Raw genomic sequence first — 57,671 nt, forward strand, 5'->3', positions numbered from 1 at the left:
CCTCGACAAAGGGATATACTCCGTCCGTATTTGCATTATTGCCGAAGTTATTGGAGCGAAGTGGAATGAGTAAAGATGGTTCCATAACAGCATTTTATACTGTCCTTGTAGAAGGAGATGATATGAATGATCCGATAGCAGACGCAGTTAGAGGAATATTAGATGGGCACATCATTTTATCAAGAGAAATTGCTGCAAAAAATCACTTTCCGTCTATAGACATACAAAATAGTATTAGTAGAGTCATGAAAGAAATAGTGGCAGAAAATCATTACTCTTTAGCTGGAGAACTTAAGGAAAATGTAGCAATTTATAAGGATTCAGAAGACTTGATTAACATCGGAGCATATGTCAAGGGAAGCAATTTAAAGATAGATAGGGCGGTTGCTTTAAATTCTAAGATAAACTCATTTTTAAAACAAAACATTACCGAAAGTTATACATTTGATGAAACGCTTGACTTGTTAGTAAATAGTTTAAATATAGATAATTAGAGGGGCTTACAATGGAAAATTATATCTTTTCAATGGAAAAAGTACTTGATTATAGAGAAGACATTGAAAAATTAAAAAGAGAAGAATTTGCAAAAATTAACTTAGAGATTTCACAGCTAGAAATAGAGATAGCTAAGATAAATATAGAATTAAAAGAGATAAATGAAAAAATATTTAAAATTCAAAATGCAAATGAATTATTCCAAATGCAATTGTATAGAGAAGCATTAGAAGAAAAATTGGAAATACAGAAATTACTCTTGAGCGAAAAAAGAAAGGCTTTAGAAGATAAAAGAGTAGAACTCACAAAAGCTCAAGCGGATAAAAAAATTATGGAAAAGCTCAAAGAAAAGGATTATTCCCAGTTTATGTACAAAAAGAATTTAAAAGAACAAAAAGAACTAGATGAATTTTCTGTCATGAAATTCAAACACGCTAAAAATTAATTTTTAGATAAATAAAAAAAGGGGAGGTGATAAAATGGAAATAAATAGGATTGATCTTAATACAAATAATAATAAAATAAGCAATGATGTTTTCGATACATCAGAAGAATTTAAATCAGTATTGAAAGATTTTGTTTTAAACAACAAAGATATAAAGAAGTCAGAGAAAGATAAAAATACGTTAGATGGAGATTTAGAAAATGAAGAAACTAAAGAAACTAAATCTGAGGTAATTGACTTAGATATAACTAGCATTTTAGCTCTATTTAATAACTTCAATTTAGCTAAAGCAAGTGATAGTTCATTAGATATAAATATATCTGATAAGCTAGATGAACTAATTTCGATTGAAGGTAACACAATTTTAAATATGTCAAAAGCAAATGATTTAGAAAATATTCCAATTGTGCTAAATGCTGACATAGGATTAGCGGAAAATTCTGATCAGAAAGAGGAAAAATTGATTTTTCTAGAAGATATCAACATAAAAAAAGACACTACAATTAAAGGACTACTCGGGGAATATGAAAAATTAAATATAAAAACCAATAAAGACCCTTCTGATGAGAAAATCACTGATAAAGTCAATAAGGAAAGTATTATTTTAAAGACTCAATTTTCAGAAGAAGAAAACAAAGGAACTATTGGATTTAGAGAAAAGGAAAGTTTAGATTTAAAAAATCTAGATAAACAATTCAATAAAGAATTAGATGTATCAAAGCATGAAATTGAAGGGGAATTAAAGCTAGATATTCAAGTGCAAAAGGGAACAGTCGATATTTCTAATACAAATCTGGGAATTAACAACGTAAAAAGTGCAACTATGGGATATAACAATTTAGAGTCGATAAAGCAAGCAATAATCGATATACAAAAACCAAAAACAGAAGGTGAGAGCACATTTATAAATATAAGGCTTAAACCAGATAGCTTAGGTCAACTTAATATCAACTTAAAAATAGAAAAAGGAGACCTAAAAGCTATCATGTTAGTGCAAAATGAGAGCACAAAATCTGCAATTCTTAATCAGATTGATGAACTCTCAAACAGCCTGTTAAAGCAAAATATCACGATTTCAAAATTTGAAGTAAAGGTTGTGAATGACAATTTAAATTTTGATTTTACTAAGAACCAATCAAACTTTAATTTTGATTCAAACAACAATTCTAACGACAGGCAAAATAAATATTATTGGAATAAAACAACAAGAGAGGAAATAGAAACAGTAAAGATTTTACAGTACAAAGATTACAATGAATCAGGTGTAAATATTCTCGCATAGGAGGTGGGAAAATGGAAATAATAGGAGTAAACAATATAACAAACACAAATGCTGTTAATAATAAATCTTTATCAATCGATGATTTCTTAAAAATCATGGCAGCAGAAATAAAAAATCAAAATGTATCAGGGGATGAAAGTGGGGGAGGCAGCAAAACAGATTATTTGACGCAAATGGCTCAATTTAGCATGCTTGAACAGCTAAATCAGATATATGAATCAATTAACCAAGTGAACATGTTAAATCAAGCAAGGCTAGTGGGAAAAGAAGTAAAAATTTATTCTGAAGAAGGAGACATCGTTGGAATTGTTGAGAAAGTTAAATTTGCTAACAACAATGTATACCTTCAAATAGATCAAAAAGACTACCCAATAGGTTTATTAGTAGAAGTATCAAATGAGGGATAAATATGGATATAAAAATTCAAAACAATTACCAAATAAAAAATGAAGTAAATAAAACAAAGCACTCTGATACTGAAAATCTAAATTTTAAAGAGATTCTCAATGAAACAATAAAAGCTAATAAAGAAGTCAATATATCTAATCATGCACTCCAGAGAATGAATGAAAGAGGAGTGAGATTAAATAGCAGGGATATTGAAAATTTAAATACAGCAATAAATAAGCTTGAAGAAAAAGGAGCAAAAGAAAGCTTGATTCTTTATAAAGATTTGGCTTTCATAGCAAGTATAACAAATAGGACAATTATAACTTCTATGAACAATTCTGAAGTTTCAATTGTGACAAATATTGATAGCACAATGATAGTTAAGTAATGGCTGGACCTTATGGGAGCCATAAATTCGCAGACTGACTGAAGCGAATTAATAAAAGGGGGATTACAAATGTTAAGGTCATTATATTCCGGTGTAAATGGAATGAAGGGATTTCAAACTAAGATGGACGTTTTAGCAAATAACATAGCAAATGTAAATACGACGGCATATAAATCCAGCAGGGTGAGATTTCAAGACATGCTAAGCCAAACTATGGCAAATGCACAAAGCCCTTCAACAAATGGGCTAGGTGGTATCAATGGAAAACAAGTTGGGTTAGGAGTTAAAGTAGGCGCAATAGACATGATGATGACAGATGGAGCACTGCAACCTACAAATAGAGGTTTGGACTTTGCAATTGAGGGCGAAGGATTTTTTGCAGTATCACCTGATAATAATGGTAACACTAAATATTACACAAGAGATGGAGCTTTCTTTACTGATTACGAAGGAAATCTTGTAAATTCTAATGGAGAAAGAGTTTTGGGATATATCGTAAATGGTATGACAAAGAATCCTACTACAAATGTTTATAGTTATACTACACCAGCAACATTGAATGCTCCGAATGGAATTAATGATTTAGATAAATTAAAACCATTGGTCATACCTGAAAAAATATTAGTTGGAGCAAGTACATTAGATTTAGAAAGTTATTCAATAGATGGATCTGGGCAAATAATTGGAGTATATAGTGATGGGAAATCATATCTACTTGGGCAGATAGGAGTAGTTGGGTTTAACAATCCTGAGGGTTTAGAAAAAATCGGCAATAACAACTATGTTGCCTCGAACAACTCTGGAATGCCTGAAGTGGGAATTGCTGGGCAAAAAGGCTTAGGAGTTATCAGACAAGGCTTTCTTGAAATGTCAAATGTAGATTTAGCCAATGAATTTACAGAAATGATAATTGCCAGTAGAGCTTACCAAGCAAATTCAAGAAGCATCACAACATCTGATGAAATGCTTCAAGAGTTAATCAATCTTAAGAGATAATAATTTAAAAAGCATCTTAGGCTTTTTGCCTAAGATGCGAATTGGAGGATAATATGATTAAACTAACTGCGATTAATGGAAGCCCGTATTATTTGAATTGTGATTTAATATATAAAATTGAAGCAGCTTCAGATACTATTGTTACGCTTGTTGATGGTAAGATATTAAGAGTGAATGAACCACCAGAGCAGATAGTTGAAGAAATTATAGAATACAAGCAAAAGATATTTTCAAAAATTCCGGAGGTTAGTTATGAAGAAGAATTTAGTACCAACAATGGGCTTAATAGCGGGGATGGCTCTGATAATATGGTCGATCTTACTGAGCGGGAACATAAATAATTTTGTTGACATTCCATCGGTTATCATAACAGTATTTGGATCTTTTAGTGCTCTTTTAATTAGTTTCCCATTTAAAACACTAAAAAACATTCCAAATGTTTTAAAAATGCTTCTAAGCTCGCCAGGGAATGAAAGAACAGAGCTTGTAAGTTTATTTGCTGAATTATCTAGGAAGGCAAGAAAAGACGGGTTATTAGCATTGGAAGATGAATTAGATAAAATCAACAATCCATTTTTAGTATCAGGGTTACAACTCGTCATCGATGGTGTAGAACCTGATAGCATAAGAGACATATTGGAGTTAAAAGCAGAAACAATAGAAAGAAGACATTCAACAGGGCAAGCTGTATTTTTAAAGTGGAGTGAATTAGCGCCTGCATTTGGAATGCTCGGCACTTTAATTGGACTTATAATAATGCTTGCTCAGCTAGATGATCCAAGCACAATTGGAATTGGTATGGCTACAGCACTCGTAACAACTTTTTATGGCTCTTTAATGGCAAATTTAGTATTCATACCCATAGCATCAAATTTAAAAGTTCAGACAGATGAAGAACTTTTTACTGCACAGATGATCATAGAAGGAGTTTTGGAAATACAAGCAGGAACTAATCCGAGATTACTTGAAGAAAAACTATTACTATATTTAAATCCTAAAGACAGAAATAATTCTAAAAAGACCAATAAAGGGACTGAAAATGAAAAGTCGAACGAGGCGATAAACAATGGCTAGAAAGAAATTGGGGAAAAAAGATGAAGCGGGTGGATCACCATCATGGCTAACTACTTATTCAGATCTTATGTCATTGCTTTTAACTTTTTTTATACTACTTTATTCAATGTCAAATATTGATGCTCAAAAATTTAAAAATATTGCTTATTCATTACAAGCTGCACTTTCTGGGAGAGGAAGTGATTATATATTCGATGAAGACGGTTCAAATGACAATTCATTACCTCCAATATCCGAAGAAGATAAAGAGGGAGAAGACATAATAGAAGATGAATCTATTTTGAATGAACCCATTTCACCAAATATAGTGGAGATGTACAATAAGGTATCAGAATACCTAGATGAAAATAATTTGGGGGCTGATGTTTCTGTAAAGATGCAATCGGAAGGAGTATTTGTTGAAATAAAAGACGCAATATTATTTGAACCGGGGAGTGCAGAACTGAAAGACTCAGGAATCGAGTTGTTAGACAAATTAGAAGGCTTATTAAGCGATTTTGATAATAAAATAGTAGTGGAGGGGCATACTGACAATGTTCCATCAAGAACATATCTATATCCCACTAATTGGGAGCTATCTACAGCAAGAGCAGTTTCAGTCTTGAGGTATCTAACAGAACAAAAGGGGATAGATCCAAAAAGACTTTCAGCAAGAGGATATGGCGAATATTCACCAATAGCGCCAAATGACACACCTGAAAACAGAACTAAAAATAGAAGAGTAAATTTATTAATAGTATTTGAGGAGAATGTAGAATGACAGAGCCTACGAAAAATGCTAAGAAGAAAAGACCTAAATTGAAAATTTTAATTATAATTATTTTACTCATAGTAATATTACTTCTAGGAGGATTTATTTATCTTCAAGTAACTGACACTACAATAGCTGATATTATGGAATCATTTAACAAAGAAGAACAATTAACTATGAGTCTTGACGAATTTCTTGTAAATTTGAAATCACCTGCAAATATGAGAAATTACTTAAAAGTTAAGATTAGTCTTATGTATACGGATAGTTCTAAGACAGAAATGCTCACAGCAAATACTAGTAAAATTAGAGACATCATTTTAGACAATTTAAGAGGGCGAGGATATGAAGATGTCACTACAAATGAAGGCATAGATACATTGAAGAAGGATATTATTGAGGATTTAAATAATTCTTTTGAAGAACCAATAATAAAAGAAGTATATATCACCGACATTATTGTTCAGTAGAAAAGAGGAAAATCATGGATATACAAATGTTACTTTCATTTTTTAAAATGATCTTTGCATTGATATTAGTAATTCTGATTGCAAACGTCACTTTAAAATTTTTGAATTCAAAAATCAATTCAAAGGGAAGAATGATAAAAATAATTGAGAAAATAAGTGTAGATGCACATTCTTCAATTGGAATTGTTCAAATAATGGGTGATTATTACTTAATGAGCTTTACAGAGAAGGAGAATTTAATATTAAAAGATCTCTCAAAAGAAGATGTAGATAAATATCTATTGGATAAAACAATTAATGAGGACTTTCATAATAACAGAATAGACATCAGTAAATTTATTAAGAGGTATAAAAGTGAATAAACATTTTAAATATATATTCTTAAGCTTAATTTTAATAATTGCACTTCCAAGCTTTACATATGCAACTGGATTAGAGAATATTGTAATAGGCAATGATGCTAATGCAACTGTTGATTCTGTACAATTATTGATATTTATGACTGTTTTAACATTAATTCCTTCAATACTTATTATGACAACAGCTTTTACCAGAATTATAGTTACATTATCATTTTTACGAAGTGGGCTTGGATCTCAACAGACACCTCCAAATCAAGTGCTTATTGGCTTAGCGCTATTTCTTACTTTTTTTATAATGCAGCCAACAATTCAGACTATAAAGGCAGAAAGCTATGACCCGTTTATAAATGATGAGATAACCCAAGAAGAAGCCTTAGAGAGAGCTGAAATTCCAATCAAAGAGTTCATGCTCAAACAGACCAGAGAAAAAGACTTGGCGCTTTTTTTAAGAGCATCAGACAGCGACAATGTAAGTGAACCTATGGATTTACCAATAAGTGTTGTCATTCCTGCATTTGCGATAAGCGAATTAAGGACAGCCTTTAGTATTGGGTTTATAATATATATACCATTTTTAGTAATTGATATGGTAGTTGCAAGTATTCTTATGTCAATGGGAATGTTTATGCTACCACCTGTACTTATATCTTTACCATTTAAATTGTTGTTATTTGTTTTGGTAGATGGATGGTATTTAGTAGTGGAATCTTTAATAGAAAGTTTTATTTAATGGAGGATTTAAATGACACAAGCTTTAGTATTAGATGTTCTTAAAAATGCTTTTTTAACTATAATAGTTGTTTCATTGCCTGTACTATTAACTTCAATGGTTGTTGGATTAGTCATCAGTATTTTACAAGCCACAACGCAAATACAAGAGCAAACTCTAAGCTTTGTACCGAAACTCATTGCAGTTATGTTAGCAATTGTACTATTTGGCAACTTCATGCTAAATAGAGTTATAGAATTGACAAGTAGTCTCTATTCTCTAATTCAAAATATAATTTAAGGATAAAGATATGAATATAGAATTGCAGAAAGCAATTTTAATACTAATAAGAATAACCTCCTTTATAGTTATAAGCCCTGCATTTTCACTTAGAGGACTCCCAAATACTATGAAAGTAGGATTATCAGCTGCATTAACTGTATTTGCATATTCATCTGTAGTTGAATTTATACCAGTAGCAAATATGTTTTTATTTTTCATTTATGCAATAAAAGAAACACTCATTGGACTTGCAATGGGATATGTAACAAATTTAGTCTTTACAGCATGTGAAATGGCAGGACAGCTTATTGATTTTCAAGCTGGATTTACTATGGCAACAGTTTATGATCCAATAACTGGGAACAGTGTTTCTAATTATGGCAAAGCATATTACTGGATAGCTATCGCAGCACTTTTTTTATTGGATATGCATCACTATATGATAATGGGTATGATTGAATCTTTTAAATTGATTCCTTTAGGGACATATTTAATTGATGGACTTGAAATTGAAATGGTAGTAAATATTTTTGGAACAATGTTTGAAACCGCATTGAATTTTGCTGCCCCAATGATAATCGTACTGTTGGTTTCAGATGCAGTTTTAGGAATAATATCTAGAACTGTTCCTCAAATAAATGTATTTATGCTAGGAATGCCAGTTAAAGCTTTAGTGAGTTTTGTAGTGTTTTTGGTATCTATTTCTTTTGTACTAAGTAGAAGTGGAGAGATTGTTGGGCAGATACCTTATTACTTCAAAGGATTTATGAATATAATAGGAAAATAACAGGTGATTAAAAATGGCTGATAAAGAGTCAAAAACCGAAGAAGCCACCCCGAAAAGGCTAAAAGATGCGAAGAAAAAAGGACAAATTGCTAAAAGTGCTGAATTAGCACCAGCGGTGAGTTTGATAGTATTTGCTATTACAGCAAGTTTTATTGCCATGAATTTATACAAAAATAGTTTAAATTATTTAAAAAATAGTTTGACTACTGGCTTTAATACAAATCTTACTAGGAGTAATTTATCGAGTTTTTTACCAAATTTGATTGATCTTTTTATCTTGATAATGCCTTATCTAGCAATTGGACTTATTGTAGGAGTAATTGTCAATCTAATACAAACAGGGTTGTTATTTACTTCAACACCTTTAAAGCCTGATTTTAATAGGATAAATCCCATAAAGGGCTTTAAAAATATATTTTCAAAAAGGGCAGTTTTTAGTTTGTTAAAAAACATTGTGAAATTACTTTTAGTTAGCTTTTTGACGTATAATTATCTCACTGAATCTTTTCCTAAAATTTTAAATGCAGGTAGCATAGGAACAGAGAAATTATTTCCTTTTATAATGGGCTTTGTAGTTGATCTAGCATTAAATATTTCGATCATCATGCTGGGATTAGCAATAGTTGATTACATTTTTCAAAAAAGAGATCACAAAAAGGAATTAAAGATGACTATGCAAGAAATCAAAGATGAATATAAAGAGATGGAAGGAAATCCGCAGATAAAACAAGCTCGGTCCCAAAAGCAAAGACAACTTGCCCTAAGTAGAATGATGAGTGCGATTGAAAAATCAAGCGTTGTGATTACTAACCCAACACACATTGCTGTTGCAATAAAATATGATGAAAATGAAGATAAAGCTCCAGTAGTTGTGGCAAAAGGGGTAGATTTCTTGGCACAAAAAATAAAGGAAAAAGCAAAAGAGAATAAGATCCCAATCATCGAAAACAAAGAACTAGCGAGAGCTATTTATAAAGATACTGAAGTAGGAGATCATATACCTGTAGAACTTTATAAATTGGTTGCAGAAGTTTTAGCTTATGTTTATGATTTAGAAAAAAAGAAAAAAAGCAGAATATAATTGAGGGATAAATATGAGAGTACTCTTTAAAAACGTATCAGATACTTTTAATAAATATACAGAAGCTATCATTGGGTTTTTGGTAGTTGGGATTATCGGAATAATCATTATACCAATGCCGAGTTTGCTTTTAGATTTTTTGTTGGTATCAAATATCACTATAGGAATAATAATATTATTACTTACTTTATCAACCAAAAATGTTTTAGAATTTTCAACCTTCCCAACGCTATTGTTAATAACAACTCTTTTTAGGTTAGCTCTAAACATATCATCCACAAGGCTTATACTTAGTGAAGGAGATGCGGGCAATGTAATAAATGCATTCGCGAATTTTGTCACAGGCAATAACTATATAGTAGGGGCAGTAATATTTATTATCATAGTAATTGTGCAATTGGTAGTTATTACAAATGGATCAAGTAGAGTCTCTGAAGTAACAGCTAGATTTACATTAGATGCAATGCCAGGTAAACAGATGGCAATTGATGCAGATTTAAACACAGGCCTTATTGATGAGCAAACAGCAAAACAAAGGAGACTAAACTTACAGAGAGAAGCTGACTTTTACGGTGCAATGGATGGTGCAAGTAAATTTGTAAAAGGAGATGCAATAGCTGGTATTATCATAACAGTTATTAATTTAGTTGGTGGAATACTTATTTTTACACTACAAAACGGATTATCAGCTATGGAAGCTATTGACAAATTTGGGAAACTTACTATAGGAGATGGGCTTGTAAGTCAAATACCAGCACTATTAATATCTATATCATCAGGTATATTAGTGACAAGGTCAGAAGATGGGAACACATTTGGAAAAAGTTTGACAGAACAAATTTTTTCTACTCCTGACGTAATGATGATTGCTTCTGTTGTATTATTAGTTATATCCCTTGTGCCTGCTTTTCCAACGATTCCATTTCTAATTGTTGCTCTTTTAATAGGAAGCACTGGATATTTATTGAAACAGAACGAAAAGGAAGAACTGCTTGTTGCTACTGAGATTGAGAACTTATCTGTTGCTTCTCAAAAAGAATCAGAAAAAGATGATTTTAAAGTATCTCAGGTAGAACCTATAGCCCTTGAAATAGGCTATGGACTCATACCTTTAGTAGACGAAAGTAGAGAAGAAAATCTAGTAAATCAAATTACAGCAATAAGAAGGCAATGTTCTAACGAACTTGGAATAATAGTTAATTCAATAAGGATAAGAGATAATTTACAATTATCTCCAAATGATTACGTTATTAAAATCAAAGGAAATATAGTAGCTAGAGGGACAATCTATTTAAATAAGTATATGGTTCTAGACCCGGGAAATGGAGAATTAAATATTGAAGGTATTCCTACAAAAGAACCAGCTTTTGGAATAAATGCAATATGGATAGATGAAAATCAGAAAGATAAAGCAGATCTCGAAGGATACACTATAGTAGAGCCATCGACGATCTTAGTAACCCACTTGAAAGAAGTAATCAAAAACCATAGCTATGAGCTATTGGGTAGGCAAGAAGTTAAACAACTATTAGATTTTGTAAAAGAAAAGTATGAAGTCGTAGTAGATGAACTTATCCCAGACATAATGACATTGGGAGAAGTACAAAAAGTATTGCAAGGGTTATTAAAAGAAAATGTCCCTATTACAGACTTAGTTACTATACTTGAAACATTAGCTGATAATGCACCAATGATTAAAGACACAGAAATGCTTGTGGAACAAGTTAGACAAGCATTAAAAAGGACTATTACAAAAAACTATTTGAATGTTGAAGGGAAACTCCCTGTTATAACTATTCACCCAAGTATAGAAGAAACAATAAGTGAAAATACACAAAAGACAATGTCTGGATCTATACCGATATTAAAGCCTGAAATCATCAATAAGATATTTGACAACTTAAATAAAGCTGTTGAGCAATCTCAAATCAAAGGAATTGATCCAGTTATTCTAACATCACCTAAGATTAGAATTGCCTTTAGGAATCTTATATCTTATAATTTTCCAAACTTGCCAGTTATTTCTATAACAGAAATACCAAACGAAGTAGATATAGAAGCAGTAGGAATGGTGGAAAGAATATGATCATAAAAAAATATATAGTGGATGATATGAAAGAAGCATTTATAAGAGCTAAATATGAATTAGGATCTGATGCGGTATTAGTAGATCAAAGAAATATTAAACAAGGTGCAAAGCTTAATCCTTTTAAAAAGAAACGCATCGAAGTGACTTTTGCTTTAGAAGAAGATAAAAATCCTATTTTAACAGAAAATACAGTAAAAAGTGAAAATAAAGTCATTGCAAACTCAAAAAAAGGGATTAAACTTAATATGGATAGCGAGACAGCAAAAGATAAGTTAATGCACTTTTGTTCACTACATGATAAAAATCCTGAGGATTTGACTTTTGATGAGAAAAAGCAATTTTTAGAAATTCTTTTAAAGGACACAAATTTTAATCAAAAGAAAGAACTATCTAAAATAAATATTTTAGTTGGACCAACTGGAGTTGGGAAAACAACTACTATTGCCAAAATAGCTGCAAGAGAGTCAATATTAAACAAAAACAAAGTTGGCTTGATAACTATTGACACTTATAGAATAGGAGCAGTAGAGCAGTTAAGAACTTACGCTAGAATTTTGAATATACCATTTGAAGTTGCTAATGATATATCTGAAATGGATGGTAAACTTAAGAAATTAAAAGATTGTGACTTAATTTTAATAGACACTTTAGGAATGAGCCCAAATGATGACAAAAAACTTTCTGAAGTAAGCAAATTTATTGACAAATGTTATTTAGACTACAAAACTTTTCTTGTGATAAGCATGACAACTGATAAATTAGCTATAGACAACATTCTTAATAGATATAGTGCATTGAATTATGATTCAATTATTATAACTAAAATAGATGAAGTGCTAGATTTGTCAAATTTGTGGTACATACTCAATAATAGTTCTAAACCCATTGCGTATCTCTGCAATGGACAAGATGTACCAAATGATATAAGAGAAGCAAATATTGATACTATTTTTGAGTTGAGTGAAGGAGACTTAGTTTTATGATAGATCAAGCTTCTAATTTAAGAAAGATGATAGACAATGATGCTAGGAGTAAAAGCAATAAAGATGTGAAAATATATTCAGTATTGAGTGGTAAAGGTGGCGTAGGTAAGACAAATTTTAGTGTAAATTTCGGAATAAAATTATATCAAAAAGGCAAAAAGGTTCTAATAATAGATGCAGATGTAGGAATGACTAATGCTAATATAATATTGGGGATACCGGTAAGAAACAATCTGTTTGACTTGATTAAAGGGGATAAGACATTAAGTGAAGTCATAATTAAAAGTCCTTATGGAATAGACTTATTATCAGGTGGTTCTGATTTAATGGAGTTGGAGTATCTTGAAGATGAAAAACAAAAATGGGTTTTAGAAAATTTACTAGAGTTGGGTAATTATGATGTAATTATAATAGATAACGGAGCAGGTATGACAAAGCAAACTATGGCTTTTTTGCTTTTATCGAATGAAACGATATTGATAACTACACCTGAGCCTACAGCGCTTACGGATGCATACAGAGTTCTAAAAGTAATATCAAGCAACACAATAAAAGATGTAGTGAAAGTGATAATAAATCAAGTTGATTCTAAAGCAACAGGAGATGATACTTTCAATAAATTACTTATGACAGTTAACTCATTTTTAGACATAAAAATTGAAAATGTAGGATATTTATATACTGATTTAAGGGTAAATAAAGCTATAATGGAGCAATGCCCATTTGTAATTAAATATCCTAATTCATTAGCAGCTGAAAGTTTAGATATAATAAGTTCTAAATTAATAGATGATGATTTGTTCAAGAAAAACATATCGAATATAAAAGAATTAAAAAACAAAATTTATAGAATTTTTGGGTGATCATATGATTCCGATAATTGTTAATTCCAGTGTAGAACTCACATTAGCAGATAACGAAATTTTTAAAGGACTAATATATGATATAGTTGATGACAATATTTATGTCACAAGTACTTCAGATAGCAAGGATTTTAAACTTATAAAGGTAGGAGAAAAAGTAAGCGGCATAGCAAATGATGGGGTTAACTCTTTTTCATTTGATGCAATAGTAAGCGAAAGAAAAAGACTAGAATTTCCAACATATATATTAAGTGATATAACAAATATAAAGAAAATTCAAAGAAGACAATACGCACGTGTGAATAATATGAAAGAAATTAGATTTTCTGATCATAGCTTTTTACTTAAGAAAGACGATTTGGATTTAAATCTATTTTCACTAGAAAAGGTAAAAGAATATCTAAAAGAAGGCTTGATGATTGATTTAAGTGGAGGCGGAATGAAATTTAAGTCTGACCACAATCTTTCAGAAGGAGAAAATATTGTACTTTACTTTCAGTTAGAAGGTGAACAGTTCGCCTTGAAAGGCAACATTGTTCACAGGCAAGTAGACATAATAAAAGATAAAGCTCTTTACTCATATGGAGTTCAATTTACAGATATAACTGACAATATGAGAGAAAAATTAATAAAAAAAGTGTTTGTTTTAATGAGGAAGAATAAAATTAAGGGGTAAAGAAATGTCTCAAACATATCTCAACAATAAAGATGATTTGATAATTAAATATATACCTCTTGTAAACAAGATTGTATCTAGAATAGAAATAAATGACAACGCTCTTGATTATGAAGATCTAGTAAGCGTTGGAATTATTGGATTGATGGATGCCATTGATAAATTTGATAATACTAAGAACGTACCATTTGAAGCTTATGCTACTATAAGAATTAGAGGAGCAATAATTGATGAACTAAGAAAATCAGGCAAAGTTTCAAGAGATCGAATTTATAAATTAAATGAATATTATGCAGCTAAAGAAAAACTAGAAAAAGAACTTAACAGAACCCCAGAAGAACAAGAGATAATTAAAGAATTAAATTTAGAAACCAAAGAATTATCAAAAATTTACGAAACTCTCCATTACTTATCAAACGTTTCATTAGAATCAGTAATTTACACAAAAAGTGGAGAAGAGTTTAATTTTATTGATACTTTAAAGGATGATAAAGAAAAGTCACCTGAAGAAAAGTATATAGATAAGGAAAGGAAAAAAGAACTAAAAAAAGCCATTGAAAAGCTAAACGAAAGAGAACAACAAATATTGAGTTTATACTATGTAGAAGAACTTACATTAAAAGAGATTGCATATGTATTAGATATATCAATAGCAAGAGTATCTCAAATTCATGGAAAGATTTTGCTTAAGCTAAATAGTTCTATAAAAGATCTAATGGAGGATGAAGATGTTTAAATTTCTAATTTTTATAGCAACAATATTTTTAGCGCTAGGCTTTTATATAGAAAAAGAAAATTTGGAATCTAAAGAAGAAAAAACAACTCCAAGTGATGATAAGTTGGCTAATATAGAAAATAGAATCAATGAAATAGAGGAGATACTCTATAGTTTTGAAGACAGAGTTAATGAAAATATATTAAAGAAAGAAGATATTTACGATATAGAAAAATTTAAATTAACTCAAGACAATATATCAGATGATGAAGAATTGAAGAACAAAGGAGTTCCCATAGATTACAATGAAGATAAATTTAGCATAATCAATTCTCTTGTTAATGGAGATATCAATTTGACAGAAGCTTGCGATATATTAGGAATGAACAAGGGGGAGGTTTTATTATTAAGAAATTTATATATAGAATCAAAGAATTGAGAGTAAATGTATTTATACCGTTAGGAGTTGGTGTTTTACTTGCTGCCATTTTAATGAATTTCTCCTATGGATCTCTTAGTGATAAAGAAATTGAAATAGAAGCTAGAAAGCTCGGGATGATATATCCTGAAGAAATAAAAGTCAACATAAATTCTAATGAAAATAATGGAGGAGAAATAAATGATTAGATCTCTCTACACTATAAATAGAAGTTTAAACGTAATTCAAAAAAAACAAGAAAATACAAGTTCTAATATTGTAAATGCAAATACTCCAGGTTATAAATTTCAAGGAGTATTACAAAGCACAATGGAATCAAGAGAAATGATAAACTATGCAGGTGGGAATAATAAGAATTTAAGAAATCCATTGGGGCAATTTGTGTTTGGAAATCAAGTTGATGGTTACTTTAGGAATTTTTCTAATGGTACATTTTATGAGACAGGAAACGATACTGATTTTGCAATAAATGGTAATGGGTTTTTCACTATTGAATTAAATGATGGACAAATGGCATATACAAGAAATGGCAACTTTATAATTAATGAAAACAATGAATTAACTACAATAGAAGGATATAGAGTCATTGGAGCAAATGGATATATAAATGTTAATGATGAGAATTATAATTTTCTAATTTCAGACATAGAGGATTACAATACATTGATAAGCATTGGAGATAGTTTATTTATGACGCAATCACCTACTAATATAATAGAAACAGAAGTTAAAAACGGATATCTAGAATCAAGTAATGTGAACATGGTAGATGAGATGGTTAAATTAATAGAGATCACTCGTGAATTTGAAACAAACCAAAAGCTAATGCATGCAGCCGATGAAACTTTAAGCAAAGCTGTTAATGAAGTTGGAAAGGTATAGGTGATAATATGAATATTTCTCTACACGTAGGAAGATCTGGGTTAAATGCTAATCAGCGTAAGATGGATTCAGTTTCCGATGATATAGCAAATGTTAACACAGTAGGATATAAAAGCAAACAAATAAGCTTTAGAGAGCTTTTAAACACAGAAAATGTAAGTGCTGGCACATCTAGTCTAGTATCAAAATTATCTTATAATCAAGGAGCATTGATAGAATCACAAAGCCCATATAATTTAGCTATAGAGGGTGATGGATTTTTTGGAATTTCAAAAAATGGACAAATTATGCTAACGCGTAGTGGAGGATTTATACTAGATGCAAATAACACAATAGTAGATTCAGAAGGAAATAATCTCATAATAGACTATACAATACAACCCAATGAATGGGGAAATGAAACCATAACAATTGATGAAGAAGGTTATTTATACCAAAACATAGATGGAGAAAATACTTCACTAGGACGAGTAGTCTTATTTTATCCTGATAATTTAGACGCTTTAATACCGATGGATGGTGGCAAGTTTATATCAAATGGAGAAATATTTTCATCTATAGATAGCGATTTTAATTTTGGAAATATTAAGCAATATTTTTTGGAGCAATCCAATGTAGATTTGATAAAATCTTTAACAGATATGATAATCACACAAAGAGCTTATTCCATGAGTAGTAAAGTAGTAGAAACAGCTGATGAAATATACAATATGTCAAATAATTTAAAAAGATAAATAATTTGGTTGCATATGCAACTAAATTATTTATTTTCCTCATATATAATGTAAACATAATTAATATGAGGAGAGGATATAATGAAAAGAAGAATCATAAGTATAGATGAAGAAAAATGTAACGGCTGTGGACTGTGTGCTAATGCATGTCATGAGGGAGCAATTGGCATGATAGATGGGAAGGCAAAATTATTGAGAGATGATTATTGCGATGGTTTAGGAGACTGTTTACCAGTTTGCCCAACAGGAGCTATTACATTCGTTGAAAGAGAAGCTTTAGAATATGATGAGAAAGCAGTACTTGCAAAGAAATCATCAAATGATAACCACACACATTCTTGTCCAGGTTCTATGGCAAAAGCAATAAAAAGAGATGAAAATATTTCATCAGTAACTACTGAGAAAGTAAATGTAAGCAGCATGCTAAAACAATGGCCAGTTCAAATAAAATTAGCACCAATAAAAGCACCATATTTCCAAAATGCTAATCTACTTATAGCAGCAGATTGTACTGCATATGCATACGGAAATTTTCACAATGAATTCATGAAAAATAAAATAACTTTAATTGGATGTCCAAAATTAGACATGGTAGATTACTCTGAAAAATTGACTGAAATAATTAGACAAAATGATATCATGAGTGTTACAATTGTGAGGATGGAAGTACCATGCTGTGGAGGAATTGTGGAAGCTGTTAAAAGAGCATTAATGGGTAGTGGGAAATTTATACCATGGCAAGTGGTGACGATTTCTGCTGATGGAAGGATACTAGATTGATCAAAATAATTATTGTTGACTTAATATATTAACTATGCTATTATAAGCTTCGTGAATTGAATATCTTGATGCCTTATCAAGAGTGGTGGAGGGACAGGCCCATTGAAACCCGGCAACCTATTAAAGGTGCTAATTCCTGCAGAGTTTATAATTCTGGAAGATGAGGTTTGTTTGTTAAAGACGCCTTTCCTTTTGGAAAGGCTTTTAATATATAATTTTCGAGGAGGAATAAAATGAAAAAATGGTATTTTACATCTGAATCTGTAACTGAAGGTCATCCAGATAAAGTCTGTGATCAGATATCAGACGCGATATTAGATGAAATATTAAAGCAAGATCCTAATGCTAGAGTTGCATGTGAAACAGTTGCTTCAACAGGGCTTATATTGGTAGCAGGAGAGATAACTACTGATTGCTATGTAGACATACCTAAAATAGCAAGAAAAACTGTGGAAGAAATAGGATATGTTAGGGCAAAATACGGTTTTGATTCAGATACATGTGCAGTTTTAACATCTATAAATGAACAATCTCCAGATATAGCATTAGGCGTTGATAAAGCTTTAGAATTGAAAGAGAATTTATCTAATGATGAATTAGATAAAATAGGAGCAGGGGATCAAGGGATGATGTTTGGATATGCATGTAATGAAACACCTGAACTAATGCCTATGCCAATTTCACTAGCTCATAAGTTAGCAAAAAGACTTGCAGAAGTTAGAAAAAATGGTACACTGGATTATCTAAGGCCAGATGGAAAAACACAAGTCACTATTGAGTATCATGATGATTTACCTGTAAGAGTTGAGAACATTGTAGTTTCAACTCAACATTCACCAGCAGTAACATTAGAACAAATTAGAGAAGATATAATTGAACACGTAATTACTGAAATAGTACCACCTTCTATGATTGATGATGACACAAAAATATATGTAAATCCAACAGGTAGATTTGTCATTGGAGGACCAATGGGAGATGCTGGGCTCACTGGAAGAAAGATCATAGTAGATACTTACGGTGGTTATGCGAGACATGGCGGCGGAGCTTTTTCTGGAAAAGATCCCACTAAAGTAGATAGGTCAGCTTCTTATATGGCAAGATATGTAGCTAAAAATGTAGTTGCAGCAGGGCTTGCTGATAAATGTGAAGTTGCACTTGCATATGCTATTGGGGTCGCACATCCATTATCTGTAAATGTCGAGACATTTGGTACAGGTAAAATAAGTGACGAAGAAATAGTAAAACTCATTAAAGAAAATTTTGATTTAAGACCTGCAGCAATTATCAGGGACTTGGATTTAAAAAGACCAATTTACAGGCAAATAGCAGCTTATGGTCATTTCGGCAGAACTGATTTAGATTTAAGCTGGGAAAAAACTGATAAAGCAGAAGTTCTAAGGAAAGCTCTATAAATAAAACCCTCTCATTAGAGAGGGATTTATTTATATTTTTGTTGTATAATAATAGCAGTAGAGATATTGTTGGAGGTAAATCATGATTATAGAAGGTACTGTTGAAGATATAATATTTAGAAATGAAGAAAATGGATATACTGTTGGGAGACTAAATACATCAGATGGACCAATTACATTTGTAGGTAAGGCTTTCTTCATAAAAAATGAACAATACGTTGAATTAGAAGGGGACTTTATATATCATGATAAATTTGGTGAGCAATTTGAATTTACCAGTCTAAAGGAGAAATTACCATCTACTTTAAGTGGAATAGAGAGCTATTTATCATCTGGGTTAATACCAAATATTGGGAAAGCAACTGCAAAGAAAATAGTAGATAGATTTAAGGAAGATTCTTTGGATATAATTCAGTATGACCCAGAAAGATTATTAGAAGTGGAAGGCATCGGAGAGAAAAAGCTAATAAAGATAATGAAAGCTTTTGAAGAACAAAGAGAAATAAGGCAGATTGTAGTAGAACTTAAAGAATACAACATTTCAACTAATCAAATACTTAAAATATATAAACAATACGGCAGTGAAACTGTTAGATTAATTAAAGAGAATCCTTATAGGCTAATTGAAGATATAAGAGGAATAGGATTTAAGATTTCAGATGAAATTGCAAATAAAATTGGGATTGACATGGAATCGCCTCATAGAATAAAGGCGGGCCTTAACTATATCATGCATGAAGCAATAGCTGATGGCCATACTTATTTGCCAGAGGGAGAGTTAATAAAAAAGGCAGGGAGTTTGCTAGGAGTACCAAAAGATAAAGTAATCGATGAACTAAAAAGTTTGTTGATTTCTGACGATTTTGTAAAGATGAAGATTGATGATGAGGATATTGTGTATTATGCACCATACAATACTTTTGAAAACAACATAGCAAGAAAACTAGTAGAATTGAGCAATGTAAAATTAGATGATATTAATATTGATGTAGACAAAGAAATAAATGACATTGAAAGAAAATTTAACATAAAATTTGCTAAAAAACAAAGAGATGCCGTAAAAAGTTCAATAAACACTGGAGTAGTTGTCTTAACAGGAGGGCCAGGAACAGGCAAAACTACAATCATAAAAGCTATAATCGAGATTTATAAAAAAGAAAGTAAAACATTTGTACTAGCAGCACCAACTGGACGCGCAGCTAAGAGAATAAAAGAATCCACAGGATATGAAGCAAAGACATTACACAGACTTTTGGAAATATCATATACAGAAGAAGGATTTAATTTTTTAAGAGATGATGAAAATCCAATTGAAAGCGATTTGATAATAGTAGATGAAGCGTCTATGGTTGATATTTTAATTATGAACAGCTTGATGGAGGCTATAAAACTTGGGACAAGACTGATATTAGTTGGTGATATAGACCAACTTCCATCAGTTGGAGCAGGTAATATATTAAGAGATATAATTAATTCAAATATAATCAAAGTCGTGAGATTAGATGAAATTTTTAGACAAGAAGAAGAAAGTATGATAATTGTAAATGCACATAGGATTAACAATGGTCTTTTCCCAATTTTAAACGAGAAAGACAAAGATTTCTTTTTTATAAATAAAAATTCTACAAAAGAAGTTTTAGAAGAGATAAAAGAGTTAGTTGTAGAAAGATTACCGAGATATTATGGATTTGATCCAATTAACGATATTCAAGTCTTATCACCAATGAAAAAGGGTGAGGTGGGAATAATTTCTCTAAATAAAATGCTTCAGGATGCCTTAAATCCACCAGCTAAAGATAAAGCACAAAAAATATTTGGGAGCTTTTGTTTCAGAATTGGAGATAAAGTGATGCAGATAAAAAATAACTATCAGATGAAATGGACAATAACAAAAGATGAGGGAAGAGAAGAAGGCGAGGGCATATACAATGGAGATATTGGAATAATAAAAGATATAGATGATGAAAATGAGATTATAAAAATTTTATTTGATTTTGAAAAAGAAGTAGAATATGATTTCAAAGATCTTGATCAATTGACATTATCTTATGCGATAACAATACATAAATCTCAAGGAAGTGAATTTAGAGCTATCATAATGCCAATCACTTCTGGTCCTAAAATGCTTCTAACTAGAAATTTGCTATATACTGGCATAACAAGAGCAAAAGACCTTGTTGTATTAATAGGCGATAGAAGATATATTTATATTATGGTTAAGAACAACCTTATAGAAAAAAGGTATTCTTCTCTTGACAGAAAAATACAACAATACTATAGCTATTTTTTTAAAGAAGGTATGAATTATGATAAATAAATTTTTATTTCCATCAGATAATATATGTAACTTTTGCAAAGATTATGATGAAAATCTAAAACATGGGTTATGTAAAGAATGTAGAGATAGAATTGAAGAATTACATTCTAAGTTGGACGTAAAAATTGATTATGTCGATGAGTTATATGTTTCTCTGCTTTACAATAGATTTACGAAAGATTTTATTCATCAGTATAAATTTAATAATAAAAGTCATCTTTTTAAGACTTTTTCATCATATATGAATAAGACTTTAAATGAGTTAGGAATATTTGATTATGACCTTATCATACCAGTGCCAATACATAGAAGGAAAGAGGCTATAAGAGGATATAATCAATCATATTTGTTGGCACAAGAAATAGCTAAATACAATAATAAGCCATTATTTAAAGATATACTTATAAAAAACAAATGGACAAGAGAACAAAATAAGTTAAATTTGCATGAAAGAAGATTAAATCTAAGAGATTCTTTTTTAGTAAAAAAAGAAGAACTGATCTTAGACAAGAAGATATTATTAATAGATGATATTGTAACCACTGGAATGACACTTGAGTTATGCGGTAAAGAGTTAAAAGAAAATGGCGCAGATAAAATAATTGCACTTTGTTTATCTACGCCAATAAGATAATTATTTTAAAAAGAAGTCATATAAGAAACTAGTTTCTTTATTAAATGCAACCTCATTTTTTTTATAATAGAGGTAAGTAGCATTAATCTCTCCACCTAAGATGATTATCATACTAATTATATACAGCCACATGAGAAATACAATAACTCCACCTAAGCTCCCATAAGTTACTGCATAATTCCCAAAATTATTCACATAATAAGAAAATAAAATAGAAGCAATTATCCAACCCAATGTAGAAAATATCGAGCCAAACAATGTAGATTTAAATTTAATTTTATTCTCTTTATTTGTGCTAGGGGTATATTTGTATATGAGCGCAAATATTACAATCATATACAGAATAGGTATAATAAACCTTAGATATTGCCAAAGAGTTAAGAACAAAACCTCGTTGCCAATAATTGTAAATATCCAATTACCAAGCAATTCCCCTACAACCAGCGTAATAAAGACCATGACTATCAAAATCAATAAAGCTACAGTAAATAACAGTGAAAGTAATTTTCTTTTAAGGTAAGATCTATTTTCTTTAAAACCATAAGCCGCATTTATAGATCTCATAGTTACCATCATACCACCTGATGCAGTCCAGAGGCCTCCAATAGCAGCTATAGACAAAAGACCTTGACTACTATTGGTTGCTATATCCTTGACAAAACCTTCGATAATATTCGTAACTTCACTAGGTAAAAATTCTAAAAACTCTAGAGGTACTTCACCAGATATAGCTGGTGAGAGACTCAATAAATTTAAAAGCACAATTAAGAATGGAAATATAGAAAGTACGAGATAAAAAGCCATTTGTGCTGAATAACCAAATATATAATCATTAAGTAGATTGTAAATAAAATGATCAAGAACAACAATTGGTTTATGTTCTAGCAGTCTATCTATAATTTTATTCAAAAATAACACCAACTTTATTTTAGGTATTTATCAAACCAATGAGTGATCTCTTCTAATCTCTTAATTCTATGTTTTGGTTTACCTGAACGTGACAGCTCATGATTTTCACCTTTAAACATGACTAGTTTTGACTCAACACCATGGTATTTTAATGAATTAAACATCTGAAAACCTTGATCTATCCAACACCTATAATCTTCATTCGAATGAATGAATAGAGTAGGAGTAACCACATTATTAGCATATTTTAATGGAGAATTATCCCACAATTTTTGTTGATTTTCCCAAGGGTTTGAACCTACTTGATCTTGAACAAAATAATACCCAATATCTGAGGTCCCAAAGAAGGAAACCCAATTTGAAATACTTCTTTGAGATGCAGCAGCTTTAAATCTATTTGTATGTCCTATTATCCAATTTGTCATGTACCCACCATAAGAACCACCAGTTACACCTATATTATCTTTATCTATATTTGGATAGAGTTCAAGTATTTTATCTGTAAAAACCATTATATCATCATAATCTATACTTCCATATTTGCCCCTAATATCTGCAAATTCATCACCATACCCGTCACTACCTCTTGGATTTAAAAAGAATACGAAATAGCCTTCATTTGCCCAAACCTGCATTTCATGGTAAAAAATACTACCATAGCAAGTCTTTGGACCACCGTGGATATCCAATATAGCAGGATATGATTTTGTTTTATCAAAATCAATGGGTTTTAAAACAAAGCCATCAAGTGAAACATCTTGATTTTTTACATTTACATAAATTGGCTTTGAAATAGTTTTCTCTTCTGCAACCCAGAGATTAAAATTAGTTATAGGTCTTTCATTTTCTTCTAAAATATAAAGCTCTTGAAGAAAGATATCTCGTAATCCTGTGAAGTATATTTTTCCATTGACCACATCAAAACCGTCGATAGAACCGTTTGGCTGAGTTATTTTCTCTAATTTCCCATCTAGAGTCAATTTATTTATAAAAGAATTGTATCCACTGGTAGATATAAAATATAATGTATCACCATCTACTTTGAAATTATGAGAACCTCCATACCTACAATCAGAGCCTACTGAATTGCCAATACCCTCATCTAAATTTAATAGCATTTTACAGTTAGATCCATCATTGTTCATTAAGAATATATCTAGGTTTTGATTTATCCCATATTTTTTCATATCTGAACCAAAGAAAACAATTTTATCCCCAACATAGTAAACGCATGCGTAGTTAAAATCATGAAAAGGAGAAATTTTATCCAATTCTAAACTACTTAAATCTAATGTGTAGATATCACTATACAAATTCATTTTATCTGTAAAAGAAGATGCTATGAGCAAAGCTTTATCTTTTGTTTTCGACAAATGAACTTGATGCACATTTGTGAACTCATCAGTAATTGGAATTAATTTATTTTCGTTTTTAACATAGTAATACAGACGAGCTCTTTTTTTATTTGTGAAACCTTCGCCGTTAGACCAAAATGGAATTTCATCTAATACTTCATAATCTGAAATTTCCTTTTTTTCATTTATTTTTTTATCTAACTCTTCATCACTAAGAAATATTGTTTCTCCTAAGCTTTCATCATATAGAGCAGTAAATAGATAATGGTTTTCATCGATCATATCTGTAGAGAGTATATTTAAAGGCACACTAAAGCTTTTATTTGCTTCACCACCATCTATATTTATCTCATAAAAAACTGTAAGAGGATAACCCTTTTCAGATTTTTCCTTGTCTTTTTTATCTCTGAGTGCTGTAAAAATAATATTCTTTTCATCTTTCCAAAAGAAGCTCTTTTCTTCATTAAAACTAGTTAACTTTCTAATCTCATCATTTTCATGTGCGATATAAATATTGGATAAATATTTATTTTCTTCTACATCTATACCGCTTACTACAAAACCGCAAAATTTAGCATCGGGGGAAATATTAATTGATGATATAAATTTAAAATCTGTAAAATCTTTTAACTCTAATTTGTTCATAATTACCTCCATTAAATATTTGATTTTTTTGGTGTAAATATTAATATATTATCCATCTTCCTTCTATCCCATTGATTGATGAAAGGAAGACAGACTTTACCTATAGAAGTTAAGATAAGCTTATTTTTTCCATCAAATTCTATTAAACCTATCAAATGAAGAATATATAAAAATACAGATAATTCTTTATCATATAAAGTAAATTGATGAATTAAATCTTCTAGTGATAAAGGGGATCTAACCATATCGTTTAATATTATTATGAATGAATCTTTTAAATATTCGGCTTTTTTTAGATCAATTGGAAAAAGAGTTCTAATAAAATCAATTTTAAATATTTCAGATAAAATAACTTGCATTTTTTCCTCTTGAGTTAATATTAGATAATCTTCAACAATATTACTTGGTACTAATTGATTATTCTTTATCTCAAGTACTTCTAAGGACAAACCTAAAACTTTGAATACATCCAAAACATCAAAATTTAATTTTAAATCATTGCCAATTTCATATGAACCGAACATAGAGTCTAATAATACCAATTTATCAGCTTTTTTAATCTTTTGTTTTTTTTCTGTTAAAGTCAAAGGATTTGATATAAGATATATTAAAAAAACATAGAAATCTTTAATGAAATCATCACTAATAGTTAAATCTAATTTTGATAATTTAGAAATAAGGTAGGTATCCTTACAGAAATAGCTATCTTCTATAGGGATCTCTTTTATGAAATCAAATCGATTTTCTCTAATCATTTTTATTTGTTTTAAAGAATTAGAAAAGTCTTTTGTTTGAGTTGATTTAAACATAATATATTCAGTTAAAACTTCTAAATATAACGAGAAAGACTCACTAGATATAATGAAACCTTCATTAATTGCATCTTTAAAGAAGCCAATAAGATCAACTTTATTAAGGTCTCTTAGGCTCAAATCTTCAGGGTCTAAATAATATTCATATATTTCAAATAATTTGTTTATATATTTTTCTGATACACTTGGATCTCTTTTTAATTTAATATAGTTCTGAAATTCTTCAATGTCTTCATATATAGACAATGCATCTTCTTTAGAAGGATTAAAATGCTCATATGCATTCATGTAAAACATATCATAAAATCTAAAATAATTATTCTTTACATAATCAGAAAAAGAAAGGCTAAAGTCTTTAGATAATTCATAGTTAAAGTCATAGAGAACTTCTTTGATAAAGTAAGGGACTACAGACTTAGGAGCATAAATAATTTCTCCAGAAAAAAGGTTTCGTTTCAAAACATTATCTATTCTCGCTAGAAAATAATCTCCGGTTTTAAGAATTTGTTTTCCTGATGGTTCAAGTATCTCAATAACCTCAGCAGTGAATACATTATTTGCGATTATAATTTCATTTTTTATCTCCAAGATTTCATATAAAGACGGGTAGGACATTTTCTTTGCTGTTAATATTTCTTTTTCAATACTGTTAATTAAAAAGTTGTCTTCTAAATATTTATCTATAACTGTTTTACCTTCTTCGTCTTTATAATCACATATTAACCACAAGTTAAAGGCAGTGCTTCCTTCATCCAATAGAGATAGTGGATACATAAGCATTACTTTATTGTATAGTTCATCTCTAATCTTTTTAATACTAATATATTTTTCAAGATTTTGGTAAATATCGTTATTAATCTGCATTAGAACATCATAATTCAAATTTTTCATTTATACCTCCAAATCATTAGGTTAATCTATATTTGATAAATTGCTTAAAAGCGACGAAATATGATAATTATAAATTACATCTTCTCTAGTTATTTCATTATCACATTTGAGAAATAGAGTCATATTTAATAATTTTTCAATCAGCGATTTATTGCTTTCATTAAGGCAACATTTACAATTTAAAGATTTTAATGTTGATAAATCATTAAATACACCTTGCATCAATTTTAACTTTATTGAATTATCATTAAACTTCGTTTTGTTTTTGAAACTATAGCGTTCCTCATCTTTTGCTAACTCATAAGTAGCCTCTAATTTATCTAATTTAGACTTAAATCGAGAAATTTCAATTTTATTTCTTCCTGTAATTATATCATAAAGTATATCTATAGCATCATCTTTCATAGAAGAAAAGATAAGATCAAATTGGCTGTTACTATGTGGAGCAGAGATTGAATAATTTACTAATACTCCAATAATTATACCCACAGATGTATCAAGTACTCTATTAATTGCATAATTAATGATTTCTGTATCTCTATTCATGTAGACAGCAATAAAAACCATAGCAGCAAGAGAAATTGCTTTTTTCCAATTTAGTAAATTTAATATGTGAATTACTATTATTATTCCAATACCCATGCAAAAATAATTAAATGGAAATATGTAACTCATAATTAATGCAACTATTGCTCCGGTGATAGTTGCCAACATTCTGTTTTTACCAGACTGAAAGGATTCTGAAACGCTAGATTGCATAGTACTAATAGCACCTAGTCCAACAAAAAGTGGAGAGTATAATCCTAATAAATCTGAAATATACATTCCTAAAGAAACCGCTAATCCTGTTTTTATTGTTCTCATTCCAATTTTATATTTTTCTAACTTCATAAATAACTCCTCAAAAATATTTCTAATTATATTATAACATTAATACATAATTATCAAGATATTAATCCACAAATAAAAATCGCTTAATATGAGTTTTCCACAAAACAATCCACATTATCCACAGAATAAACAATATTTATCCACAAAATTAACAACATATTTTCCACAAGTAATTAATAATCATTTGAATTACAAATCATTGTTTAATGTATATATTTTTTAGGTATAATAGTAATAAATAGTATAAGCATTGACTTATCTGAAAGGAGCTGGGTTTATGAAAATAAATTTTACTGGAAAAAACATGGAGGTAACAGATGCTTTAAAATCTGTAACTGAAAAAAAGCTCAGTAAATTAAACAAGTATTTTCAAAATGACATCGTTGGGAATGTAACTTTTAATACCGAAAAAAATAGAAAAATAATAGAAGTTACCATAAACCTCCCCGGGACAATTTTAAGAGCTGAAGAATCAAGTGATGATATGTATGCATCTATTGACAAGGCTGTAGATGTCTTAGAAGCACAAATGAGAAAACATAAAACAAAATTGCAAAAGAGATATAAGACTGGAGAGACCATAAGATTTGAGAATTTGACTTCAATTGATGAATATGATGAAGATAAACCTAAATTAGTAAGAAGAAAGAGATTCGTATTAAAACCAATGACAACTGATGAAGCCATACTACAAATGGAATTATTAAGACACAACTTTTTCATATTTATGGATTCAGAAACAGAAGCTGTAAGTGTGGTATATAAAAGGAAAGATGGAAACTATGGTTTGATAGAACCAGAAATTTTATAAAATTTCATAAATTATTGTAGATAAACAGGGGAAACCCTGTTTTTTTTGTGAAAAATAAAACCGAAATAAAACTAGAATAAAACCGAAATAAAACCGGCTAATGGTATTATATAAAAAAGATAAATCGGAAGTGGTGATTATGGAGTGCAAATCGAATAATGATTTTTATTTTAGCTTTATTCCTATTTTTAACAATAACAATGAATTTTCAGATTTTTTATTAATGGATGTTAACGATAGCTTTGTAGATCTATTTAATATAGAAAAGGATAAAATAGTTGGTAAAAAAGTAACAGATATTATAGTTAATTTTCATGATTTTTTTCCTTCATTTAAATATATATATTACAATATGACTCCAGGAAATAATAAAAAATATCGAAAGTATCTTGTAGAACTTAAAAAAAATTATCTTATAAATGTATTTACATTGACCGATTTTAGGACATATATTTATTTTTCGGATTTAAGTTTTACTAATAAATAATTATAGCAATATAAATTTAAATAATTAAACAAACAGGCAAACTTATCGAAAGATAAGGACGCAAAGCTATGAGTCTAAGGTTAGATGCTAGGATGGTCAAGCTGCTTTTAAAGCAGCTTTTTTTGTATAAAGTAAAAGGAGGAGTTTGAAATGGGAGATTTTAAATATGCATATAGGGATTTTATTTTAGAACGGAGGGAGAAAAATGAAACGCACGCTTAATAAGGGAATATCTTTTCTTTTAGCTTTTATCATGGTTTTTAGTATGGGGTTTTCAAGTTTCGCAGATGATGCAAACTATATAGAAACTAATGAAGAAGTGTTAATAGAAGAAGAAATTCCATATTCAGAAGAAGTTATTGAAACAACAGAAGAAAAGGTGCCTATAATCGCTGAACCGATTTTAGATGATAACCTTGGAACACAGAAAGATGAAACTAAATTTAAAAATTTAGAAGTAAATCATTTAGATGCCTTTACGGGAGAAATGATTTCAAAAGACGTTTTTGACTTAGAGGTCGGTAAAGAAGTAGATCCAGTGAACTATATTTTAGAGAATTTAGGAGATAAATTTATTAAGAGTAGTTCACCAAAATTCATTATGGCTGAAGACAGTAGTTTTAATTTGTATTACGAAAGTGATGCAGCTATTGGAGATAATCCAGATAATTTAACAATGGAACAAATATTAGAAGGCGAGCCTATATCTACAAGTTTTTTAGATAAAAGTATAAATATGAGGAGCTTTTCTAGTCCTTCTAAGGTAGTCTCTTCTAATAGTAATGAATGGCCAAATCCAGGAGCTATAAATCTTTCAAAAGCAGCTTCGCCTGTTCAAGGTTCGAGTAATCTTTGGGAGATAAGTTTATCAATTGAAGGAAAAAATTTATTGACAACAAGTGATACTGTTTTAGTGCTCGATATATCAGGAAGCATGAAAGATGGTAATAAGCTACAGAATATGAAAAGCGCTGCTAATGAATTTATCGATAAACTATTATTACCAGATGGGGTTAATAGGGTAGCTATTGTAGCATATAGTGGTGCAGCTAACCAACTATCAGGGTTTGTTGATTATACGAGTAAATCAACACTAAACAGTTTAATAAATTCGTTAAGTGCAGATGGTGGAACAAATATTCAGGCAGGAATTCATTTAGCACAAAATTTACTAGACGCTTCACAAGCAACAAACAAGGTAATGGTTTTACTAAGTGACGGTCAACCAACATATAGCTATAAGGTAACTGAGGCAACAGGAATAACACTTGAGGATCATTGGTGGTTTTGGACTCCAGATGTAATTTTAAATGATCCTCAAATAGTAGCAGTAGATTATTCTGATCGAGTAGGAAATGGCTCATCTTTTCTAATTGGCGAAAGTGATAGTTACCAAGTTCCTTGTACTATTCCTGGGCATGATCATGGGCCATTTGATAGTGGTTTTCCAAGTAATCATGGAATCCCAACTATATTTGAGGCAAACTTAGCGAAAAGTAAAGGAACTCAAATATATTCAATTGCTTTTAATGCTGATCCTAATGGACAAAGTGTATTAAATAGTAGTCAAAATGCTGGATATTATCAACTTAATTCAAGTGATTTAAGTCCTTTGAATGCAGTATTTAGTGAAATTAGTGGGAAAATTTCATATGCTGCAAAAGATGGAGTGGTAGTTGACCCTATGGGTGATATGTTTGATTTAGCTAGTTCTCAAACAGAAATAGTTGTTAGCCAAGGTAGCGTAGAAATTCAAGGGAACACTATAATTTGGAATACTGGGAATATTGCAGAAGGAAACCCAGCGACCATGAAATATATCGTTCGCATTAAATCAGGGGCAGACGAAGATATTTTATATCCAACGAATAAAGAAACTGTATTTTCATACACTGATTCTAATGGGAATGAAATGACGAGTAATTTTCCAATCCCTAAGGTAGCAATTGGTGGCGGAAAAATAATTTTAATAGGTTACGAAGTTAATGAAAATGGCGAGCCTATTAATAGTGAAGGAGTAGTTGTAGAAAGACCTGACTTAGCAAATGAGCTTTACAATAGGAGTTACGCTGATACTCCATTAGGTTATAATCAAACTTATACTGTAACTCCAGACTATATAGATGGATATCAATACCAAAAATATTATTGGAATGAAACCCAAGGGACAGAAGATAGCTTAGATATATTATTGCAATCAAATAACCCAACAGAAACTGTTTATTTTGGATATAGTAAAATAAAAACAGTAACTGTAACTTTTAATGAAAATTACCCAGGGGTAAATGAATATACCAGAACTTTAAATAAAGGAAGTTCCCTTGGAACAAATATGCCTCCTGACCCTAAAAGAATTGGATATACATTTGTTGGATGGAATACTAATTCAAATGGTACAGGGAGCACATTTAAAAGTGATACTCCTGTAAATCAAGATATTACTGTATATGCTCAGTGGGAAGAGAATATAGTTCCATCACTAGAAATAACAGACTACACTGGAATATATGACGGAGAAAACCACAGCATAGAAGTAAAGGGTTTAGTAGACGGAGATAAAGTATACTACAGTGAAGACGGAAATACTTGGCAAGAAGGAAATCCAAGCTACACTAATGCAGGAGAACACAAAGTATATGTAAAAGTAGAGAATCCAAACTATGAGGATAGGGAAGGATTTGGCACAGTAAAAATAACACCAAGAGACATAAGTATACAATCACAAAGCGCAAATAAAGTATATGATGGAACACCATTAACCAAGAATGAATTTACAATAATCAATGGTGAACTTGTTGAAGGAGAAGAAATTACAGTTGTCATAACAGGATCACAAACAAGTGTAGGCTCAAGTAAAAACACAATAGACAGTATTAGTATAAAATCTGGAGATACAGATGTTACAGAAAACTACAATATTACAAAAGTAGAAGGAACATTGACAGTAACACAACCGTATTATCCACCATATATACCACCTGAAGAAGAAATAGATGAAGAAGTACCAACTGATCTCCCTGAATTGACAGATGAGCATATAGCATATATTCAAGGATATCCAGATAATACTATAAGACCGCTAGCATTTATTACGAGAGAAGAAGTCGCAACTGTTTTCTATAGACTCTTAGATCCAGAGTACAGAAGCATGGTATTTTCGACAGAGCAAAATTTCTTAGACGTAAAAGCAACTAGATGGTCGAATAAACACATCGCAACACTAGTAAATGCAGGGGTAATATTAGGATATGAAGATGGTACTTTCAAACCAGAGAAATATATCACCAGAGCTGAGCTAGCAGTAATTGCATCAAGATTTGACAATTTAAGTCCATTTGAATCAGATAAATTTAGTGATATCAAAGGCCATTGGGCAAATAAGTATATCAATTCTGCAGCTGAAAAAGGATGGGTTAACGGATATGAGGATGGTACTTTCAAACCAGACAATTATATTTCAAGAGCGGAATTTGTCACATTAGTCAATCAAGTTTTGAATAGAAGAGTTTCTAAAGAAAATATTCTTGAGGATGCTAGACAATTCCCTGACTTAATAGAAGGCAAATGGTACTATGAAGCAATGCAAGAAGCAATAAATAGTCATGAATTTGAATGGTTAGAAGATGACACAGAGAAATGGACAAAAATTTATTACCCAGATTTGGACATGTAACCATTATAATAAAAAGCCCTCAATTGAGGGCTTTTTACCTGTCTTAGGGTTTATGAAATAAACACTACAATGGTTTACAATAATAGAAAAAATATTTTGCATAATGCTTTATAAATGGTATAATATAATGACGTTATAAAAAAGGATACAAATTGTAGTGTGATTTGAAAGGATGATGTAGACAAATGAGTTTACTAAACAAAGTATTTGGGACATATAGTGAAAGAGAGCTTAAAAAAATAGATGGGGTAGTAGATGAGATAATTTCATTAGATGATGAAATATCAAGACTATCTGATGAAGAATTAAAGAATAAAACAGTTGAATTCAAAAATAGATTTGCAAATGGCGAAACTTTAGATCAATTGTTACCTGAAGCTTTTGCAGTTGTAAGAGAGGCATCACATAGAGTGCTTGCAATGAAGCATTTTAAAGTTCAACTTTACGGAGGAGTAATACTCCATCAAGGCAGAATTGCGGAAATGAAAACTGGTGAAGGAAAAACTTTGGTCGCTACATTGCCTGCGTATTTAAATGCAATAGCAGGAAGAGGTGTTCATATAGTAACTGTCAATGATTATCTTGCTAAAAGAGATAGACAATGGATGGGGAAAATATATGAATTTTTAGGACTTTCCGTTGGATGCATAGTTCATGGATTAAACAACAAAGAAAGAAGAGAACAATACGCTTGTGACATAACTTATGGGACTAACAATGAGTTTGGATTTGACTATTTGAGAGATAATATGGTCATATATAAAGAAGAAATGGTACAAAGAGATCTTTTCTATGCCATTGTAGACGAAGTTGACTCTATATTAATTGATGAAGCGAGAACTCCTCTGATCATATCAGGGGAAGGAGATAAGTCGACGTCTTTATATGAGATGGCAGATAAATTTGCACAAACATTAACTTTTAGATACCTTGATCCTAGCGAAGAAAAGCTTGATCCATTTAACAGAGAAATTAAAGAGGAAACTGTTGACTATATAGTTGACGAAAAAGCTAGAAGTATTATGCTAACTGAGAATGGAACACGAAAGGCTGAGAAGTTTTTTGGTTTAGAAAATTTAGCTGATATAGAAAATATGGAGATAGCACACCATATTAATCAAGCCTTAAAGGCCAGAAGCCTTTTTAAAAGGGATATTGATTATGTAGTCAAAGATGAAGAAGTAATCATCGTAGATGAATTCACTGGGAGATTGATGTTTGGAAGAAGATATAGTGATGGATTGCATCAAGCAATTGAAGCAAAAGAAAAATTAAAAGTAAGATCTGAATCAAAGACTTTAGCAACCATAACATTCCAGAATTATTTTAGAATGTATGAAAAATTAGCAGGTATGACAGGTACTGCAAAGACAGAAGAAGATGAATTTAGAGAAATATATAATATGGACGTAATTGAAATACCAACTAATAAGCCTGTTATAAGAATTGATTACCCAGATGTTGTATACAAAAATGAAGAAGCTAAATTTAGATCTGTTGTAGAAGAAATAAAAGAAAGACATGCGACAGGACAACCTATATTAGTGGGAACTGTAACTATAGAAAAATCTGAACTTCTTTCAAAAATGTTAAAGAAGGAAGGAATAAAACACGAGGTATTGAATGCTAAGCAACATGAAAGAGAAGCAGAGATAATTGCTCAAGCTGGTAGATTAGGTTCAGTAACAATAGCAACTAATATGGCTGGTCGTGGTACCGACATAGTGCTAGGTGGAAATCCTGAGTATATGGCTAAACAAGATATGAAAAAAAAGGGATATGATGATGAAGTTATAGCATTGGTAGATAGTTTCTATGATACCGATGATGAAAATATATTAGAAGCAAGAAAAGTATATCAGGAACTAGTGGATAAGTATGAAGAAATAACTAGAAAAGAACACGAGAAAGTAGTAGAAGCAGGAGGACTTCATATAATTGGCACTGAGAGACATGAATCAAGGCGTATAGACAACCAATTAAGAGGTAGATCAGGTCGTCAAGGAGATCCAGGTAGTTCAAGATTTTATATATCTCTTGAAGATGATTTAATGAGATTATTTGCAGGAGACAGAATAAAAGGCTTGATGGAGAGTGCAAATATGCCTGATGACGAACCATTAGAGCATAGTTTGTTGACTAGGACTATAGAAAATGCACAGAAAAAAGTAGAAGGTAACAACTTTTCAATAAGAAAACATGTTCTTAAATATGATGATGTAATGAATAAGCAAAGAGAGATAATTTATAAAGAAAGAAGAAGAGTTTTAGAGGGAGAAAATTTAAAAGACCATATATTAGAAATGGTTAAAAATTTAGTAGAGTCTAATGTGGAAATTTACACAAGACAAGCTAAATATCCTGAAGAATGGGATCTAGATGGCTTGGAGATATTTTTAGAAAAGACATTTGGAATGAGAAAGGGAGTTTTGTCTAAACTCGATATTGAAAGCTTAACAAAGGAGAAATTGGTAGATTATATTTTAGACAAAGCAAATGAAATTTATTCTTTGAAAGAGCAAGAATTTGGTGAAGAGACATTCAGAGAAATCGAAAGAATAGTTTTGCTCCAAGTTGTAGATACTAAATGGATGGATCATATAGATGCTATGGATCAGCTTAAACAAGGTATAGGATTAAGATCCATGGGACAGGAAGACCCAGTAAGAGCTTATCAAATAGAAGGGTTTGACATGTTTGAGGAAATGACAACTAGCATTTGGGAAGACACAGTGCAATTCTTATTCCATGCCGCAAAGTCAAAACCAGTTGAAAGAAAAAGAGTTGCTAATCCATTAGAAATTGGAAATTCAGAAGGCGCTAAAAAACCTGTAGTAAATAAAACGAAGAAAGTGGGCAGAAACGATCCATGCCCATGCGGAAGCGGTAAAAAATATAAAAAATGTTGTGGTGCTCCTGATAAAGAAAATGCAATATAACGAAAGGGTGATAGTGTGGATTTATATTTAGACAAAGAAAGATTATCTAATTGTTTAAATACAATGATTGAGTTGGGTGTTTCACTTTGACTTACCAACTAAAAGAAAGTCTGTAGAAGAACTTGAAAAAAGCACCTATGATGAAAACTTTTGGAAAGATCAAAAAAATGCTCAAAATACGATGCAAAAAATTAAAAATTTAAAAGAGCAAATTGAAACTTACGAAAGACTAAATAACAAAGTTGAAGAACTCGATTTTTTATACCAATTGATGCTTGAAGAAGATGATTATACAGACTATGAGACAGTAGAAAAAACACTTGCGGAAATTGAAAAAGAAGTTGATGAGTTTAAAATATCCACATTATTAAGTGGAGAGTATGATGAAAATAATGCCATATTATCCATTCATGCAGGCGCAGGAGGACTAGAGGCACAAGATTGGGCTGAAATGCTACTTCGAATGTATAGAAGATGGGCAGAAGACAAGGGATATAATGTAGAAACTTTAGATTTGTTACAAGCTCCAGAAGCCGGCATTAAATCTGTGACTTTGTTGATTTCAGGATACAATGCATACGGATATTTAAAAGGTGAAAAAGGTGTGCATAGGCTTGTGAGAATTTCTCCATTTGACGCTTCTGGTAAAAGGCATACTTCTTTTGCCAGTGTAGATGTTTTTCCTGAGCTTAAAGAAGAAGAAGAAATTGAGATAAATGAGAAGGATTTAAAAATTGACACATATAGGTCAACTGGAGCAGGGGGGCAACATGTTAACACTACAGATTCTGCTGTTAGGATTACTCATATCCCTACGGGAATAGTTGTCCAATGCCAATCTGAGAGGAGCCAGTATTCTAACAAAGAAACTGCTATGAAAATGCTCAAAGCCAAATTGATACAGCTAAAAGAAGAAGAGAACAAGGAAAAAGTAGAAGATTTACAAGGCTCTTATTCTCAAATAGCTTGGGGTTCACAAATTCGCTCATATGTTTTTCATCCTTACAGTATGGTAAAAGACCATAGAACCCAAGCAGAGGTTGGCGATGTCTACAGGGTAATGGATGGCGACTTAGACTATTTTATAAATGAATATTTAAAATACAAAGCTCTTCAATAGAAGAGCTTTAATTAAGTTTAGGAGGGAAATATGGATATAATTAAAGAAATTGCAAGAAGTTTAGGACTAAAAGAAAAGCACGTAGAAAATGCAGTTAAATTACTAGACGAAGGGAATACTATACCGTTTATTGCAAGATACAGGAAAGAACTAACTGGAGAAATGACAGACATAAAATTAAGAGAGCTAGACGAGAAACTTACATATTTGAGAAATCTTGAAAAGAGAAAAGAAGACGTAATTAGGTTAATTGAGGAACAAGGTAAAATAACAGATGATCTGAGAAAAGAGATAGAAATGGCTGAGAGCCTTCAAAGAGTAGAAGACCTTTACAGGCCATTTAGACCAAAGAGAAGAACTAAAGCTACAATTGCAAGAGAAAAAGGCTTGGGTGAACTAGCAGAAACAATTAAGCTTAACAAATTAAAAGATGATGAACTATTAAAATTTGCGACAAGTTTTTTAAATAAAGAAAATGATATAAATAGCATAGATGAAGCATTTGCTGGAGCTAAAGACATAATAGCAGAAGACATCTCAGATGATGCTAACTTGAGAAGAAAAATCAAAGACTCTCTTTATAAACATGGAATTATTGTTACAAAAGCTATAGATGAAAATTTAGAATCGGTTTATGAAATGTATTATGACTATAAAGAGCCAATAAAAAGTGTTGCTAATCACAGAATATTAGCCATAAATAGAGGGGAAAATAAAAAAGCGTTAAAGGTAAGCTTAGAAACAGTTGACTTTGATTTAATAAAATTGATAAAAGATGAAATGATGACTGACAACAACAGTCTTTCTAATGATTTATTAGAACAGGCAATAGAAGATTCTTTTAAAAGACTTTTATTTCCGTCAATAGAAAGAGAAATCAGAAGTGAACTTACACAAAGAGCTGAAGAAGAAGCAATAAAAGTATTTTCACTTAATTTAGAGCCTCTACTCATGCAACCTCCAATAAAAGGTAAAGCGATATTGGCGATTGACCCTGGATTTAGAACAGGACTTAAAGTAGTAGTTTTAGATGAAACAGGAAAGCTTTTAACCCATACAAATATTTTTCCGGTAGAACCCCATAACAAAGTTGAAGAAAGTGAAAAAACATTATTAGAATTAGTAAGTAAATACAATGTTGAGATTATAGCAATTGGCAATGGGACTGCTTCACGAGAAACTGAGAGCTTTGTTGTAGACTTTATCAAAAAATATAATCAAAATCAGCTAAGCTATATAATAGTTAGTGAAGCTGGAGCTTCAATATACTCAGTGTCGGAAATTGGGCAAAAAGAATTTCCAGATAAAGATGTCACAGTTAGAGGTGCTGTCTCAATAGGCAGGAGGGTATTGGATCCACTAGCCGAATTAGTAAAAATAGAGCCAAAACACATAGGAGTAGGACAGTATCAACATGATTTAAATCAAAAGAGATTAGATGAAGTATTATCAAATGTAGTTGAAGACTGTGTAAATAGGGTAGGAGTTAATTTAAATACAGCAAGCATATCGCTATTAAAGTACGTATCGGGGATAAACTCTAAATTAGCAGAGAACATAATAGCATATAGAGAAGAAAATGGAAAATTCACTTCTCGAGATGAACTATTGAGAGTTAAAGGAATGGGTGAAAAATCATTTAAACAGTGTGCAGGTTTTTTAAGAATACCTGAAAGTAAAAATATTTTAGATAACACGAGTGTACATCCTGAAAGTTATGATATTGCAAATAAATTAATCAAATTAGATTATAGATTAAAAGATGTAGATGAACTATCAAAAGAATTGAACATAGGTAAACCAACATTAATTGATATAATTAGAGAACTTGAAAAACCTGGTAGAGATTTAAGAGAAGACAGACCAAAACCTATTTTAAGAAGTGATGTTTTAAAAATCGAAGATTTGGAAATAGGAATGGAACTTTTGGGTACTGTGAGAAACGTAGTAGATTTTGGAGCATTTATTGACATTGGTGTAAAAGAAGATGGATTGGTTCATATATCAGAGATATCGGAAAAATACATTAAGCATCCTAAAGAAGTTTTAAAAGTAGGAGATATTGTTAAAGTAAGAATATTAAATATCGACTACAATAAAGGGAGAATATCTCTTAGCATGAAAGGAATAAGCCAAGCTAATTAGCTTGGCTTATTCTGAAAATCTTTTAAATGAGTTTTCCATCAACTTGTTTTTGTTCACTATTCTTCTAACATAATTTCCCTTACAAAATACTCCATGTGCATCCGAACCTGTATATTCTAAAGTCAATTCATTTCCGTTCACTTTAACAACCTTTGTACTCAATACAATTTCTTCACCTACTAATGTTGGATTTTCATGTGTTATATCAACATAAACACCTATAGTTATGTAATCCTTAGGCAGCAGATCATCGAGCATTTCGCTAGAAGCCTCTATCATCATATGTATGATAGCTGGAGTAGAAACTAGAAAATAGAGCTCAGGTGAGCCTGCATTAGCACAAGAATCATTAGGAGATGTCAGCTTTTTAAAATTGAAAATCATACCTTCTTTTATATTGTGTTCTATCATATCTGATCCTCCTCAATTTAAAGTTTATTTCTATAGCTTTTTATACCCAAATTAATACATAAAAATAATATACTATGATAATAGTGGTGAAATTGTTGAATCCATATAGATTTTTTTAACTCAAGGTTAATCCCAATAAAATCAAAGATAATGTATAGAATAGATCTAACTTTTAATGTCAGGTCACAAATTTAAATTAGGGGTTAAAAAATACAATCAAATGTTGTATAATTATATTGCTTATTAAATTTAATGCTGATGTGGCTCAGTGGTAGAGCAGTGCACTCGTAATGCACAGGTCGTCGGTTCAAATCCGACCATCAGCTCCATTATATGTAAAGAGGAGAATATAAATGTCTGAAACTCTAAACTCAATTGAGAAGTTAAATGATAAATCAAATGTAAAAAAAGTAATTGGAATTTTAAGTGGGAAAGGTGGCGTTGGAAAGTCCCTTGTAACTTCTATTATTGCCATAGAAATGCAAAGACGAGGAAACAAAGTAGCCATTATGGATGCTGATATCACAGGTCCTTCTATCCCAAAGATGTTTGGACTTACTGAAAAAGCCAAAGGAAATAAAGATGGTATTTTACCAGTAAAAACTAGAACTGGTATAGATGTCATGTCTCTTAATTTATTGTTAGAAAATGACACAGATCCAGTAGTTTGGAGAGGACCAATAATTGGAGGAACAGTTAAACAATTTTGGACTGAAGTTATTTGGGAAGATGAAGATTATATGTTTATCGATATGCCACCCGGAACAGGTGATATAGCTTTAACAGTTTTTCAAAGCATTCCTGTAGATGGAATAATTGTAGTGACATCTCCTCAAGAATTAGTATCTATGATAGTAACCAAAGCTGTAAAGATGGCTAAGATGATGAATATACCGATCATTGGATTGGTTGAGAATATGAGCTATTTTAAATGCCCTGACAACGGCAAAGAATATAAAGTATTTGGCGAAAGTCATATTGATGAAATAGCTAAAGAGTTTAATTTAAAAGTATTAGCAAAACTACCAATAGACCCAGAAATTGCTCAAAGATGTGACAGAGGGGAGATTGAAACAATAGGACTTAATTTACTCGATTCACTAGCTAATGAATTAGAAAAATAAATATTTATATTACAAGTTTCCAAGTATTTTTTTATAAAAAATTTAAATATTTTGGAAACTTATTTTTTTGGGTAAATAAACAAAAAAGAGGAGGTAGAAACATGAAAAAATACATAAGAAACTATGAAAAATGGATAAATAAAGCTATAAGAAGTGGTGAATATTCTTATGAAGATTTATTGTATATTCACCAGCTCCATATAGATTTTTTTCAACATGAAAGACTGATTCATTTAATAGTTACCTTGTTTACCTCAATATTAATGCTAACTAGTTTATATTTAAGCATTAAAACCCAAGAAATACTAGTATTTGTTATATTTGGGATTTTATTCTTCGTTACTTTATTTTATTTTCTGCATTATTTCTTTTTAGAGAATTCGCTTTTAAGAATGTATAAAATCACAGATAAAATATTAAATATTAAAATTTAATACTTCCTAGTACATATTTTTTCATGAAATATTTTAGTTTACCTTCATAATTTTTATATCGATTAGTTAATATAGCTCTAAATTTTTCCATCAATTCGATTTCTTCTTTTGAGGCTTCTTTATATCCGTATTTAGTTTTTATAAAAATATCAGTAATTTTCTTTAATTCAATATCATCTAATTTAAAGAATTTGTAATTAATTCTATTACTGTACTCATAATAAGTCTCATCATCATTCTTAGGGAACCCTAAAAGTCCTAGAAGGGAATTGATATCATAGTAGTATTGCTCAATTCTTTCACTGCTATTTAAATTCTTTAGTCTTTTTTCGCGATGATTGGTTTTAATAGTAAGGTAAATCATTCTTAAGAACAAAACACCCAATATAACTAAGAAAAATAAAGGAATATACCATGTGTTAGTAAATGTAGTGTTGACTTCATCGAGATTATCAGTATCTATAATTAAATTATTTCCTTCTTCTATAATATCTTCTCTATTTGGTCTTCTCGGATCGTCAGTAATTCCATCTTCGTATGGTTCGGGGGTATTTTCATCTATTTGTTCAGGAGCAGATTCTTCTATTATATCAACATTATTTAAAACTTCATAATAAGGTGTAGGATCAAAACTAATCCACCCAACAGGTTCTATAAAAGCTTCAACCCATGCATGGGCATTAGACTGCGATACTTTGTATTCTCCAGGATTTATTTCTTCGTTAGCTACATAACCTTCTACATATCTACTTGGAATTCCTGCAATTCTAAGCATTACTGCCATTGCTGTAGCATAATAGGTGCAATACCCTTCTTCTGATTCAAATAGAAAGTAATCAACAAAATCAGGGTTATCAGATTTAGAAAAATCATCTACATCTAAAGTGTAAGAATAATTTTTCTTTAGATAGTTTTCTATTAACAAAGCTTTTTCATAATCATTATTTGCATTTTCAACAATTTGTTCTGTCAGGTTTATTGTTCTTGAAGTTACAGTATTAGAAGTTTGGAGATAATAAGATAAATTCCTGATATCTGTTTTTCTTTTATATATATCACTTTCTATTAATTTATCATATGGGAGCTCTTCAAAGTAATGAACTGTATAAGATTCATTTTTATATATGCCATAAGGGTAATTTATAATCATATCCTCACTAGCATAGATGTCACTATTCCCTTTTAAATCAATAGAAACAGGATATAAAGGACTGAATAAGGTGGTAGAAGCAAAATTTTTATTTGATATTGTGATACTCTTTAAATTTTCTGATTTGTAACCTAAATTTAAATCTTGGAAATAAAAATTATATCCAGCCTTAGTTTTATAAGCCATAATTTCTTCACTAGTCCAATTCTTACCAGTATATGTGTGCTTTACACTTCCTCTTAAATATACTGGTTTACTTGATTTCAAAGTCATTACAACTCTATTATTAGGAACAACTTTGCCACCTAATGATGAATTGTTTGGATTAAATCCTGTCGTGCTAAAATTAAAAGGGCTAGCATTAGAATTACCTCTGTCGTATACAGGATCAGATCTAAAATCTAGGATTACAGGGAAGGTATCAACAATTTTTGTTTCAAACCAAACCCAATCTACTGGATTATTCCATTTAGGTAAAACAGTAGCTAAAATCAACGAAATTATGCTGATAAGAAGTATTGGCTTAAGAAATAAAGAAAATTTAGTTTTGTTTACTACATTTCCTTTGATTGAATTATTAACTATCATACTATAATTTACTATAACAATTGTTAAGATTAGTGAAAAGGAAAGCATTATCAATGCTCTGAAAGCAGCGTCAATAAAACTATACCAGTAAACGACCAACGTGAAATAACTTAAAATATATAATAACTTGTACTTTTTATGGTTATATATTGATATTAGAGATATTAAACTAAATATTGCACTAAATAAAACGAAATAATAAATTTTATAGTCTTCTTGTATAGGGGCTGAATCAGTTATATTGCTGATTATATTCTCGAAAAACTGTAATGCTGATTGGACTGTTTGAATTATAATGGTTCTATCATATTGGATTAGAACTAAAGTTATAATTAAACCTACAATTAGCGGGATAAAGAAAAATATGGGTTTTTTAATAAATAAAAATATCAATTCAAAAATTAACAAAAATAGCAACAATTGTCTAGGAAATATAATATCAATTTTTACAGTGGTAGCAATTGTATACATTAATGCAAAACTAAGAAGCATTGATGAAAAGTTCAAACATATATTTTCAAGCTTGTGGTCATCTTTCATATTGTGCCTCCAATTTTTTAACAATATCAGAATTATAATCTAATTCATAAATTGTCATAGATTGAAGCCTTAATTTATCAACATAGTAATAATCAAATTTTAATGATTTATTTTCGACATCTGTGATTAATAAAATAATTGGATTAAAGCCATTCATTTTTAAAGTTAAGAGTTCTTTCGCATCTGATTTACTTAAATATGTAGTCACATAAATAATTGTTGAAAATTTATAAAGATATTGATCAATAAAAGCTATGTTATAGTTAAATTCAAAGACGCCATTTGGCTCGTAAACAGCTAATTTATCCCTAAAAGGATTAAATTCATGAATATTTTTGCCTTGAATGATCACATTTTCACTTTTTGCCTCATAAAAAAGGGCAACTTCTATTTCGTGGGAAAGGCAATATTCAGTTATGCTGCTTGCTATTTCTACTTGCAAATCTTCTAAATGGAATTCAAAATCATTGATGAATTTACTTTGTAGTGAATCAAGGATGATAAAAACACTTGTATCCTTTCGGTTCTCATATTCTTTAGTTATCAAAGTATCTTTTTTTGCTGATAATTTCCAATGAATCGATTTTATCGGATCTCCAACTACATATTTGCGGATTCCATTAATTCTATTTCGATTTTCAGATATTTTATCAAAAGCTAAAAGCTCGCCTGCTGATAAACCTGCATATATTTTAAAAGATTCTAGTTTGCGATATGTTGGATATACAATAATAGATGCGTTTTGTGAAGTCAACTTAGTAAATTTAAATATTCCTAAACTATCCATTAGATTTATCTTTATTTCCGAAAGATCATATCTACCTCTTCTTTTAACAGATATTATTGTTTTTTTTGATAATGTCTGCTTTGGTTCCATGGAATATATAATAGGTTTTGAGGATTTATTCGTAAGCTTATTTTCGAATAAATCTTCTACTTCAACATATGGTATGGAAAATTTAGCTTTATTAAAAATTTCATATGAAATTTCAATTTTATCACCTGCATACAAAGTAGCTTTATTAGAAATCAGATTTACATTTACGCAGCGTTTAAAATAAAAAATTTCAATAAGCGATAAAATAAAAATTGAAACAAAAAAGTAAAGGAGGAAAAAAGGTAGATCTCCACCGACTAAGAGAGAAAAAGCAAATAAAATCACAATAATTATTAACATAAACTTGTTGTTAAGCATATACTCCACCTATATATAATTTCTTTATCATATCGTCTATTACTTCATCGATGTTTCTTTTTTCTAGTCTAGCCTCTGCAGATAAAACTAATCTATGTCTTAAAACAGGATTTATTATTTTCTTGACATCATCATGGATTACATAATCTCTATTAGATAGATAAGCCATTGACTTTGAGGCTTTGAGAATGTCAATACTAGCTCTTGGGCTTGCTCCAAGAGCTATGCTTTTGTAATTTCTTGTCAAATTTACTATATCAAGTATATATTCCAAAATTTCATCATGTACAATAATTTCTTCCACTTCTTTCGATATGGACAATAGCTCAGACTTAGTTAGCACTGGCTTTATGTGATCTAAATTTTTCAGTTCTAAATAATTTTTTAATATCTTCTTTTCATCGTCTTTGTTAGGATAACCAATAGATATTTTCATGAAAAATCTATCTAATTGAGCTTCAGGAAGCGGGAATGTACCTTGATATTCTATCGGATTTTGCGTTGCAAGGACTAAAAATGGTTTGTCTAATAAGAAGTGTTCATTTTCAGTGGTAACTTCAAATTCTTCCATAGCTTGTAATAAACTTGATTGTGTTTTAGGAGAAGTTCTGTTGATTTCATCAGCTAAAAATATATTACAAAATATTGGACCCTTTTTAAAAATAAAACCTCCGCTATCTTTATCATATACACTAATACCTGTTATGTCCGATGGTGTTAGATCAGGGGTAAATTGAACTCTTTTGTAAGTTAAATCTATGCTTTTAGCTAAAGCTTTAGCTAAAGTAGTTTTACCTACACCGGGAACATCTTCTATTAATAAATGCCCATTTGAAATTAACGCAATAATTACTTCTTCAATCACATCTTTTTTACCTACTATAGCACTATTTAAATTATCCATTAGCAATTCGAGTTGTTTAAGCATAAGTTCCTCCTAAAAATATCTTTAATACATTTATACCTTTATTACATAGAGCTAAACTAAAGATTTTTATTTAATGTAAGTTACTATTAAAAAACACATAGATATACCGATATATGTTTTATAGACTTATAAATTTCTAGAGGGGGATTTTGATGGGAAAATTTTTAGACAATTTGAGTACAAAAACAAAAGTGCTAGGAGGATTTATAATAGTAGCTGTTCTTTCTATCCTAGTAGGGACAGTTAGTATTTTTTCATTAAATCAATCTACAAAAGACTTGGAGTCAATGTACAATGATAGGTTGAAGGGAAATTTACTGTTAACAGATATAGAAAGTAATGTTAAAAATTCAAAAGAGCAGACTATGAAAATTCTCTGGCAATATCAAGTTACATACAATGACACAGTTATAAATGATGCAGTGGAAGAACTTGACATTCTTACAAAAGAAAACAACGATTTAATAGAAGAATATGAAAATCGTGATTTAGACACACAAGAAAAAGTCTTGTTAGCTAATTTTAAACAAGCTTTGAATGAATATAGACCTCTCAGAGATGAAGTAATTAAATATGTTAAAAACGGGCAATATTCTCAAGCAATTAGTACTTACAGTAAAGCTAGTAAACTTGAAAATGATGTTGAAAATGCTATACATGAAATGATAAACTACAACCTTAAAGTTTCAGATACTATGTATGAAGATTCACAATCGAGAATGGCTATGACATTGACCATAACTATTGTAGTTACACTGTTAACTTTTTTACTATCCATGTTGTTAGGTTTTTATAACTCAAAGAGCATAGTTGGAGGAATAAAAGGTGCTGTAAACTATTCAAAGATGTTAAGGGATGGGGATTTTTCTTTTGAAATTGAGCAAAGTTCTTTAAAAAGAAAAGATGAAATTGGTGATTTGTCTCGAGCATTTAAGCAAACTAAAGAGGGACTAAGAGAGATTATCAGTCTATCAAAAGAAAATGCAGAAGAAGCGAGTGCTTCTAGTCAAGAATTAAGTGCCACAGTTGAAGAAATTAGTGCTCAGATTCAAGAAGTTAACTCATCTACTCAAGAAATTGCTGCAAGCATGGAAGAAACTTCCGCAGCCATAGAAGAAGTCAGTTCATCTGGTGATCAAATTTTGGACAATGCAAAAGCTATACTTGAAGAAACAGTAAGAGGGAAAGAAAATGTTAAGCTAATTGCAAATAGAGCATCAGAGCTTAAAGAAAGTGCAGTATTAAGTAGAAATGAAGCAACTAACACATATAAAGTAAAACAAAAAGCTATAAAAGAGTCCATAGAAAGAGGAAAGATAGTTTCAGAGATCAAAATCATGGCTGATTCAATTAAGGAAATTGCTGAAAAAACAAACCTTTTAGCTTTAAACGCAGCCATAGAAGCAGCAAGAGCAGGAGAACATGGGAGAGGATTTGCTGTAGTAGCTGATGAAGTAAGAAAATTAGCAGAAGCTTCTTCTTCAGCTGTAGATAAAATAACAGATTTAGTAAGCGAAGTTAGCGGAGTATTTACAGAACTATCAACAAGTTCAGATGATCTATTGAAATTCATAGACTCTAAAGTAATATCTGATTATGATAGCCTAGTAGAAACTGGTAGTAACTACCTAAAAGATGCTCAATACGTAGAAAATTTAATTATACAGTTTGATGAGAAATCATCAGAAATAAAAGAAGCTATATCTGAGATTAATGAGGCTATCGAATCGGTAGCTGCTACTATCGAGCAATCAACTAGTGGCACAGTTGATATATCAACAAACATTAAAGAACTTTCAAAAGCAATTGAAGAAGTCGAAAAAGTAGCAGAACAACAAGCATCTTTAGCTGAAGAATTGAGCATAAATATGAATAGTTTTATACTTTAAAATTACAATAATTTAATAAATTTTATACTTTATAAACTTTGTATTTTTAGTATAATTATTAAGCTGATATTGGGATCTTCTTATAATGAAAGGAAAAGAGAAATTAAATGGATAAACTAGATAGAATGACAGAAATTGAGATGTTGAAAGAAAATCTAAATAATTACGGCAAACTTCTTGAAGATGTAGGTGGAGAAGTTTGGGAGATAAGCATTGACCAATCAGATAATATAAAAGATGATGATTTTATAAAATATTCTTTTAATTATCAAGCTGATTTGATGCTTAACTTTGATGAGAAGATTCATAAAGAAGATTTATTCAACATAAATAAAAGCTTAGAGAATTTCATAAAAAGTGACGAAGTAAAGATGGAAATTATTTATAGAATAAAAGAAGAAAATGACAAATATAAGTGGGTGTATTCTAGAGGAATAAAAGTATTTAATGAAAAGGGGAAACTTAAAAAAATCATCGGTATAAGATCAGATATCACAGAAAAAATAATAATGAAAGAAGCCATATTTAATCTATCTCATTATGATACATTGACTAATTTATCAAACAAAGAAAAGCTAAAAGAAGATTTTTCAAATATCATAAAAAATAACGTAAATGAAGATATTGCATTTTTATATATAGACTTAGATGACTTTAGCCATGTAAACAATGTTCTTGGATATAGTTATGGCGATGAATTTTTAAAAAAGTTTTCAGAGTTTTTGAAACAGGAATTTGGTAAGGATAACCTAATAGGCAGGTTAAATACTGATGAATTTTTAGTAATTTACAAGAATTATAAAAACATAGATTTATTGGAAAGAAGGATAGAGAAGTTCTTAAAAGATTTGCGCAAAAAAAATTTTTTAGATGACAGTGATTTTAAATTATCTGCAAGTGTAGGGTATTCTCTTTTTAAAATCACCGGGAATGACTTTGATACCTTGTTAAGATATGCTGACACAGCTCTTCATTATTCCAAGAGCAAGGGGAAGTCTCAATTTGTAAGATATAATGATAAACTAGGGGAATATGTATTTTCTCAAGCAGACATGATAAACCAGTTAAGAATAGCAATAGAAAGAAATGAATTTGTGGTTTATTTTCAGCCAATTGTCTGTGCAAAAGCAGAGAAAATATCAGGGTATGAGGCTCTTGTTAGGTGGATACATCCACATAGAGGCATGATATCTCCAGGACAATTTATTCCAATAGCTGAAGCATCTGGACAAATGATAGAAATAGAACAGCTCATCATTGAAGAATGTTTTAAAAATTTAAAACTTTTAATAAGTTTAAACCCTGAAATGAAATATGTTTCTATAAATTTATCAGCAAGAGGAATAATTGAAAGGAATATCGTTAAATTCCTAGAGAATTTATTGTTAAAATACAATCTTGATCCTAAATTTATAGAATTTGAAGTTACAGAGTCATCGCTGTTAAACAATATTGAAAGGACTGTAGAAGTTCTGGATAGGATAAAAGAGATGGGATTTAAATTGTCATTGGATGATTTTGGAACGGGGTTTTCTTCTTTAAATTATTTAAAAAACTTACCACTTGATAAAGTGAAATTAGATAAAAGTTTTATCGACAACATAGAAACTGATGAGAGGGATCACCTAATGGTTAAATCGATCATAGAACTGTCTCATAGATTAGGGTTATTAGTAGTTGGAGAAGGAGTAGAAACTAAAAATCAGAGAGATTTATTATATATTTTGGAATGTGACTTTATTCAAGGATTTTATTACGGTAGACCTGAGCCAATAGCTAATTAATATAATATGGGTGCATCTTGCACCCATATTATATATTTAAAGGTTTTTCTATTGCATCTAAACTAGCTTCAACTATTGCTTCAGTTAAAGTGGGATGTGGATGAACCACTCGAGCTAAGTCATAGATAGTACCTTCTAAATTCATCACACTAGCAGCTTCGGATATCATATTTGAAGCGTCATTGCCAATTATGTGAAAACCAATGATTTCACCATACATGTCTTTATCTGCTAATATCTTTACAAAACCACTTGTTTCCCCTTTTAGGATTGCCATGCTGTTAGCAGAAAGTGGAAACTTTCCTATAGAATAATTTATGTTTTTTAATTTGGCTTCTTCTTCAGTTAAACCAACGCTTGAGATTTCAGGGAAAGAGTATACGACTTTTGGAATTTTTAGATAATCAATTTTAGAATCAATTCCAGAAATATTTTCACTTGCTACTACTCCTTCAAAAGATGCCACATGTGCTAACGGCATCTTTCCATTTACATCACCAATGGCATAAATATTTTTTATATTTGTCCTCAGTCTTTCATCGGTTTGAATAAAGCCATTCTCATCTTTGATGAGTTTTAGATTCTCAATTCCACTTAAATTTGGTCTTATACCATAAAACACTACATATTTATCTGCAGTGAATTCTTTTTCTTTTCCTTTTTGAGATACCAATATCTTGTCATCTCTTACTTCAGTAATATCTGAGCTATTAACTAGTTTTATACCACTTTTTTTAAGTTGCCTTTCCAAAGTTTGGGACAATTCACTGTCATAATCAGGCAAAATGTTTTTATCTTCAAAAATCATCGTAACATCTGTACCAATAGCATTGTAGAAAGTTGCATATTCTACTGCATAGGTATTATTTCCTAACACTATTACGGTGTCTAATTTATCTTTTAATCCTAGTATACCTGTATTGTTAATGGCTTTTCCACTTTCAAAACTTTCCTTTAAGCCCTTTATATTTGGGATATAAGCTTTTGAACCTGTAGCAATAATTAAGTTATCAAATGATAAATTTTCTCCGTTTACATCTAGGTTGTGATCATCAATTACTTTTCCAAACCCATTATATAAATCCACGCCATTTTTCTTAAATAACATGTGAATACCTGAAACCAATTTATTGACTGTTTCATCTTTCTTAAGCATCATTTTTTCAATGTCGACGTATACCTTGGATTTATCAATTCCACCAATACCGAAGTCTTCACTTCGCAAAATATCTTGAAAATGTTTTGCATAAGATAACAATGTTTTAGTAGGGATACATCCCCAATTTAAACATATTCCACCTAATTTATCTTTTTCAACCACTGCTACTTTCTTTCCGAGTTGGCTAGACTTTATTGCGGCGATATAACCTCCAGGTCCTCCACCGAGTACGACAATATCGTATTTTTTCATGTTATTCACCTCTTAAGCCTTAAGCAAAAGCATTTCTGGATTTTCTAGCAGTTCTCTCATCATGTTTAAAAATCTAGCTCCACTTGCTCCATCAATTATCCTATGATCATAAGACAATGACAGTGGAAGTATCCATGCTTTTACTATTTCGTCATCTTTTACTACTGGTTTTTGTACTATTCGTCCAACTCCTAGAATCGCAGATTCGGGATAATTTATTATTGGAATACCATAATACCCACCAATCGAACCATAGTTAGTAATTGTAAAACTGCTACCCTTTAAGTCTTTAAGTTCAATTTGGTTATTTTTTGCACTATTAGAAACTTCATCGACTTTCTTAGCCAGTTCAATAATACTCAATCTATCAGCATCTCTGATAACGGGTACCATTAAACCTCTATCAGTGTCAGTCGCAATCCCTATATGATAAAATTTCTTTAATATCAATTCATCATTTTCTTCATCGAGAGTTGCGTTGAACTCAGGCATTTTCTTTAAGACGCTTATTGTAGCCTTTATTATGAAAGGCATGAAAGTTAAATTGATTTCTTCCTCTTTTAAGGAATCTTTGTATTTTTTCCTAAACTCATATAATTGAGTTACATCAATTTCGTCCATAGCAGTTGTATGAGGGATAGTGAATCTAGATTGTGTCATTTTTTGGGAAATAGTTTTTCTAATTCTTGTAAGCGGTATTCTTTCAATTTTTTCTTCTTCGACTATTATTTTTTCCTCTTTAGCATCAACAGTGGTTTTTACGGTTTCATCTAGGACTTCTTTATGCTCAGCTTCGGATGGCTGTTTACTTGCCTTTATTATATCTTCTTTCATAACACGTCCATTTGGTCCGCTGCCAACCACTTTATTTATGTCCACACCTAAATCTTTAGCAAGTTTCCTTGCAACGGGAGTGGCTAGGGCTTTACCAGCAACATTTTCACTTGCACTATTGCCTTCTTTTTCATCACTTGGAGCTATAACCTCTGATGAACTAATTACTTCACCTACAACACCTGCATTTTCTTCTTCAACGATCTCTTTCTTTTCTGCTAAAGTGTCTTTTTTATCTTCAGATGACACTTCTTCAGCACTTCCTTCTGTATCAATCACAACAAAGACATCGCCTACATGAATAGTATCACCGTTACTCGCCTTTAATTCTATTATTTTACCAGTTTTTGGTGATGGTATCTCAGTAGTAACCTTATCGGTTTCAACCTCTGCTACTGAATCCCCTTCTTTTATCATGTCGCCCTCTTTAACAAGCCATTTAGTTATTACACCTTCATGAATACCTTCCCCTATATCTGGGAATTGAAATTCAAATTTCATCTTCATTCCTCCTTAGTAACGCACTACATCTTCAATAGTTTTAGCAATTCTCTCTGGTGTTGGTATATAATGCTGCTCTCCTCTTGGCAAAGGGAAAGTAGTATCAAAACCTGTTAATCTTGTTGGCGGAGCTTCAAGATAAAGGAATGCTTTTTCATTGACTATTGATATTATTTCAGCGCCAACTCCAAGTGTCTTTGGAGCTTCATGAACTACCAATATTCTGCCGGTCTTTTTAACAGATTCTACAAAACTCTCTCTATCCATAGGAGCTATAGTTCTTAAATCAATAAGTTCAACAGAAATATCCTTGTCCTTTACCATTTCAATGGCTTTTTGAACATCTCTTACCATTGCACCCCAAGAAACCACTGTAATATCTTCACCTGGTTGGATTATCTTAGCTTTCCCTATAGGAATTTCATATGGTCCTTCAGGGACTTCTTGTTTAAAAGCTCTATATATTCTCTTGGGTTCCCAGAAAAGCACTGGATCATTATCTCTAATAGCGGATATCAAAAGTCCTTTAGCATCGTATGGAGTAGAAGGGATGACTACTTTAAGCCCAGGAATTTGTGCATACAAAGCTTCGGTACTTTCTGAATGGTGTTCCAATGCCCGAATGCCACCACCATAAGGTGCTCTAATGACCATTGGGAGATTGTACTTACCTCGGGAACGGTTTCTCATTCGAGCCACATGGCTAATTATTTGATTAAAGGCTGGATATGAAAATCCTGAAAATTGCATTTCTACAATAGGTCTAAGTCCATTTATTGCCATGCCAACAGCCGTTCCAACTATTGCAGATTCAGCTAATGGAGTATCAAAAACTCTTTTTTCTCCATATTTTTTTTGTAAGTCTACAGTTACTCTAAAAACACCGCCCTCAACACCTACATCCTCACCATATACTACTATCGTTTCATCTCTTTGCATTTCTTCCATTAGTGCTTGATTTATTGCTTGTACCATATTTAAAGTATTAGGCATTATTTGTTACCTCCTTCTAAAAAAGCTTTGTACTCAGATAACTGTTCTTCTAATTGAGGTGTCATCTTTTCGTAAGTGTACTTAAATATATCATCAATTTCGGTATCTGATTTACCCTCTATTTCTTCAAAAGTTGTAGTGACGTCTTTTTCAAGTTCAGCTTTAGTATTTTCAATCCACTTATCATCTATTAAACCCTTATTTTTCAAGAAAAGCTCAAATCTTAAAATAGGGTCTTTTTTCTTCCATTCTTCAACTTCTTTATCTTCTCTGTATTTCGTAGGATCGTCACTTGTAGTATGAGCCCCTAGTCTATAAGTGAATGCTTCAATTAAAGTTGGACCTTCACCGTTTCTTGCTCTTTCGACAGCAATTTTTGAAGCGTTGTACATCGCAAATATATCATTACCATCAACAAGTATGCCTGGCATACCATAAGCAATTGCTTTTACCGCTAAATTTTTAGATTTAGTCTGAACTTTTCGTGGAGTCGAAATGGCATATTGATTATTTTGAATTATAAAAATTACAGGAGCATTAAACACTGCTGCAAAATTTAATGCTTCGTGAAAATCACCATGAGAAGTACCACCATCACCTACATAGGTCATTGCAACATTTTTTTCTCCCTTAATGTTATTTGCCATTCCAATGCCTGTTGCATGCTGTAGTTGTGATGCTATCGGCACAGACACAGGTAACATTCTTATATCATCTGGGAAATGACTACCCCATTCATTCCCATACCAGTACAAATAAATGTTCTTTAATGGAACTCCTTTAATAAGCCAAGCTCCCAATTCCCTAAATGCAGGAACAAGCCAATCATCCTTGTCTATTGCATAGGCGCTGCCAATTTGTGCGGCTTCTTGCCCTATATTTGGGGCATAGGTAAGCATTCGGCCTTGTCTTTGATAGGAAAGGGCTTTTTCGTCAATAATCCTTTCATAAAGCATTGTTTTGAAAAGAAAAATAAGCTCATCATCCCCTAGATTTGGGACATCTTTATCGTTAACTAGATTGCCGTTTTCATCTAGCACTTGATACATTTTGTTATCCAATGGATTATATTCATCAAATATCATAAACTAACCTCCTGTTATAATTGATAATCATTATCATTTATTATATATATCTCCAAAAATTAAAGAATTAAACAGTAAATTAGTAGGAATTAAATTTTGTATTATTCTGATAATTCACCATATAAAAAGAGTTTGCATTAATGCAAACTCTTTTTATCATCTATTCATTTCAACTGCAATTTTTGCAGCTAACAAAGCGTTGTTATATACGAGTTGTATATTTGATTCTAATGACTTTCCTTCGGTTACATCTTTTATCTTCGATAGTAAAAATGGGGTAAGTGCTTTTCCTTTAATGCCCTTTTGGTTAGCTTCATTCACAGCTTGCTCTATACTTTTATTGATTAATTCTTCATCCATTGAATACTCTTTTGGGATTGGATTAGCTATGAGGATACCTCCTTTTAAGTTCAAATCCCATTTAATATTTATTATATCTGCGATCTCTTTTGGGCTATCTATTCTATAATCAACATCGAACTCACTACTTCTCGTATAAAAAGCTGGGAGTTTATTGGTTTGGTAGCCTAATACAAGCACTCCTTTTGTTTCCAAATACTCTAATGTTAGCCCTAAATCTAAAATTGATTTAGCTCCAGCGCATACTACAGCTACATTTGTTTGAGCTAATTCTTCAAGGTCTGCAGATATATCCATTGTGGTTTCCGCACCTCTGTGAACTCCACCAATACCTCCTGTTGCAAATATTTTTATACCTGCCATTTCAGCTATGATCATTGTAGAAGCTACAGTAGTAGCACCATCTTTTTTCATTGCACACACGTATGGGATATCTCTTCTAGATACTTTTAAAATCCCTTTAGTTTTTCCCATATAGTCGATTTCTTCTTCTGTAAGACCTGCGATTAATTTCCCGTTGATTATTCCGATAGTGGCAGGGATTGCGCCATTTTCTCTGATTATTCTCTCTACATTTAACGCTGTTTCAACATTTTGTGGATATGGCATACCATGTGAAATTATAGTGGACTCAAGTGCAACCACAGGTTTATTTTCTCTCAAAGCTTCTTTTACCTCTTTTGATAATTTAACAATATTGTTCATCAATATTCCTCCAATTCATTAATGTATTTTTCAATTTTTTCTAAAGATATGTTTTTATTTATCGTATCTTCAGACTCCATTGCTACAAGGCTTGCAGCCATTGCGTATTTGATTGTTTCTTTAAATGGCAAGAGATTGTATTCGCCAAACACTAGTCCCGCTTGAAATGCATCACCTGCGCCGGTTGCGTTTTTAATATTAACTTTTTTAGATCTTAATCTACCTTGATAATCTTTTGTACTATAAAAAGCTCCTTTTTCTCCAAGTGAAATTACGATATTTTCTACGCCAAGGTTATGAATACTATTACTTGCTTTGATTAAATCTTCATAACTATCTATTTTTATTCCAGTAATAGCCTGAGCTTCAAGCTTATTAGGTTTTATGGTATGGAAATACCCTAATACATCTTTTGCTCTCAAAGCTTTCGAATAAGAGACGGTATCTAAGAATAGCTTTTTATCTTTGTAATTTTTTACTGCATATTCAAGTATTTCTTTATCCAAATTTGTATCTAATACTATGATTTCGCTACTTTGCAAGGTAAATGAATTTTCATTTAGATAATTCTCATTCAAATGTTTAAAAATATCCATTGAAGAGATAGCTACATCCATATCCATATTCTCATCTAGTATCGCTAAATATGTTCCAGAAGATTCATTTGGGATAATTTTAATATAACTTGTATCAATTTTTGCCAATTTGCATTCATCTACTATTTTTTCACCGTACATATCGTCTCCAACGACTGTAAATAACTTGGTATTTATTCCCAATCTAGATATATTTTCTGCAATATTTCTAGCAACACCACCAACGGATAATTTGACTTTACCTGGATTCGAATCATTCTTTCGCAACGACCCATTTGGAAATCCAACAATGTCAACATTTGCGCCGCCTATCACACTTACATACCTTGATTCTTCAATTAAATACCCTCTGCCCTTAATTATCCCCTTTTTAGTTAAGTTTGCTATGTGCACTGCCACACTAGATCTTGTGATATTTAGCATTTGTGCAATTTCATTTTGAGAAACAAGAGGATTTTTTTTGATGATATTTAATATTTCAAGCTCTCGATTTGTCATAGCCCCTCCTAAGCATACGCTTAATAAAATAAACTTATGCTTATATTATAAGCAAAATTATTTATAATTGCAATATAAATTTAATATTTTTAAAGTTTTTCAAACTTCTATAGATATTATAAATTCAAGATATTAAGTATATGACACTTACTTTTGCCATAAATTATACATCTTATTGTTCAAAATAGAGGATTTAGTTATATAATATAAATCGAGAAAAGATAAATATTAAATATATGTCAATATATCACAGAAGGTGTGAAATATGTCAAAACTGAGTGCACGACAGTTTGAAATAGTAAAAAAACTATTAAATAATGACATCGTTAGAATTGAAGATATATCTGGAGAATTCAACATCAGCAATAGGACTGTTTACAGGGAAATCAATTTCATAAAAAAATATCTAAATGAACAATATAATGTAGATTTATCAAATAAAAAAGAAGGAATGAAGATAGTTGCAAATGACAGTGAAATTGAGAGAATAAAGATGGATTTTTGGACTAAAAAACCAAATATAAGTATTGCTGAGAGGAAACAATATATTCTTTCGGAGCTACTAAGAGCTAATGAACCTTTAAAGTTGGATTATTTTGCAAGGAAATTTAATGTGTCTGCTGCAACTATTAGTTATGATCTAAAAGACATTGAAAAATGGCTCAACAAACAAGATCTCAATCTTATTACAAAACCCGGATATGGAGTAATCATTCAAGGAGAAGAGAAGAACTTCAGAAAAGCGATTATCAATTTTTTATATGATAATTCAAACAAAGAAACTTTGCTTGACATCATGAATATCAACTCACTAAACATCGATCATCTACATGAAATCGAAAGACATCTAAAAAGTGTCACGGATACAAGAACACTAGAAAAAATAGAAAAATCAATTAAAAATTTAGTTAATGAAATCGATTTTGAGATAGTAGAAAGTTCTTATATGGGTCTTTTGATTCACTTAGTATTAGTCATTAAAAGATTGGAAGCAGGAGATAAGATAGAAATAAATCCAATCAATTTGATGGAATTAAAGTCTTCTGAGGAGTATAAATATGCAAAACTACTAGCTGAAAACATACAAAAAGAACTTGGCATTGAAATTCCAGAAAGCGAAATAGGATATATTACAATCCATTTAAAAGGTGCAAGATATAAAGACATTACAAAAAACACTGATCACGATTTAGTAGAAATAGTAAACCAAATGATTGATTCAGCTGAAGAAATTTTTAATGTGAATTTTAGAAAAGATGAAGCCTTAATAAATGGACTTTTAACGCATATAGGACCAGCTGTAGACAGGCTACTAAATGGACTGGATATAAGAAATCCATTGATAAATGACATAAAAAATAAATACAAGGATCTGTTCGATAAGACCAAATTAATTACTAGAAATTTAGAAGAAAAACTGAATACAACAATTCCAGATGATGAGATAGGTTATATCGCTATGCATTTTGGTGCATCTATGGAAAGAAAAAATAGAGAAACTAAAAAATTCAATGTACTTGCAGTATGCGCTAGTGGTATAGGGACATCGCGAATGATGCTATCAAAACTTCAACTGTTTCCACAATTAAATGTGATTGATGCAGTGTCAAGTATGAAAGTAGATGAAGCCCTAAAAAACCAAAATGTCGATTTGATTATTTCAACAATTCCATTGAAATTAAGTAGTATAAATACTGTTGTTGTAAACCCGCTCTTGCTAGAAGAAGACATTCAAAAAATACAAGATGTCTTGCACACAAATTTGTCTATTAATAATAATTTATTAGAATCTCAAAAGCCCAAAGAATTTGATGCAATTTATATTGCTAAATACGGTAGATACATGCTCGATATTTTTGATAATTTGTTGTTGGTTAAATTAAAACAGAAAAAGTCAAAAGACATAATAAGGGAATTTCTATATCATT

53 protein-coding genes, 1 tRNA gene and 2 riboswitches (2 of these 56 cut by a window edge) are annotated in these 57,671 nt (G+C 30.8%); of the genes, 40 read left to right on the top strand and 14 right to left on the bottom strand.

Going from position 1 to position 57,671, the window contains the following annotated elements:
• From fliI to E4100_RS06690, 28 genes are all read left to right on the top strand, one after another.
• Positions 1 to 494, top strand: partial view of a flagellar protein export ATPase FliI gene (fliI, locus tag E4100_RS06555; RefSeq protein ID WP_135271235.1) — the final stretch only. The gene continues 823 nt to the left of window position 1, outside the view; only the last 494 of its 1,317 coding nucleotides appear in the window; the start codon falls outside the window, past its left edge; it ends in the stop codon at positions 492 to 494.
• 11 nt (positions 495 to 505) lie between these two features.
• Positions 506 to 940 carry a flagellar export protein FliJ gene (fliJ, locus tag E4100_RS06560; protein ID WP_135271236.1) on the top strand — a complete coding sequence of 145 codons (435 nt, stop codon included), beginning with the start codon at positions 506 to 508 and terminating at the stop codon, positions 938 to 940.
• A gap of 34 nt (positions 941 to 974) precedes the next feature.
• The gene (locus tag E4100_RS06565) at positions 975 to 2,222 is read left to right on the top strand and encodes a flagellar hook-length control protein FliK (protein ID WP_135271237.1); all 1,248 of its coding nucleotides are present in this window, start codon (positions 975 to 977) and stop codon (positions 2,220 to 2,222) included.
• Between the two features lie 11 nt (positions 2,223 to 2,233).
• Positions 2,234 to 2,629, top strand: coding sequence for a flagellar hook capping FlgD N-terminal domain-containing protein (locus E4100_RS06570; protein WP_135271238.1), 396 nt, complete (start codon positions 2,234 to 2,236; stop codon positions 2,627 to 2,629).
• Between the two features lie 2 nt (positions 2,630 to 2,631).
• On the top strand, positions 2,632 to 3,000 hold the full coding sequence (locus tag E4100_RS06575; protein ID WP_135271239.1) for a TIGR02530 family flagellar biosynthesis protein: 369 nt from the start codon (positions 2,632 to 2,634) through the stop codon (positions 2,998 to 3,000).
• 69 nt (positions 3,001 to 3,069) lie between these two features.
• Positions 3,070 to 3,996 (top strand): flagellar hook-basal body complex protein, encoded by a 927-nt coding sequence (locus E4100_RS06580; RefSeq protein ID WP_135271240.1) that lies wholly within the window; start codon positions 3,070 to 3,072, stop codon positions 3,994 to 3,996.
• A 53-nt stretch (positions 3,997 to 4,049) separates the two neighbouring features.
• The gene (locus tag E4100_RS06585; protein WP_135271241.1) at positions 4,050 to 4,337 is read left to right on the top strand and encodes a flagellar FlbD family protein; all 288 of its coding nucleotides are present in this window, start codon (positions 4,050 to 4,052) and stop codon (positions 4,335 to 4,337) included.
• Positions 4,249 to 5,070, top strand: coding sequence for a motility protein A (locus tag E4100_RS06590; RefSeq protein WP_135271242.1), 822 nt, complete (start codon positions 4,249 to 4,251; stop codon positions 5,068 to 5,070). Before E4100_RS06585 ends, E4100_RS06590 begins: the two co-directional genes overlap by 89 nt.
• Positions 5,063 to 5,830, top strand: a complete 768-nt coding sequence (locus E4100_RS06595) for an OmpA family protein (protein WP_135271243.1) — start codon at positions 5,063 to 5,065, stop codon at positions 5,828 to 5,830. Before E4100_RS06590 ends, E4100_RS06595 begins: the two co-directional genes overlap by 8 nt.
• Entirely contained in the window at positions 5,827 to 6,291 is a 465-nt protein-coding gene (locus E4100_RS06600) for a flagellar basal body-associated FliL family protein (protein WP_135271244.1), read from the top strand. The genes E4100_RS06595 and E4100_RS06600 overlap by 4 nt, the downstream gene beginning before the upstream one ends.
• A 14-nt stretch (positions 6,292 to 6,305) precedes the next feature.
• Positions 6,306 to 6,653, top strand: coding sequence for a flagellar biosynthesis protein FliO (locus tag E4100_RS06605; protein ID WP_135271245.1), 348 nt, complete (start codon positions 6,306 to 6,308; stop codon positions 6,651 to 6,653).
• Positions 6,646 to 7,383, top strand: a complete 738-nt coding sequence (gene fliP / locus E4100_RS06610; RefSeq protein WP_209315300.1) for a flagellar type III secretion system pore protein FliP — start codon at positions 6,646 to 6,648, stop codon at positions 7,381 to 7,383. The genes E4100_RS06605 and fliP overlap by 8 nt, the downstream gene beginning before the upstream one ends.
• Positions 7,384 to 7,395: 12 nt before the next feature.
• A complete protein-coding gene (gene fliQ, locus E4100_RS06615) occupies positions 7,396 to 7,662 on the top strand; it encodes a flagellar biosynthesis protein FliQ (protein WP_135271247.1) in 267 nt (88 codons plus the stop codon).
• Between the two features lie 10 nt (positions 7,663 to 7,672).
• Positions 7,673 to 8,431 carry a flagellar biosynthetic protein FliR gene (gene fliR, locus E4100_RS06620; RefSeq protein ID WP_135271248.1) on the top strand — a complete coding sequence of 253 codons (759 nt, stop codon included), beginning with the start codon at positions 7,673 to 7,675 and terminating at the stop codon, positions 8,429 to 8,431.
• A gap of 13 nt (positions 8,432 to 8,444) precedes the next feature.
• A complete protein-coding gene (gene flhB / locus E4100_RS06625) occupies positions 8,445 to 9,512 on the top strand; it encodes a flagellar biosynthesis protein FlhB (protein ID WP_135271249.1) in 1,068 nt (355 codons plus the stop codon).
• A gap of 13 nt (positions 9,513 to 9,525) precedes the next feature.
• Entirely contained in the window at positions 9,526 to 11,598 is a 2,073-nt protein-coding gene (gene flhA / locus E4100_RS06630) for a flagellar biosynthesis protein FlhA (RefSeq protein ID WP_135271250.1), read from the top strand.
• The gene (locus tag E4100_RS06635; protein ID WP_135271251.1) at positions 11,595 to 12,584 is read left to right on the top strand and encodes a flagellar biosynthesis protein FlhF; all 990 of its coding nucleotides are present in this window, start codon (positions 11,595 to 11,597) and stop codon (positions 12,582 to 12,584) included. The genes flhA and E4100_RS06635 overlap by 4 nt, the downstream gene beginning before the upstream one ends.
• Positions 12,581 to 13,447, top strand: coding sequence for a MinD/ParA family protein (locus E4100_RS06640; protein WP_135271252.1), 867 nt, complete (start codon positions 12,581 to 12,583; stop codon positions 13,445 to 13,447). The genes E4100_RS06635 and E4100_RS06640 overlap by 4 nt, the downstream gene beginning before the upstream one ends.
• A 4-nt stretch (positions 13,448 to 13,451) precedes the next feature.
• Entirely contained in the window at positions 13,452 to 14,123 is a 672-nt protein-coding gene (locus E4100_RS06645) for a flagellar brake protein (protein ID WP_135271253.1), read from the top strand.
• 4 nt (positions 14,124 to 14,127) lie between these two features.
• The gene (locus tag E4100_RS06650; RefSeq protein ID WP_135271254.1) at positions 14,128 to 14,859 is read left to right on the top strand and encodes a sigma-70 family RNA polymerase sigma factor; all 732 of its coding nucleotides are present in this window, start codon (positions 14,128 to 14,130) and stop codon (positions 14,857 to 14,859) included.
• Positions 14,852 to 15,277, top strand: coding sequence for a hypothetical protein (locus E4100_RS06655; protein WP_135271255.1), 426 nt, complete (start codon positions 14,852 to 14,854; stop codon positions 15,275 to 15,277). Before E4100_RS06650 ends, E4100_RS06655 begins: the two co-directional genes overlap by 8 nt.
• The gene (locus tag E4100_RS06660; RefSeq protein WP_135271256.1) at positions 15,274 to 15,465 is read left to right on the top strand and encodes a hypothetical protein; all 192 of its coding nucleotides are present in this window, start codon (positions 15,274 to 15,276) and stop codon (positions 15,463 to 15,465) included. Before E4100_RS06655 ends, E4100_RS06660 begins: the two co-directional genes overlap by 4 nt.
• A complete protein-coding gene (locus tag E4100_RS06665) occupies positions 15,458 to 16,159 on the top strand; it encodes a flagellar hook-basal body protein (protein WP_135271257.1) in 702 nt (233 codons plus the stop codon). The genes E4100_RS06660 and E4100_RS06665 overlap by 8 nt, the downstream gene beginning before the upstream one ends.
• 8 nt (positions 16,160 to 16,167) lie before the next feature.
• A complete protein-coding gene (locus E4100_RS06670; RefSeq protein WP_135271258.1) occupies positions 16,168 to 16,893 on the top strand; it encodes a flagellar hook-basal body protein in 726 nt (241 codons plus the stop codon).
• 81 nt (positions 16,894 to 16,974) lie between these two features.
• Entirely contained in the window at positions 16,975 to 17,673 is a 699-nt protein-coding gene (locus tag E4100_RS06675) for an ATP-binding protein (protein WP_135271259.1), read from the top strand.
• A 70-nt stretch (positions 17,674 to 17,743) separates the two neighbouring features.
• Positions 17,744 to 17,840: riboswitch (SAM riboswitch) on the top strand.
• A 66-nt stretch (positions 17,841 to 17,906) separates the two neighbouring features.
• Positions 17,907 to 19,088 carry a methionine adenosyltransferase gene (gene metK / locus E4100_RS06680; RefSeq protein ID WP_135271260.1) on the top strand — a complete coding sequence of 394 codons (1,182 nt, stop codon included), beginning with the start codon at positions 17,907 to 17,909 and terminating at the stop codon, positions 19,086 to 19,088.
• An 82-nt stretch (positions 19,089 to 19,170) separates the two neighbouring features.
• Positions 19,171 to 21,405: an SF1B family DNA helicase RecD2 gene (gene recD2, locus E4100_RS06685; RefSeq protein ID WP_245196373.1), complete on the top strand. Its 2,235-nt coding sequence runs from the start codon at positions 19,171 to 19,173 to the stop codon at positions 21,403 to 21,405.
• Positions 21,395 to 22,039 (top strand): ComF family protein, encoded by a 645-nt coding sequence (locus E4100_RS06690; RefSeq protein WP_135271262.1) that lies wholly within the window; start codon positions 21,395 to 21,397, stop codon positions 22,037 to 22,039. Before recD2 ends, E4100_RS06690 begins: the two co-directional genes overlap by 11 nt.
• On the opposite strand, the gene E4100_RS06695 is transcribed toward E4100_RS06690, so the two are convergent.
• The 4 genes from E4100_RS06695 to E4100_RS06710 are packed head-to-tail and all read right to left on the bottom strand — an operon-like array spanning position 22,040 to position 27,542.
• Positions 22,040 to 22,948 carry a YihY/virulence factor BrkB family protein gene (locus tag E4100_RS06695; protein ID WP_135271263.1) on the bottom strand — a complete coding sequence of 303 codons (909 nt, stop codon included), beginning with the start codon at positions 22,946 to 22,948 and terminating at the stop codon, positions 22,040 to 22,042.
• Between the two features lie 14 nt (positions 22,949 to 22,962).
• Entirely contained in the window at positions 22,963 to 24,948 is a 1,986-nt protein-coding gene (locus E4100_RS06700) for a S9 family peptidase (RefSeq protein ID WP_135271264.1), read from the bottom strand.
• An 11-nt stretch (positions 24,949 to 24,959) separates the two neighbouring features.
• The gene (locus tag E4100_RS06705; RefSeq protein ID WP_135271265.1) at positions 24,960 to 26,651 is read right to left on the bottom strand and encodes a DUF7986 domain-containing protein; all 1,692 of its coding nucleotides are present in this window, start codon (positions 26,649 to 26,651) and stop codon (positions 24,960 to 24,962) included.
• A 21-nt stretch (positions 26,652 to 26,672) separates the two neighbouring features.
• Positions 26,673 to 27,542 (bottom strand): FUSC family protein, encoded by an 870-nt coding sequence (locus E4100_RS06710; RefSeq protein WP_135271266.1) that lies wholly within the window; start codon positions 27,540 to 27,542, stop codon positions 26,673 to 26,675.
• 277 nt (positions 27,543 to 27,819) lie between these two features.
• On the opposite strand from E4100_RS06710, the gene hpf reads away from it, so the two are divergent.
• From hpf to E4100_RS06740, 6 genes are all read left to right on the top strand, one after another.
• On the top strand, positions 27,820 to 28,353 hold the full coding sequence (hpf, locus tag E4100_RS06715) for a ribosome hibernation-promoting factor, HPF/YfiA family (RefSeq protein ID WP_135271267.1): 534 nt from the start codon (positions 27,820 to 27,822) through the stop codon (positions 28,351 to 28,353).
• Between the two features lie 139 nt (positions 28,354 to 28,492).
• On the top strand, positions 28,493 to 28,840 hold the full coding sequence (locus E4100_RS06720) for a hypothetical protein (protein WP_135271268.1): 348 nt from the start codon (positions 28,493 to 28,495) through the stop codon (positions 28,838 to 28,840).
• A 25-nt stretch (positions 28,841 to 28,865) separates the two neighbouring features.
• Positions 28,866 to 28,949, top strand: a riboswitch (cyclic di-GMP riboswitch).
• Between the two features lie 96 nt (positions 28,950 to 29,045).
• Positions 29,046 to 32,513 carry an S-layer homology domain-containing protein gene (locus E4100_RS06725; protein ID WP_135271269.1) on the top strand — a complete coding sequence of 1,156 codons (3,468 nt, stop codon included), beginning with the start codon at positions 29,046 to 29,048 and terminating at the stop codon, positions 32,511 to 32,513.
• Between the two features lie 185 nt (positions 32,514 to 32,698).
• Entirely contained in the window at positions 32,699 to 35,452 is a 2,754-nt protein-coding gene (gene secA / locus E4100_RS06730) for a preprotein translocase subunit SecA (RefSeq protein WP_135271270.1), read from the top strand.
• Positions 35,453 to 35,515: 63 nt separating this feature from the next.
• A protein-coding gene (gene prfB, locus E4100_RS06735; protein WP_209315304.1) for a peptide chain release factor 2 occupies positions 35,516 to 36,572 on the top strand; the annotation gives its coding sequence in 2 pieces (ribosomal slippage) (positions 35,516 to 35,539 and positions 35,541 to 36,572; 1,056 coding nt in all).
• 30 nt (positions 36,573 to 36,602) lie between these two features.
• The gene (locus tag E4100_RS06740) at positions 36,603 to 38,717 is read left to right on the top strand and encodes a Tex family protein (protein ID WP_135271272.1); all 2,115 of its coding nucleotides are present in this window, start codon (positions 36,603 to 36,605) and stop codon (positions 38,715 to 38,717) included.
• Positions 38,718 to 38,723: 6 nt separating this feature from the next.
• Here E4100_RS06740 and E4100_RS06745 read toward each other — a convergent pair whose 3' ends face one another.
• Positions 38,724 to 39,128: a thioesterase family protein gene (locus E4100_RS06745; RefSeq protein ID WP_135271273.1), complete on the bottom strand. Its 405-nt coding sequence runs from the start codon at positions 39,126 to 39,128 to the stop codon at positions 38,724 to 38,726.
• Positions 39,129 to 39,382: 254 nt separating this feature from the next.
• Here E4100_RS06745 and E4100_RS06750 point away from each other — a divergent pair.
• The 3 genes from E4100_RS06750 to E4100_RS06760 all read left to right on the top strand — a co-directional run bounded on the left by E4100_RS06750 (position 39,383) and on the right by E4100_RS06760 (position 40,686).
• Positions 39,383 to 39,457 (top strand) — tRNA-Thr (locus E4100_RS06750).
• Positions 39,458 to 39,481: 24 nt separating this feature from the next.
• Positions 39,482 to 40,252 carry an Mrp/NBP35 family ATP-binding protein gene (locus E4100_RS06755; RefSeq protein ID WP_135271274.1) on the top strand — a complete coding sequence of 257 codons (771 nt, stop codon included), beginning with the start codon at positions 39,482 to 39,484 and terminating at the stop codon, positions 40,250 to 40,252.
• A gap of 101 nt (positions 40,253 to 40,353) precedes the next feature.
• On the top strand, positions 40,354 to 40,686 hold the full coding sequence (locus tag E4100_RS06760) for a hypothetical protein (protein WP_135271275.1): 333 nt from the start codon (positions 40,354 to 40,356) through the stop codon (positions 40,684 to 40,686).
• Here the strand turns inward: E4100_RS06760 and E4100_RS06765 are convergent.
• From E4100_RS06765 to E4100_RS06775, 3 genes are read right to left on the bottom strand one after another with little or no spacing between them, the layout of a single operon-like run.
• Complete coding sequence (locus E4100_RS06765; RefSeq protein ID WP_135271276.1) at positions 40,676 to 42,964, bottom strand: transglutaminase TgpA family protein; 2,289 nt, start codon at positions 42,962 to 42,964, stop codon at positions 40,676 to 40,678. The genes E4100_RS06760 and E4100_RS06765 overlap by 11 nt on opposite strands.
• Positions 42,954 to 44,159 carry a DUF58 domain-containing protein gene (locus E4100_RS06770; RefSeq protein ID WP_135271277.1) on the bottom strand — a complete coding sequence of 402 codons (1,206 nt, stop codon included), beginning with the start codon at positions 44,157 to 44,159 and terminating at the stop codon, positions 42,954 to 42,956. Before E4100_RS06770 ends, E4100_RS06765 begins: the two co-directional genes overlap by 11 nt.
• Positions 44,152 to 45,087 (bottom strand): AAA family ATPase, encoded by a 936-nt coding sequence (locus tag E4100_RS06775; RefSeq protein WP_135271278.1) that lies wholly within the window; start codon positions 45,085 to 45,087, stop codon positions 44,152 to 44,154. The genes E4100_RS06770 and E4100_RS06775 overlap by 8 nt, the downstream gene beginning before the upstream one ends.
• Before the next feature lie 152 nt (positions 45,088 to 45,239).
• On the opposite strand from E4100_RS06775, the gene E4100_RS06780 reads away from it, so the two are divergent.
• Both E4100_RS06780 and E4100_RS06785 read left to right on the top strand, forming a co-directional pair.
• On the top strand, positions 45,240 to 46,976 hold the full coding sequence (locus tag E4100_RS06780; RefSeq protein WP_135271279.1) for a methyl-accepting chemotaxis protein: 1,737 nt from the start codon (positions 45,240 to 45,242) through the stop codon (positions 46,974 to 46,976).
• A gap of 107 nt (positions 46,977 to 47,083) precedes the next feature.
• Entirely contained in the window at positions 47,084 to 48,760 is a 1,677-nt protein-coding gene (locus tag E4100_RS06785; protein ID WP_135271280.1) for a bifunctional diguanylate cyclase/phosphodiesterase, read from the top strand.
• Positions 48,761 to 48,788: 28 nt separating this feature from the next.
• Here E4100_RS06785 and lpdA read toward each other — a convergent pair whose 3' ends face one another.
• The 6 genes from lpdA to E4100_RS06815 form a co-directional block, all read right to left on the bottom strand.
• Complete coding sequence (gene lpdA, locus E4100_RS06790) at positions 48,789 to 50,171, bottom strand: dihydrolipoyl dehydrogenase (protein ID WP_135271281.1); 1,383 nt, start codon at positions 50,169 to 50,171, stop codon at positions 48,789 to 48,791.
• A gap of 12 nt (positions 50,172 to 50,183) precedes the next feature.
• Positions 50,184 to 51,506, bottom strand: coding sequence for a dihydrolipoamide acetyltransferase family protein (locus E4100_RS06795; RefSeq protein WP_167792096.1), 1,323 nt, complete (start codon positions 51,504 to 51,506; stop codon positions 50,184 to 50,186).
• A gap of 12 nt (positions 51,507 to 51,518) precedes the next feature.
• The gene (locus E4100_RS06800) at positions 51,519 to 52,499 is read right to left on the bottom strand and encodes an alpha-ketoacid dehydrogenase subunit beta (RefSeq protein WP_135271283.1); all 981 of its coding nucleotides are present in this window, start codon (positions 52,497 to 52,499) and stop codon (positions 51,519 to 51,521) included.
• Complete coding sequence (pdhA, locus tag E4100_RS06805; RefSeq protein ID WP_135271284.1) at positions 52,499 to 53,584, bottom strand: pyruvate dehydrogenase (acetyl-transferring) E1 component subunit alpha; 1,086 nt, start codon at positions 53,582 to 53,584, stop codon at positions 52,499 to 52,501. The genes E4100_RS06800 and pdhA overlap by 1 nt, the downstream gene beginning before the upstream one ends.
• 156 nt (positions 53,585 to 53,740) lie before the next feature.
• Positions 53,741 to 54,649, bottom strand: coding sequence for a pseudouridine-5'-phosphate glycosidase (locus E4100_RS06810; protein ID WP_167792097.1), 909 nt, complete (start codon positions 54,647 to 54,649; stop codon positions 53,741 to 53,743).
• The gene (locus E4100_RS06815) at positions 54,649 to 55,743 is read right to left on the bottom strand and encodes a PfkB family carbohydrate kinase (RefSeq protein WP_135271286.1); all 1,095 of its coding nucleotides are present in this window, start codon (positions 55,741 to 55,743) and stop codon (positions 54,649 to 54,651) included. The genes E4100_RS06810 and E4100_RS06815 overlap by 1 nt, the downstream gene beginning before the upstream one ends.
• Before the next feature lie 265 nt (positions 55,744 to 56,008).
• Here E4100_RS06815 and E4100_RS06820 point away from each other — a divergent pair, with 265 nt between their 5' ends.
• Positions 56,009 to 57,671 carry the 5' portion of a BglG family transcription antiterminator gene (locus tag E4100_RS06820; protein WP_135271287.1) on the top strand. The gene runs 404 nt beyond the window's last position, so only the first 1,663 of its 2,067 coding nucleotides appear in the window; its start codon is at positions 56,009 to 56,011; the stop codon falls past the right edge of the window.

Source organism: Soehngenia longivitae, from assembly GCF_004684055.1.
Lineage (GTDB): Bacteria > Bacillota > Clostridia > Tissierellales > Tissierellaceae > Soehngenia > Soehngenia longivitae.

What these genes read in the sequence shown, in the direction of transcription:
- metK (WP_135271260.1), top strand. Translation starts at nt 17,907, where the DNA reads ATGAAAAAATGGTATTTTACATCTGAATCTGTAACTGAAGGTCATCCA.
- fliQ (WP_135271247.1), top strand. Translation starts at nt 7,396, where the DNA reads ATGACACAAGCTTTAGTATTAGATGTTCTTAAAAATGCTTTTTTAACT.
- flhB (WP_135271249.1), top strand. Translation starts at nt 8,445, where the DNA reads ATGGCTGATAAAGAGTCAAAAACCGAAGAAGCCACCCCGAAAAGGCTA.
- E4100_RS06580 (WP_135271240.1), top strand. Translation starts at nt 3,070, where the DNA reads ATGTTAAGGTCATTATATTCCGGTGTAAATGGAATGAAGGGATTTCAA.
- E4100_RS06655 (WP_135271255.1), top strand. Translation starts at nt 14,852, where the DNA reads ATGTTTAAATTTCTAATTTTTATAGCAACAATATTTTTAGCGCTAGGC.
- E4100_RS06595 (WP_135271243.1), top strand. Translation starts at nt 5,063, where the DNA reads ATGGCTAGAAAGAAATTGGGGAAAAAAGATGAAGCGGGTGGATCACCA.
- pdhA (WP_135271284.1), bottom strand. Translation starts at nt 53,584, where the DNA reads ATGATATTTGATGAATATAATCCATTGGATAACAAAATGTATCAAGTG.
- E4100_RS06700 (WP_135271264.1), bottom strand. Translation starts at nt 24,948, where the DNA reads ATGAACAAATTAGAGTTAAAAGATTTTACAGATTTTAAATTTATATCA.
- secA (WP_135271270.1), top strand. Translation starts at nt 32,699, where the DNA reads ATGAGTTTACTAAACAAAGTATTTGGGACATATAGTGAAAGAGAGCTT.
- lpdA (WP_135271281.1), bottom strand. Translation starts at nt 50,171, where the DNA reads ATGAAAAAATACGATATTGTCGTACTCGGTGGAGGACCTGGAGGTTAT.
- E4100_RS06690 (WP_135271262.1), top strand. Translation starts at nt 21,395, where the DNA reads ATGATAAATAAATTTTTATTTCCATCAGATAATATATGTAACTTTTGC.
- E4100_RS06815 (WP_135271286.1), bottom strand. Translation starts at nt 55,743, where the DNA reads ATGACAAATCGAGAGCTTGAAATATTAAATATCATCAAAAAAAATCCT.
- E4100_RS06600 (WP_135271244.1), top strand. Translation starts at nt 5,827, where the DNA reads ATGACAGAGCCTACGAAAAATGCTAAGAAGAAAAGACCTAAATTGAAA.
- E4100_RS06645 (WP_135271253.1), top strand. Translation starts at nt 13,452, where the DNA reads ATGATTCCGATAATTGTTAATTCCAGTGTAGAACTCACATTAGCAGAT.
- E4100_RS06800 (WP_135271283.1), bottom strand. Translation starts at nt 52,499, where the DNA reads ATGCCTAATACTTTAAATATGGTACAAGCAATAAATCAAGCACTAATG.
- E4100_RS06710 (WP_135271266.1), bottom strand. Translation starts at nt 27,542, where the DNA reads ATGAAGTTAGAAAAATATAAAATTGGAATGAGAACAATAAAAACAGGA.
- E4100_RS06640 (WP_135271252.1), top strand. Translation starts at nt 12,581, where the DNA reads ATGATAGATCAAGCTTCTAATTTAAGAAAGATGATAGACAATGATGCT.
- E4100_RS06720 (WP_135271268.1), top strand. Translation starts at nt 28,493, where the DNA reads ATGGAGTGCAAATCGAATAATGATTTTTATTTTAGCTTTATTCCTATT.
- E4100_RS06810 (WP_167792097.1), bottom strand. Translation starts at nt 54,649, where the DNA reads ATGAACAATATTGTTAAATTATCAAAAGAGGTAAAAGAAGCTTTGAGA.
- E4100_RS06575 (WP_135271239.1), top strand. Translation starts at nt 2,632, where the DNA reads ATGGATATAAAAATTCAAAACAATTACCAAATAAAAAATGAAGTAAAT.
- E4100_RS06590 (WP_135271242.1), top strand. Translation starts at nt 4,249, where the DNA reads ATGAAGAAGAATTTAGTACCAACAATGGGCTTAATAGCGGGGATGGCT.
- E4100_RS06650 (WP_135271254.1), top strand. Translation starts at nt 14,128, where the DNA reads ATGTCTCAAACATATCTCAACAATAAAGATGATTTGATAATTAAATAT.
- E4100_RS06635 (WP_135271251.1), top strand. Translation starts at nt 11,595, where the DNA reads ATGATCATAAAAAAATATATAGTGGATGATATGAAAGAAGCATTTATA.
- fliJ (WP_135271236.1), top strand. Translation starts at nt 506, where the DNA reads ATGGAAAATTATATCTTTTCAATGGAAAAAGTACTTGATTATAGAGAA.
- recD2 (WP_245196373.1), top strand. Translation starts at nt 19,171, where the DNA reads ATGATTATAGAAGGTACTGTTGAAGATATAATATTTAGAAATGAAGAA.
- E4100_RS06795 (WP_167792096.1), bottom strand. Translation starts at nt 51,506, where the DNA reads ATGAAATTTGAATTTCAATTCCCAGATATAGGGGAAGGTATTCATGAA.
- E4100_RS06765 (WP_135271276.1), bottom strand. Translation starts at nt 42,964, where the DNA reads ATGAAAGATGACCACAAGCTTGAAAATATATGTTTGAACTTTTCATCA.
- E4100_RS06725 (WP_135271269.1), top strand. Translation starts at nt 29,046, where the DNA reads ATGAAACGCACGCTTAATAAGGGAATATCTTTTCTTTTAGCTTTTATC.
- E4100_RS06745 (WP_135271273.1), bottom strand. Translation starts at nt 39,128, where the DNA reads ATGATAGAACACAATATAAAAGAAGGTATGATTTTCAATTTTAAAAAG.
- E4100_RS06565 (WP_135271237.1), top strand. Translation starts at nt 975, where the DNA reads ATGGAAATAAATAGGATTGATCTTAATACAAATAATAATAAAATAAGC.
- E4100_RS06755 (WP_135271274.1), top strand. Translation starts at nt 39,482, where the DNA reads ATGTCTGAAACTCTAAACTCAATTGAGAAGTTAAATGATAAATCAAAT.
- E4100_RS06570 (WP_135271238.1), top strand. Translation starts at nt 2,234, where the DNA reads ATGGAAATAATAGGAGTAAACAATATAACAAACACAAATGCTGTTAAT.
- E4100_RS06780 (WP_135271279.1), top strand. Translation starts at nt 45,240, where the DNA reads ATGGGAAAATTTTTAGACAATTTGAGTACAAAAACAAAAGTGCTAGGA.
- E4100_RS06675 (WP_135271259.1), top strand. Translation starts at nt 16,975, where the DNA reads ATGAAAAGAAGAATCATAAGTATAGATGAAGAAAAATGTAACGGCTGT.
- fliR (WP_135271248.1), top strand. Translation starts at nt 7,673, where the DNA reads ATGAATATAGAATTGCAGAAAGCAATTTTAATACTAATAAGAATAACC.
- E4100_RS06775 (WP_135271278.1), bottom strand. Translation starts at nt 45,087, where the DNA reads ATGCTTAAACAACTCGAATTGCTAATGGATAATTTAAATAGTGCTATA.
- E4100_RS06785 (WP_135271280.1), top strand. Translation starts at nt 47,084, where the DNA reads ATGGATAAACTAGATAGAATGACAGAAATTGAGATGTTGAAAGAAAAT.
- E4100_RS06705 (WP_135271265.1), bottom strand. Translation starts at nt 26,651, where the DNA reads ATGAAAAATTTGAATTATGATGTTCTAATGCAGATTAATAACGATATT.
- flhA (WP_135271250.1), top strand. Translation starts at nt 9,526, where the DNA reads ATGAGAGTACTCTTTAAAAACGTATCAGATACTTTTAATAAATATACA.
- E4100_RS06760 (WP_135271275.1), top strand. Translation starts at nt 40,354, where the DNA reads ATGAAAAAATACATAAGAAACTATGAAAAATGGATAAATAAAGCTATA.
- hpf (WP_135271267.1), top strand. Translation starts at nt 27,820, where the DNA reads ATGAAAATAAATTTTACTGGAAAAAACATGGAGGTAACAGATGCTTTA.
- E4100_RS06665 (WP_135271257.1), top strand. Translation starts at nt 15,458, where the DNA reads ATGATTAGATCTCTCTACACTATAAATAGAAGTTTAAACGTAATTCAA.
- E4100_RS06605 (WP_135271245.1), top strand. Translation starts at nt 6,306, where the DNA reads ATGGATATACAAATGTTACTTTCATTTTTTAAAATGATCTTTGCATTG.
- E4100_RS06585 (WP_135271241.1), top strand. Translation starts at nt 4,050, where the DNA reads ATGATTAAACTAACTGCGATTAATGGAAGCCCGTATTATTTGAATTGT.
- E4100_RS06670 (WP_135271258.1), top strand. Translation starts at nt 16,168, where the DNA reads ATGAATATTTCTCTACACGTAGGAAGATCTGGGTTAAATGCTAATCAG.
- E4100_RS06770 (WP_135271277.1), bottom strand. Translation starts at nt 44,159, where the DNA reads ATGCTTAACAACAAGTTTATGTTAATAATTATTGTGATTTTATTTGCT.
- E4100_RS06740 (WP_135271272.1), top strand. Translation starts at nt 36,603, where the DNA reads ATGGATATAATTAAAGAAATTGCAAGAAGTTTAGGACTAAAAGAAAAG.